The sequence below is a fragment of the Ruminiclostridium hungatei genome (genome assembly GCF_002051585.1).
Classification (GTDB): Bacteria; Bacillota; Clostridia; order Acetivibrionales; family DSM-1351; genus Ruminiclostridium; species Ruminiclostridium hungatei.
Genome location: NZ_MZGX01000033.1, coordinates 1 through 57671, shown reverse-complemented (window position 1 = coordinate 57671; position 57671 = coordinate 1). Strand labels below are relative to the sequence as shown.

The following is a 57671-nucleotide window of genomic DNA, read 5'->3' as shown; positions in this document are numbered from 1 at the left end:
GCAAAATGTCCCTTCAAAAAATGATGAAGTAATAGACACCTTTAGAAGATTATCAGACAAAATAGGTGCTGAAAAAGTCATCTGGAGATACGATCCGATTTTAATAAACCCAATATACACAATTGATTATCATATTGCATATTTTGAAAAGCTTGCACAGCACTTGAAAGATTATACACAAAAATGCACCATAAGCTTTATAGATTTCTATAGTAAAATTAAAAAAAATATTGAGCAGCTTGATATTGTCTCTTTGACTTATAACGAGAAAGAGGCCCTTGCCGGGAAATTATTTGAAATTGCTTCCGGATATGGACTTAAGCTTGATACCTGTGCAGAAGGTATTGAACTGAGTCACCTTGGAATCGGACATGCAAAATGTGTGGATGATGAGCTTATTTCCAAAATTATCGGGTGTCCGTTAAAGGCTGATAAGGATAAAAATCAAAGACCTGAGTGCGGATGTGTGTCAAGTGTGGATATTGGTATGTATAATACCTGCCTTAACGGGTGTAAGTATTGCTATGCCAATCACAGTTCAAAGGTTGTCAATAAGCATTCGGAAAAGTATGCTCCTGATTCCCCGTTGCTGTGCAGTACCCTGGGACCGGAGGATATCATCAGCCATAGAGAAGCAAAATCTGTGGCAAAGAAGCAATTGGATTTAATATGAACCGATTGAAAGTGGAGCCTTCCGGATAGGGTACTATCTGTAACAAATTAATCTGAATGGTAGTTTTTTATTAATGTGAAAATCTAAAGCTGCAAGGAGAGGAAATGATACGGATTAATATTGAAGCAGTTCTTTTGGATTCAGGAAGAGTACTAAATGCTCCTAAAACTGGTCATTGGTTTATACCGTCCCAATTTTTTTCTTATGTGGATAAAAGTAAATATGAAAGTATCAGTTTTGAAAAAAGAAATCTTGCATTTTCAAGAGCTGGTGAATATTTGAATTCTTTGCTGATGCAATCAATGTGATTCCAATTCTTTATAAAAGATATAAGCTTGCAGTTGTTTCGGATGCGTGGCCATCACTAAAGGATGTTTTCCTTCATGCCACCTTTATTCCTATTTTTCTTCCTTTGTTATTTCTTCAATAGTTGGAGCTGCAAAACCAAATGAAAAAATGTTCTTGACTGCTTTGGAAGAATTAAAGGTCGGACCAGGCAAGTGTATTTTTGTAGATGATAATGTCAATAACTGCCTGGGTGCCAGGAAACTTGGAATAAATGCGGTCTTGCTATGCAGGAACAAAAAATATTATATTCTGCAGAAAATATTGAGTGTGGTAAAAGGCTATCGGGTAATTAATTCACTTGAAGAGCTTACATAATAGTTAATTTGTATTTCGTCAAAATCCCAGTCATAGCACGTTTTCCCTATTTAGGTCATCAAGACAGTTTCAAATTTTAATCCAATTTATACGTCAGAAGGTGGAATATGATGAACATTAGTTTATTAAAAGCTGAACCAAGTGATGCGGAAAGGCTTCTGGAAATTCAAAAAATTTGTTTTTTGCCTCACCTGGAACGATATCAGGATTATGAAACAAGTCCTGCTATGGCCAGCCTGGAACGTATAAAATGGCAGATTGAAAATGAAGATTTTTTTAAAATCCTGCTAAAAGACATATGGGTTGGCTCCATAAGTATAAGAAAAATGGATGAAATGGAATATTACTATCTCCATATCATCAATATATTACCGAAATATCAAGGTATGGGTATCGGGCAGGCAGTCATCAGGTTTTCGGAAGAAAAGTTTCCCAACGCAAAAAAATGGTGTTTGGAAACGCTGGAGGATATGCCTTACAACAGGCATGTATATGAAAAGGCAGGATATATATTTACCGGTAAAACAGAAAAAATTAATGATAAACTGACATTGGTTTATTATCAGAAGGAGATTATTTAATTTCTCCTATATTGAGGAAGTCTTTTGAAAATATTATTTATCACTGGCTTAATTTCTATAGTCCTTATGTTTGGTGGCTACGGTAACCAAAATACCGTATAGGTTATGTCTATTCGGGTTCACCAAATACAGATTGCCAAATCTAAGCAATGTCGTTTGATTCATAATAACTGGTATCATAAAAGCCGGCTAGTTTCGTTTCTTTTCTTTTCCATATAATCTTAAAGAACTTCTTCCTACATAGTTTGAAAGGAATATTAACATAAAAAACATGTACTAAGTATCTGGCAGAACAATAAAGCATTATTAATCATAATATGTAAAGTATAATAAAAAGTTATGTAAACATTAATGGAGGTTTTGACTATGTCCCAACCAAGTTTTCCGAATATAAGTCCAGCGATTACAAGAGATGAAGCGATAAATTTAATATTGACTTCCATAGCGATGGAGGAACTTGGACTAAGCCATGTAATTAATGCAGAAGGAGAAAAAATACAATATGTTCTTGGTACAATTCCAGGAATAAGTGGACCTCAGTCAACAGTGAGTGATGTTCTTGCTGTCAATGAAAGTGTTCGTGATGTACTTGATAGTATCGCGCAGAATCAACTATCATTAAATGTCAAGATGAGAAATGTACGGGGGCAATCAGGAGCAACAGGAGCAACCGGAGCAACAGGAGCAACCGGAGCAACAGGAGCCACCGGAGCAACAGGAGCAACCGGAGCCACCGGAGCAACAGGAGAAGCCGGAGCAACAGGGGCCACCGGAGCCACCGGAGCAACAGGAGAAGCCGGAGCAACGGGAGCCACAGGAGCCACCGGAGCAACGGGAGCAACAGGGGCCACCGGAGCCACCGGAGCAACAGGAGAAGCCGGAGCAACAGGGGCCACCGGAGCCACCGGAGCAACAGGAGAAGCCGGAGCAACAGGAGCCACAGGAGCCACCGGAGCAACGGGAGCAACGGGCGAAGCAGGAGCCACAGGAGCAACCGGCCCAGAGGGAGCAACGGGACCAGCGGGCCCAGCGGGAGCAACGGGAGCAACGGGACCAGCGGGCCCAGCGGGAGCAACGGGAGCAACAGGACCAGCGGGAGTAACGGGAGCAACGGGCGAAGCAGGAGCAACGGGAGCAACAGGACCAGCGGGAGAAGCGGGAGAAGCGGGAGAAGCGGGAGCGACCGGAGCAACCGGCCCAGCGGGAGCCACAGGAGCAACAGGTCCAGCGGGAGCCACAGGAGCAACAGGCCCAGCGGGAGAAGCGGGAGCCACAGGAGCAACAGGTCCAGCCGGAGCAACGGGAGCAGCAGGTCCAGCGGGAGCAACAGGCCCAGCGGGAGAAGCGGGAGCCACAGGAGCAACAGGTCCAGCGGGAGCAACAGGAGCAACAGGCCCAGCGGGAGAAGCGGGAGCCACAGGAGCAACAGGTCCAGCCGGAGCAACGGGAGCAGCAGGCCCAGCGGGAGCAACGGGAGCAACAGGCCCAGCCGGAGCCACCGGACCAACAGGAACCCCTGGTGGGATATTAAGCTTTGCGGATTTTTTCGCACTGATGCCTCCAGACAATGCAGCTACAGTTGCTCCAGGTGCGGATGTAAGTTTTCCGCAAGATGGACCTACTAGTGGTGATGTTATTACTCGTACTGGACCCAGCACATTTAACTTATCTGAAATTGGTACTTATCAGATACTGTTTCAGGTTAGTGTGACAGAAGCAGGCCAACTTATATTAACACTTAATGGCACTGACCTTGATTATACAGTAGTTGGTAGAGCAACGGGTACTTCTCAGATAGTAGGTATGGCTCTTGTAAATACAGCCGTAGTCAATTCAATACTTACTGTACGTAATCCTGCTGGCAACACTCCTGCACTGACCATTACACCTCTTGCTGGCGGAACAAGGCCTGTTTCAGCGCATCTTGTTATCACACAAATTGCATAAGATAAGTTTGATGACATACCTGAACAAAATACCTATAAGTGGTTTGTCATAGTTTGTTTTTATATTAGGAACTATAAAAAAAGATAAGGTTATTGTTGGATTAAAATACTTGGATATTTATAAAGTGCAGGCAAATATTTAATTAATTTTACTAATATTCATATAAAGGAGGTTTTGACCATGTCTCAACCAAGTTTCCCAACTGTGAGTCCAGCGATTACAAGGGATGAAGCAGTGAATTTTATACTAACTTCCATAGCTATGGAAGAACTTGGATTAAGCCATATTATTAATGCAGAGGGAGAAAAAATACAGTATGTCCTTGGAACAATTCCCGGAATAACCGGTCCACAGTCAACAGTCAGTGATATACTGAATGTCAATGAAAGTGTTCGTGATGTGCTGGATAGTATTACACAGAATCAATTATCTTTAAATACAAAGATGAGAAATACACGTCAATTTCTAGGCGCAAATGGTATAACAGGTCCAACGGGAGCCACCGGAGCAACGGGAGCCACCGGAGCAGCAGGTCCGGCAGGAGCAACGGGAGCCACCGGAGCAGCAGGTCCGGCAGGAGCAACGGGAGCCACCGGAGCAGCAGGTCCGGCAGGAGCAACGGGAGCCACCGGAGCAGCAGGCCCGGCAGGAGCAACGGGAGTCACCGGAGCAGCAGGCCCGGCAGGAGCAGCGGGAGCTACAGGAGCAGCAGGCCCCGCAGGGGCAACGGGAGCTACCGGGGCAGCAGGCCCGGCAGGAGCTACAGGAGCAGCAGGCCCGGCAGGAGCTACAGGAGCAGCAGGCCCGGCAGGAGCAACGGGAGTCACCGGGGCAGCAGGCCCCGCAGGGGCAACGGGAGCTACCGGGGCAGCAGGCCCAACAGGAGCTACAGGAGCAACAACACAGTTAAGAGGAATTCAGGCACAGCTTTTGGCAAATGGCGGAGGAACTGTAAATAACGGGGATAATGTTATTTTTGATACTTTGCTTAATGACCAAAGTCCCAATATAGACTACAATCCATTAACAGGTGAATTTACAATATCGGCTGTCGGAAATTATTTCGTGACGTGGTGGATTGCCATTGAGGGTGCATGTCCTCCTTCCACATCAATTTCATTTGCTTTGGAGTTGAATGGCATTGGGGGAATATTAGGTTCAGCACCAATAGTTTCCACTCAGGTGAATGGCAGCGCATTGATTACTGTGGGAGAAACACCGTCTATCCTGACACTGGTCAATGTTACAGGAGAAACGGTGGGCTATGGTTTTACACCAGTACAGGCTAACATTGTTATTTTAGAAGTAACATTGTAAAATATATAAGCTGATTGTAAAAATGAGAAGTAAAAGAAGATAGATTAGTTAGTGAGGATAAAAACAATCAAATCTGAATTTCTTTTGTAGCCGCCGTATTAAAACTACAGGAAATTGCTATTAATTAAGTGCGAAAGTTGATTAAAAAATACTACAAATTAATAAAACGCAGTGTTATCAGCTTCACTGCGTTTTGTAATTCTTTCTGTTAAATATCATTGCTGTTCATTGCTGTTCAGAATTGATTTTAAATATTGCTGGCAGGATAATATTCTTTGGTCATCAGGACGATATTGGCGAGCAACTTCGCTATGAAGGTATGCCAGCTTATGATTTCCAATTCGATCATAGCATACACATAGTTGAAGGTGTGGGAGCCATGTGGAATATGTAGGATTGCTGAACCAGGTTTCCTCAGATTGCTCTTGCACTGCTGTTTTATACCAAAAAGTAGCTGAAAGCACATTGTTTTTTTGTAAAAAATAATACCCGAGTCTGCAGCAAAATTCCGGGCGAGGACTGCTGTAACGGAAAGATCTCAAAACGGATTGAAGTTCAGATTCATAATTTTCCATATAATGGTAACAATCTGCCAACTTCGAGCAGCTTGAAATATTATCTTCTACCCATCCCTTATCGCCGGATAAAAATTGTTCATAGAGGTTAATTGCCCGTGGATACATCCTATGGTCAAACAGTTCGTTTGCAAAGTAATACAGATCTCTGGGCGAAAATTCTTCTCCCCGTGCTAAACGTTTTTCATATATATTCAGATTTCTGTCTCCATCATGAGAAAGGCTTTTATGAGTCACCGAAATATCGCTTTGAAGGGTATTTCCATACACCTCAAGATATTCGTGAACTGCACCAATCCATCTAAAGTTGTTAGCTCTTTTTACGAGACGGTTTCGTCTTACTTTAAATTGTATGTTACCATATTCATCGGATGAAAGAATGTAATTCATCGAAACCGAATCTACATCCGGATTAAGACTTTTTTTCAATTCTGCGAATTTATTTAATTGATCAGCTTCAAATACATCATCTGCATCCATCCAAAGAATATAATCCATATTTGCCTTGGCAAAGGCTGCATTGCGTGCGGCGGCAAAGTCATCTATCCATTCAAAATCATAAATCATGTTGGTATACCGACGGGCTATAGATTTTGTTTCGTCGCTGGAACCTGTATCCATTATAATGATTTCATCTACTTCACTGGAAATTGAATCAAGGCAGCGTGCCAAAACCTGCTCTTCATTTTTGACGATCATGCATAGACTTACTGTAATCATATATTTAGTTCACTTCCATTATATATTAATACTTCATTATTATATTCATGCAAAGAGAATTGGGAGCATGTTCGATAGATACATTTCATTAGAATTATTCATACACTGTAATAGAAAGAAACTAATTAACTGATTAAAGCATTGAGAAAGGTTGACTTATGGAAGAACATCCATCTATATCATTGTGCATGATAGTAAAAGATGAAGAACGCTGGCTTGAAAACTGTTTACAAAGTATATATAGGGCTGTTGATGAAATAATCATAGTCGATACAGGTTCTAGTGATAGTACCAAGGAAATATGTATATCCTTTGGCGCTAAAGTTTTTGATTATATTTGGAGGGATAGTTTTGCTGATGCAAGGAATTATGGAATAAAAAAGGCAAAAGGTGAATGGATACTGTGGTTGGATGCGGATGAGGAGATGAAAATAGAAGATATGGAGCTGTTTTTAAATATACTTCGTTTATATGAAAAAGATGCTTTAGCAGTTCCTATTGTAAGCTATTATGGTAATTTCCCTGTTGATGCGGGCAGAGCTTATACTTTTTGTTCCCATAGGCTATTTAGAAATAATAAAGGTTATAAGTTTGTTGGTGATATCCACGAATATCCAGATATTAAGGGGTTTACTCCGGACTATAAAAAAGATATGCTTCAAATTGCTCAAATATACCATTATGGTTATTTGGATGAAGTTAATGAAGGGAAAAAAAAGAGTGAAAGAAATATTCAGATACTTCAGAAGGTTAAAGCAAAAGCTGAAGATAATCCGTGGGTTGACTATCATATTGCCAGTGAATACTACCGTGCCGGGAAATATGAAATGGCATTTAATCAGGTTAATGCAGCTATATGGGGATTTTTGAATAATAAACAAATACCTCCTGCCATAGCATATAAATTAAAATATGATATTTTAATAATTAGCAGTAACTATGATAGCGCATGGCCTGGAATTGAAAAGGCTATAGAATTATATCCGGATTATGTGGATCTTCATTTTTATAAAGGACTTATTTTTTATGAAAAAAAGATGTATGAAGATGCCATAACTATTTTTCAACATTGTCTCAAATTAGGAGAGCAAAATTATAAGTACTTAACATTAGTTGGTTGTGGAAGTTATAAAGCCTGGTATTATATTGGCATGTGCCATGAAAAAACGGGAAAAAAAGACGAGGCATTTGAAGATTTTAAACATGCGATATCCATATATAAGGATTACAAATAGGTATCGAGAATATATTTATACCATTATGTAATCAAGAACAACTGAGCACTAATCTACATAATATATAAATGTATTATATTATTATGTAACCGTAGGAGGTATTTAAAATCATGTCACAACCGAGTTTTCCGAATCTAAGTCCTGCAATCACAAGGGATGAGGCAGTAAATCTTATCCTGACTTCCATAGCTATGGAAGAACTTGGATTAAGCCATATAGTTAATGCAGAAGGAGAAAAAATACAATATGTTCTTGGTACGATTCCAGGGATAAGTGGACCTGCTGCAACTGTTAATGATGTTCTTGCTGTAAATGACAGTGTTAGAGATGTACTTGACAGCGTGGCACAGAACCAATTTTCATTAAATTCAAAAATGAGAAATATTCTTGAATTTAATGGAGGCGGAGCCACAGGAGCCACAGGAGCCACAGGAGCCACAGGAGCCACAGGAGCAACTGCAGCAACCGGCCCAGGAGGCGGAGCAACGGGAGCAACGGGAGCAACGGGAGCAACCGGAGCAACCGGAGCAACGGGCGAAGCAGGAGCAACCGGAGCAACCGGAGCAACGGGCGAAGCAGGAGCAACCGGAGCAACGGGAGCCACAGGAGCAACCGGCCCAGGAGGCGGAGCCACAGGAGCCACAGGAGCAACTGGAGCAACTGGAGCAACCGGAGCCACAGGAGCAACTGGAGCAACCGGCCCAGGAGGCGGAGCAACGGGAGCAACGGGAGCAACGGGAGCAACCGGAGCAACGGGCGAAGCAGGAGCAACCGGAGCAACCGGAGCAACAGGAGCAACCGGCCCAGGAGGCGGAGCAACGGGAGCAACAGGGGCAACCGGAGCAACGGGCGAAGCAGGAGCAACCGGAGCAACAGGGGCAACCGGAGCAACGGGCGAAGCTGGAGCAACTGGAGCAACTGGAGCAACAGGGGCAACCGGAGCAACCGGAGAAGCAGGAGCAACGGGAGCAACCGGAGCAACAGGCCCAGGAGGCGGAGCAACGGGAGCCACAGGAGCCACAGGAGCAACGGGAGCAACCGGAGCAACAGGAGAAGCAGGAGCCACAGGAGCAACCGGAGCAGCCGGAGAAGCAGGAGCCACAGGAGCCACAGGAGCCACAGGAGCAACTGGAGCAACCGGAGCAGCCGGGGAAGCAGGAGCCACAGGAGCAACTGGAGCTACAGGAGCAACCGGAGAAGCTGGAGTCACAGGAGCTACAGGAGCTACAGGAGCCACCGGAGAAGCAGGAGCAACCGGAGCTACAGGAGCCACAGGAGCTACAGGAGCAACCGGAGCAGCCGGAGAAGCCGGAGCCACCGGAGCAACAGGAGCAACAGGAGCAACCGGAGAAGCAGGAGCCACAGGAGCCACAGGAGCCACAGGAGCCACAGGAGCAACAGGAGCAACAGGAGCAACAGGAGCAGCCGGAGAAGCTGGAGCCACAGGAGCTACAGGAGCCACCGGAGCAACAGGAGCTACAGGAGCAGGTGGTGGTGCTATTATACCATTTGCATCAGGGATCCCTATTAATATGACTACTATTTTAGGCGGTTTGGTAGGTATACCGTCTTTTATAGGATTTGGAAATTCTGCACCGGGTCTTACAGTTCTTGGTTCAACAATTGATCTTACTAATGCAGCAGGAACACTTACAAATTTTGCATTTTCTGTTCCTCGAGATGGATTTATCACTTCAGTATCTGCTTTTTTCAGCACTACTGCGGCACTGGGGTTAATTGGTTCAACCATAACTATCAGGGCACAATTATTTGCATCAGCTACACCTAATAACATCTTTTCACCACTGCCGGCAATTGTTACTTTAACACCGACACTCACCGGATTGGTTTCCGTAGGTGCTATTGCAAGCGGTATTACCACTGGATTAGCAATACCTGTAACTGCACAGACACGATTACTGCTGGTATTTTATGCCGAGGCAGCCGGAGTATCTCTGGTCAACACTGTAGTTGGCTATGCAAGTGCCGGAGTAAGCATTGAATAATATTAATATATTTCCACATTTAAATAAATATTGAAACCGTAAATGCTACTGAAATTGACTGCACCATAAATGTTAGACATTAAAATCTGATATTTATGGGTGTGGTTTTTTTTGACTAAGTGAGATGCATTGTTAGAATTAACTGCATCCCCCGGCTATGACAACAAATAAGAATATACCTTGCAATAGGCGGAGCCAACCAATACTGCATATTTACATAATGAGATGGCTTATAATGTGGATTATGTTCCATGTCTCTCATGTTTGACAGGGTGAACTTTAAGGATTATAGTTGGTTGGCTCAAATCTCTCAAAAAATGTATCAGAATGTATTTGGAAAGATTCGAACCAACCTGGTTATACTGTAACGAGGCGGGGAAAATGTACCTCACGGCTATAAGTGGCGGGTACAGTCTTGGTTTTCAGGCGGTAAGCATATCTCCTGCTGAGCTATTTGAAACTAATAATAAGTTTTCCATCTTCAAAGCTGATGAACCTGTTTTTGCTCTGGGAAATTTTTTTATGCGATCCGCTTATTAAATTATTTCTCCGCCATACAGACAGGATTATACCCACAAGAGCCATGTTTGCAATATATCCCACTCCACCATATGAGACAAATGGCAGACTGATATCCGTCAAAGGAAGCAGATTAAAGTTGATTAAGACGCTGATTGCAAACTGTGCCGATAAAATCGTGCAGGCACCCAGTGACAGATAAAAGCCATAAGCATTTTTAATTTTTCTGGTTGTCACAAACATTCTCCCAATAAACACAGCTATTGCCAGGACCAATGCAATCCCGACCACCCAGCCAAGTGTGGCAATAACATTTATAAGTACGTAGTTTGTAGTGAGGCCGGGCATGCCCCTGTCTATACTATATCCATTGACTGTCTCGGCACTTTTGCCAAACAAGGTTGATGCTGAAAGCCATTTATCGGCCATTACTTGTTGCCAGCCTGCTCCGGAAGGGTCAGACTGTCCTCGTGTTATAAAGGAGGATATACGCTCAAGTCTATATGGTTCAGATATAATACCAAAAGTTATGATAGAAATGAATAAAATACCTATGCCTCCCAAAGAAGCCAGTTGAAGTTTTCTATAACCGCCAAAATGGTTTTTGATGACTGAGGATATAATCAAAACAGCATAGCAAATCATCAGAACAAATGCTACTGTTAAGTTGGGTAAAGCGATTACGGGGATTAAAGAAATAAGCGCCAGTGAAAGTATGCCTGCAACAGCCATACCTCCTTTACCACGGCCTTTTTCCATAAATCCTGTAATGGCAGCCAAAAACATTATTGGTACATAATCAGAGGATACGGAAATCCCACCTATGGTCAAAAAACTTCTACCGTTGAAGGTAGCCCCTTTATATAGAGTAAAAAGCAGTAATATGAAAGTAATTAAATATATTGGAAACGCCAGCTTCTTAAGTTTTGTGTAGTCAAAAAAGTAGAGTCCTGCCAATACACCCATACCAATAACCGCGAAAAATAAATACCTTTCAAAACTTACAGCCTGTAATGAATCAAACATACTGCTCATATACATGATAATCCCGCCAATCACTGCAATAATAGCGGTCAGCCCAATAAGAGACCATTCTGTTTCCGGCTTGTGTTGTTTATTAAGCCGGCTTCCCAGTTCATCACAGTTACCCATGGCGGATATTGCCATTTCAAGAGCTTTTTCCTCATCCGGCGACCTGTTGGCATATTCTTCTTTCAGCTCGTAAATATGGTTAGTGAGTTCATCGCGGATATCCTTGTGTACCGCTTTGCATTTTATATGAATGCATACATCATCAAGAAAAGTAATTATTTTTTTATTCAAAGCAAGTCCCTCCAATTATAGAATTTACTGCCTTAGCATAGGTATTCCACTCATTTTTTTTATGCTTTAACAGTTTTCTTCCTTCTTTAGTTATTTTGTAATACTTTCTGCGCTTACCATTTTCGGCTTCAGACCAGTAGGACTCAACAGCGCCTTCATTCTCCAGTCCATGCAGCATGGGGTATAGGGTGCCTTCCTTCAAATCAAAAACATTCTCTGATTTCTTTTTCAGTGCCTGCGCCATCTGGTAGCCATACATGTTCTCGTTCTCCAACAGGGTAAGGATAAGTATTGATGTGCTACCCTTCATAAGTTCCTTGTTAATCTTCATTTACATCCTCCTATACGGATATATCAATGTGCTATCCTATACATAGATTATCTATGTATAGGATAGCATTTACCAATAGAGTAATCAAGAGGTATTTACCTTAAATTGCATAAATATAACTCAATGCAAAGTTGTTTATAGTGGCTATAGAAAAGAGAGAATTCAAAGAATACGTATTTGTCTGGAGGTGGATTATGTTCCACGTCTCTCATGTTTGACATAGTGAACTAATATTATGTAAAATAATTACATATATGGAGGAATCCTGATGAGAAAGATATTTATCATTGGCTTAATTTCTATAGCTCTTATGCTTGGTGGCTGCAGTAATCAGAATACTGTAGCGGTTAAAAATACGCCCCATCAAGTTGGCCAGAAAGGTGAAATGTCTGCAAGTGTGAATGCTTACGATCTTGAAAAGGTATATAAAAAGGCAGACCTTGTAGCCGAGATAAAAATTACCGAATGGTTAGAGGAAATGGATGAACCGGCTGAGAAGACACTATTTAAAGCTAAACTGGAGAAAGTATATAAAAATAATCAAATTGATAATCCGGAAGAAATATATTTGCTTCAGGATGGGAATTCAAAATATACAATTAAGGATTACCCGCTGTTTAAAAATGATGATAAACTAATCCTGTTCATGAAAAAGGCAGAAGAAGCAGTTAATACATTCTGGATTTTAGGCGTTAATACTTGTGTAATCAGAGTGGTGGATGTAGCAAAGGAGAGCTATGCCGTTAAACAGGTTGGACAGTTTAGAGAATTTCTTAACATCAGAGCAGAGAATGCTGATTCAAATCTTAGGGAGGCTTTGCTAAAGGACTATAAAGTTGAATTCCCCAATTCGGCCACAATATTGCCAGAAGCCTATGGACTTAAGGCTTTGGAAAGTGAATTAGAAAAAATGAAAAGTGAGGTAGAAAAAGATTGAAAAATAGATTAATAACTATATTGTCAATTATAATTAGTTTGACTGTAGTAGCTACGCAATATATATTTGCTCATTCTACCTATCAATCTGGCTTAATTTCATGGGGTGAAAGTATAGGGTGAGGAATAGATGAAACATGCACACCTATAACGGGTACTTGTACAAAATGCGGATTTACCCATTGAGGAGGAGCAGCGGTAAACTTTTAGAAATATTTACTTTTTTATAAAGAGCAAAAGCATCGTAAGACTGGTGCTTTTGCTCTTTTCAATTACTCTCAGATTTTCTCCTGTCTGGTCTGAGCTTTGGTCTCAGCAGGCTTATACAAACCAGAAACCAAGCCAAGCCGGCCGACTGCAGGCTAAAAACCTACACCAGCCTTATATCATACTCCTTGAACCAGTATTCCAACTGCAGCAGCCAGGCTATCAACTGCGGGCGCCCCATCAATTGTCCGAACCAGGTAATGTTGCTGCCTGAGCGCAGCAGTGTCAGGGCATCCTGGTGTAGAATATCCCTGAGCCTGGATTTGCTGTCGGAAAATACCTCCTCAAACAGCCGGGTAACAATTTTTTCATATTCAGGATTGTGAGTCTTGGGATAGGGGCTCTTTTTCCTGTTGAGAATCTTGTCAGGCAGGTACTCTGCCATGGCATTTCTCAGAAGGGCTTTTTCAACCTTGTGCTTGAACTTGATATTCCAGGGTACATTATAGACGTATTCCAAAATTCTGTGGTCGGAGAAGGGTACTCTCACCTCAAGGCCGCTGGCCATAGACATCCTGTCTTTCCGTTCCAGCAGGGAAGTCATGAACCAGTTCACCGACAGCCAGGTGGCAATCCTGCTGGTCTTCATTTCCTCTGTGTCACCTGGGACCAGCGGGCAGGCATTTTTACTGTCCAGATACATCTGCCTTACAAATTCAAACCCTTCCTTCGGCTTTGCAAAATCAGGCTTGAACAGGAATACTCTGGATTCCGGGTCATGAATCCAGGGGAAAAAGTCCCTGTTCAGCATTTCAGGCCTGTAAAACCAGGGATAGCCCCCAAAGATTTCATCTGAGCACTCTCCGCTGAGAGCAACCGTGTGGCGTTTTTTCACTTCCCGGCAGTAGTAAAGAAGAGAAGAGTCAATATCCGCCATTCCGGGATAATCCCTGTACCTTACGGCGTCATTGAGCAAAAATGCTATATCCTCCTGTCCCGCAGTAAGTACGGTGTGGTTGGTCTTAAGATAGTTTGCCAGCCACACGGCATATGCATCGTCGCTTTCAGGCTGGAAGCTGGAAGCCTCAAAATGCTGCTGATTGCCTTCGTATTCAAAGGAATAGGTGGAAAGAGAAGCACCGTTTTTCTTGTCTTTTTTAGCCACGGCGGTAACTACGGAGGAGTCAAGGCCTCCGGATAAAAAAGTACAAAGAGGCACATCCGATACAAGCTGTCGTTTTATGGCATCCGTCAGAAGAAACTTTGTTTTTTCGAGAACAGTTTCCTCGCCGTCCTCCAGCTCATATGCCTCCAAGGACCAGTAACTGTGCAGCTTCAAGCCATCTATATCATAAACGCCGTGATGGCCGGGAGCAATCTCATATATATTCTTGAAGATGCCGTTGTCGGATGGCCGCATGGGAGAAAGAAAAAGCATTTGCCAGATGCCTTCGTTATCCAGCTCGGCTTTTATTTTAGGATGTTTTAAAATAGCTTTGACTTCCGAGGAAAAAATCAGGGTATTGTCAAGCCGGGTATAGAAAAAGGGTTTTACTCCCATTCTATCCCTTGACAAATAGACTCTCTTATTATCATCATCATAAACTGCAAAGGCATATATTCCATTAAGCTTTTCAGAGCAGCTCTGTCCCCAGATTATGTACGAATACAGCACAACTTCGGTATCGCAGTGAGTAGTGAAATTCACTCCGGAGGAAATCAGCTCCTTGCGCAGTTCATCGGCATTATATATTTCACCGTTGTAAACAATGGTATAGCTTTTTCCTTCAAAAACAGCGGACATTGGCTGCAATCCGTTTTCTACGTCGATTACTGCAAGCCTGTTATGTGCAAAGCAGACGCAGTCGGTTCGAAAGAAGCCATTTTGATCAGGGCCCCTGTGGGCGGTTGTTTTCCTCATTTCATTTAAAACTGACTGGGTAATTTCAGAAGTTGAATCTTTAAAATTAATTAATCCGAGAATTGAGCACATAAAACTTCCTCCAAAATCTGATACTGAATTAATAATCAAAACAAAAGGACAAATAACATAATCAGGCCAATAAAGGATAAATACCGGCCAGACACCATTGTCCCATTCGATCAGGTAAAAAGCGTTTCAACAATGTATCCGTGCAATCTTTTTACTCTATTCAGTATATGAAGTTTGGAGGATTTTAGTGCATAAATTACTGCAGGTCAAGCTATAAATTATTCACTGTTGTTTACTTCGTTTAAATTAATGCTATTTGATGCTTATATCTATACCAACCACACCAACAATTTCTCCCGAGCTGTTTTTGATTGGAGAGGATACGGTAACGCAGGGATTTCTGGTTATGGCGGAAATATATATGGAGGATATGAAATCTTCGCCGCCGATACTGTGCTTAAACCATTCCCGGATGTTGGCATTGGCTATACCTGCCTTGGGAATTGAACAGATAAATCTGCCCTTGCGGTCATTTGTCCAGGCTGCTTCAACAAAACCGTACTTTTCCATAAATTCGTTTAAAATGGCTTCATGAATACCGGAATCCTTTGTGTTGATTATTTCCGACCTTGTGCACAACTCTTCTTTTATAATGCTCAGAGAATTCCGGGCCTTTTCCGGGGCTTCATTTCCAACAGTCTCCAGAGCTTCGGTTTCATTGGCGAAGAGGTTGGCAAGACAGGTGGAGGCTTCATTCAGGCGGGTGCCCAAAGAGGAGATATCCTCCATGTTCTGCTTTTGCTGATGGACAGAGGAACACACATCGTCAACGGATTTGGAAGTCTGGATTATTACATCTTCAACCTCCTGTATCTGGTCTCCCACATTCTGTGCTATTTGAACCTCCTGCTTGGAAAGCTGGCTGATGCTGTCCATCATGCCGAACACGTCATTAAAGGATGAATCGATTCTTTCCAGGTTTGCTTCTATATTTCTGGTCGCAGAAATCCCGTCATCTACCCTGGAGGCATTTTCCCGGACAACGGAATAAACGCTTTCAACTTCATTTTGAATGCCCTTGATCAAAGAATTTATATCTCCCACAGACTTGTTTGTGTCGTCTGCCAGCTTATGTATTTCGGAAGCCACTACGGCAAAACCCTTGCCATGCTCACCGGCCCTGGCGGATTCAATTGTGGCGTTTAGTGCGAGAAGCTGTGTCTGTTTTGATATGTTGCTGACTGTTTCAAGAATATGGGCAATTTCCCTGGAGGTCTTTTGAAGTCTTTCCATATTTGACAGGGTTTTGTTTGAGGACTCGTGTATGCCGTCTATAGTCTGAACAATCTGCAATATTTCTTCAAGGCTCAATTTGACGGTATCCTTTGAAATGGTGCTTTTGTTAAGCATGTCAACAGTAATTCCGTCGGCTTTATCCAGGAGCTCCATGATACTTCTCACTTCGGATAAAGTATTTGTAATGCTGGAATTAACCTGATCATTGTTATTTGCCATGTCTCTGACTTTATCATATACATACTTGGCAAATTCATTATTTTCGTCAATTGTTACAGCAATACTCTCAGAAACAGATGAAATCTGGCTCGAGGTTACTTGAACCTCAAAATTCAGGTTTCTCAAATCATCTTTTAGTTTTTTAATCTTATTGGTATGTAGCTTAAAGCTACTTAACATAATATGCCAAACAAATATGAAATATCCCAAAATTAAAACAGTATTAATTGCCAATATAAGGAGATTCCATCCTGAAACTGCTGCAAGAACAATAGTGCATGTGAGAAGTGCACCTGAAGCAATTAGGTAGGAAATTTTTTTCATGAAGGCTTCCTCCGTTTATTTAAAAGGGCAACGGTGCAGGCCGGAATAATACCGAACGCGCGGGGGGCGCGTCACCATTGCCCTTTCTTATTTAATTAGTATTAAACATTAAAGAGAAGATCAGCATAAGTCGGGAATGGATAAATATCCTTTGGAAGAATTGCTTCCAACTTATCTGCATCAGTTCTCAGAGCTTCCATAGCAGGTATAACTATCTTGCTGAAGGCTTCAGCCTGTTTTAATGCACTGACAGCCTCGCCGCTAACTTTATCAAGAGTTTTCTTTAATGCAGTCAGGTTTGATGCAAAGGAACTGAGAACAGGTGAGAGTTCTTTCAGCACTGAAGACTGAGCTGCGACCTCAACTGACATTCCGGTAGCTTTAACAGCGTTTATGGTATCTGACAATTCCTTGCTGAACTTAAATGCTGCAGGGAGTATTTCAGTTTTAGCCACATTGAGCATGGTTAATGCTTCAATATTGACAGTCTTGATATAGTTTTCAAGAAGTATTTCATATCTTGATTCTATTTCAGATTTGCTTAATACGCCATGCTTGACAAATACAGCTACATTCTTATCCTTGATGAAGGTAGGAATACACTCCACAGTAGATTTCATGTTGAGCAGGCCTCTGCTTTCAGCTTCAGCAACCCATTCTTCAGAGTAACCGTTTCCGTTAAATATAATTCTCTTATGATCCTTTGCAGTTTCTGAAAGGAGAGTTGCAATAGCAGCATTCAAATCGGTTGAAGCTTCCAGTTTGTCAGCAAATTTCTGCAGGGTTTCAGCAACTATTGTATTGAGTACAAAGTTGGCGCCGGCAATTGATGCGGAGGAACCAAGCATTCTGAATTCGAACTTGTTACCTGTGAAGGCAAAAGGTGAGGTTCTGTTACGGTCGGTAGTATCCTTTGGAAGCTTAGGCAAGCTTGCAACACCTGTTTCAAGTATATTGTTGAATATTTTGCCTTTAACCTTGCCGCTTTCCAACTGAGTGAAGATATCAGACAACTGATCGCCCAGGAATATTGAAACAATAGCAGGAGGAGCTTCGTTGGCACCAAGTCTGTGATCATTTCCGGCAGTGGCAACCGACAAACGGAGTAAATCCTGATAATCATCCACTGACTTGACAACCGCAGCCAGGAATACAAGGAACTGGGTGTTTTCATGTGGAGTATTGCCGGGTTCCAGCAGATTTTGTCCGTCATTTGTTGACATTGACCAGTTGTTGTGCTTACCTGATCCGTTTACACCTGCGAAGGGTTTTTCGTGCAGCAGGCATACCAGGCCATGTCTTAAAGCAACCTTCTGCATCAGCTCCATGGTCAACTGGTTGTGGTCGGTAGCAACATTTGAGGTAGTGAATATTGGAGCCAGCTCGTGCTGTGCAGGAGCAACTTCGTTATGCTTTGTCTTGGCGGAAATACCGAGCTTCCAGAGTTCTGTATCCAGATCCTTCATATAAGCCGAAACTCTTTCCTTGATGTTTCCGAAATAATGGTCTTCAAGCTCCTGACCCTTTGGAGGCTTAACACCGAAGAGGGTTCTGCCTGTGAAGATCAAATCTTTACGCTTTTTGAAAAGTTCTCTGTCAATGAGGAAATATTCCTGTTCAGGACCAACTGTAGTTGTAACTCTTGTAGCAGAGGTGTTTCCCAAAACCTTGAGAATTCTTAAGGCCTGCTTGTTAAGAGCTTCCATCGAACGGAGAAGAGGAGTCTTCTTGTCCAGGACCTCTCCGGTATAGGAGCAGAAGGCTGTGGGAATGTAAAGTGAACCATCCTTTACGAAGGCAGGTGAAGTACAATCCCAAGCTGTATAGCCTCTTGCCTCATAGGTAGCTCTGAGTCCGCCGGACGGGAAGGAGGATGCATCAGGTTCACCCTTTGTGAGTTCCTTGCCTGAAAACTCCATTATTATCTTTCCGTCTGAAGTAGGAGAAATGAAAGAGTCATGCTTTTCAGCAGTGATTCCTGTCATTGGATGGAACCAGTGGGTAAAGTGGGTAGCTCCCTTTTCAATAGCCCAATCCTTCATAGCGCTGGCCACTACTTCTGCTACTGACTCATCAAGAGTCAGCCCCAACTCGATTGTTTTTTTCAAGGACTTATAAGTTGCTTTCGGAAGGCGTTCACGCATTGTTGAATCATTAAACACGCTGCTTCCATAAATTTCTGGTACATTTGACATACTAAGTAACCCCCTTAATAATTTTAATATACATTTATTTTGTTTTGAATTTATAAAAAAAGGCATTCCACTCCCTTTGTTAAAAAGAGGAGTGAAACGCCTTTGTTTCACTGATAAATTTAATTTTTAACAGGTCCCCCCCGGCCGGACTTCTCAGCAGGAGCCCTTGAGCCTGTTCAGTTCACTTCTTAAGATGTCCTGAACCACCTTGGGATTGCCTCTGCCTGCCAGGGCCCTGGAACATTGACCCATAAGGAAGCCGAAAGTCTTTTCCTTACCTTCCAGGTATTCTGCAACAGCTTTTTCATTTGCGGCAAGTATTTCTCTGACAGTGTTTTCAACTTCACCGGTATCATTAATGACCTTATACCCCTTTCCGGCTACAATGGCCTCCGGTTCCATGCCGGTGTCAAACATATCTGCAAGTACTTTTTTTGCATTTGCCGCAGTGATTTCTTCACCGTCCACCATCTTTAAAAGTCTTCCCAGAACATTTCCTCCGAAAGGAATGGCTTCTGCGGCAAGTCCTGAATCATTCAGCCTTCTGAGTACTTCAACGATAATGAAGTTTGAGGCAGCTTTAGGATTTCCGCATTCCTTTGCAGTACTTTCAAAGAAATCCGAAAGACTGACAGAAGTCAAAAGCAAATTTGCATCGGTCTCACTTAAGCCAAAATCAGCAGTATATTTTGCAAACCTCTTGTTGGGAAGCTCCGGCAATGAATGGCGCAAAGCCTCGATTTGCTGCTTTGTAAAGGATATGGGGACTACATCCGGTTCAGGGAAATATCTGTAGTCGTGAGCATCTTCCTTGCTCCTCATGGACTTGCTTTCACCCTTGTTGTCATCCCAGCGCCTGGTTTCCTGTGTTATTGCTTCACCTTCATCCAAAAGCTCGGATTGTCTTTCTATTTCAGCATCGATACATCTTGCGATGCCTCTGATGGAATTAATGTTTTTCATTTCAGTTCTGGTTCCAAGCTTATCGGTACCCACAGGCCGGATGGATACATTCACATCGGCTCTGAGCGAACCCTCCTCCATCCGGCAATCGGATATTCCTGAATAGAGCAGCATAAGCCGGACCTTTTCAACAAATTCCCGTGCTTCATCTGAGGAAGACAGGTCGGGTTTGGTAACTATTTCTATAAGCGGTACTCCACAGCGGTTGTAGTCTGCCAGGCTGTAGTTGTCGTAACTGTCGTGAAGCAGTTTGCCTGCATCTTCCTCCAGGTGGATTCTTTCAATCCTGATGAATTTTTCACCCTCAGGTGTATTGATGGTGAGCCCGCCGTCCTTGCAAACAGGCAGATCAAACTGTGAAATCTGATAAGCCTTGGGCAGATCAGGATAAAAATAATTCTTTCTGTCCAGCTTTGAAAATTCATTTATCTGGCAGTTCAATGCCAGACCGGCCTTTACCGTATACTCCACGGCAGTTTTGTTTAATACCGGCAAAGTACCCGGCATTCCGGTACAAACTGGACAGCACCTGGTATTAGGTTCCCCGCCGAAGCCTACGGGACAATCACAAAATATCTTTGACTTTGTGGATAACTCAGCATGTATTTCTAATCCAATAGTTGGAATGTATTTCATTGCACTAACCTCCTATAATACAGGAACTCTGAACTCAGGGGCAAAATCCGCCTCAAAAGTTGCAGCAGCTCTGAGTATTTCCCGTTCTCCAAGCGGCTTACCTGTGAAGGACAATCCGATTGGAAGTCCGTTTGCATCATAACCGCAGGGAAGAGATATGGACGGGAGTCCTGCGATGTTTGCTGAAACAGTATATATATCGGCAAGATACATGCTTAACGGATCATCTGTGTTTTGACCCAGCTTGAATGCTGTTTCAGGAGTTGTAGGATGCAGCACAACATCATATTTGGAAAAGGCTTCATCAAAGCCCTGGCTTATCAAAGTTCTGAGCTTAAGCGCCTTTTTGTAATAGGCGTCATAGTAGCCGGAAGCCAGCGCATAGGTACCAAGCAGTATTCTTCGCTTAACCTCACGGCCGAAACCTTCGGCTCTGGACCTGCCAATGAGCTCATTGAAGGATCTGCAGTTTTCCGCCCTGTAGCCATACTTTACACCGTCATATCTGGAAAGGTTTGAGCTGGCTTCTGCTGAAGACATCAGATAATAGGCCGGAACTGCATGCTTCAGACTGGGCATTGAAAATTCTTCAACCTTGGCGCCAAGCCTTTCCAGGGTTTCAATTGATTTATAAAGGGCATTTCTGACTTCACTGTTCAGACCTTCTGTCAGGTATTCTTTAGGCAAGCCTATTTTATAGTCTTTAATCCCGCCTGAAACTGCTGAGGCATAGGAAGCACCCGCTTCATAGCTCAGGGATGTTCCATCCTTAGGGTCCTGTCCACAGATTCCATCCAATATTATAGCACAATCTTCCACAGTCTTGCCAATAGGACCAATCTGGTCAAGAGAGGAAGCAAAAGCAACCAAACCGTATCTTGATACCAGGCCATAAGTGGGTTTCAAACCCACGACACCGCAAAAAGCAGCCGGTTGACGAACCGAACCACCGGTATCTGAACCAAGTGAGCCCAATGCCAGCGAGGCTGATACAGAAGCAGCCGACCCTCCGGAAGACCCCCCGGGTACTCTTGTGGTATCGAAGGGATTCTTTGTCTTTTTAAAGGCGGAATTTTCAGTAGATCCGCCCATGGCAAATTCATCCAGATTTACTTTCCCCAGAATAACGGAATTTTGTGCTCTCAGCTTGTTTACAGCAGTGGCTGTATATGGAGGGACAAAATTCTCAAGCATTTTTGAGGCGCAGGTAGTTGGAGTTCCTTCAATACAAATATTGTCCTTAATACTTAAGGGAATGCCGCAAAGCATCTCTCCCTTTCCGGAATCAATGAGCTTCTGAGCCTCTGAAGCCTGTTCCAGGGCACTTTCCCCGCACACTGACAGGTAGGAATCAATTTTGTCATCATATGTTTTTATTCTATCTAAATATGTTCTGGTAAGTTCGGTTACGCTTATTTTCCTGGAATCCAGAAGAGACCGGGCTTCCTTTATGGTTAGTTTAGTGGTGTCCATCTAAGTCCATAGCCTTTCCGGCTCACAAAATATATATAAATTAATCCACGCACCTACTGTGAGCCGGATAAGGCGTGAAGGGCACTTTGCGCATGCAGTTTCAAACCGCGCTCCTAATCAATCATCTTCGGTATGGAAAAGCAGTTTTCCATACCATGCTTTGAATTGGAAATAATCTTTTCGGTTTCAAACGGAGTACCGGGATTATCTTCCCGCATGTTGTTGGTGATTTTTGAAATGTGTTCCGTTGCGCTGATACTGTCGGTATCAAGATCCCTTAAAGTATCCATGAGGCCGATAATACCTGTCATATCTGCGGCCAGGGACTGCATTTCACTATCCTCCAGCGAGAGTTTTGCCAGGCCGGCTATATATTTAATGTAGTCATTTGCTTCAGCCATATATCCTCCAAACAAAAAATAAATTTTGCACATGTATATATGTAAGGTAAAATTTTACCTTTTCAATCTGCACATTAATTAGTATTATACCAAAAATTTAAAAAAAGCTGTACCAGCCAAAAAAATATTTTGGTTGACACAGCGCCATTGCTGCAAAACAATTCTTAAATTACAATCATTATAATATATGCCTTGCAAAAAATCAATACTTTTTAACAAAGAATTTGATTATTACAAAACGGCTAAAAATAGGCATATATGTAGGTACGAAAGATAATTCTGCGAAAACCGGTTTTGACAATAAAAATAATTATTTGGTTTTTTGCAGGATTTGATTTAGAAAATTGCAAAAAAATACTTGACTGAGCTATGATTTATTAGTAAAATAATTCTGTGGTTAAATAAATAACAAGAATTGGTAGAAACAAGGGCGTTTCTCATAATCCTTCCAGGAATGTATGAGTGCGCTTTTTTATTTGAATTTTTGTATATTTATTTAACCTGCGGGCAGATTTGAGGTATGGTATTAAAGATATATTCTTTATCTTATTATCTTATATTATTATATAGAAAGCTAATACTAAAATAATATTGCCTTATTTATTCCGGCTTTATATACACAAAAAATATAATTGTGTAAAATATTATTAAATAAATTTAAAGGAAAGAGGTGGGAAAATGGCTTCCAAAAATGATTTACTTAAATTTGTTGAACAGAACGATGTTAAGTTTATAAGACTTCAGTTTGCAGACATTTTTGGTAACATGAAAAATATAGCAATAACCGACCAGCAGCTTGAGAGGGCGCTGGAAGAAGGGGTAATGTTTGATGCCTCTGCTATTGCAGGTTTTTCTGAAGTAGAACAATCTGATATGCTGCTATTTCCTGATCCGGATACATTTCAGCTTATTCCATGGAGACCGCAGCATGGGAAGGTAGCCAGATTTATATGCGATATCAAGAATTACGATGGATCCCAATTCCTGGGAGATCCCAGGTATATATTGAAGAGATCCGAGGCAAAGGCCAAAAAGCTGGGCTACACTTTCAACATCGGACCTGAATGCGAGTTCTTTTTATTCCACACCGATGCAGAAGGAAGGCCTACAAATAAGACTCATGATGCTGCAGGCTACTGTGATCTGGCTCCTTCAGACCTGGGCGAAAACTGCAGAAGAGAAATCTGCATGGTCTTGGAGGACATGGGTTTTGAAATAGAGGCTTCTCATCATGAAAATGCTGCCGGGCAGCATGAGATTGATTTCAAGTACAGTGATGTCATGACCGCCGCAGACAGAATAATGACTTTCAGAATGGTAGTAAAAATTGTTGCACAGAGAAACGGCCTCCATGCTACGTTCATGCCCAAACCCATATATGACTCCTATGGCTCAGGCATGCACATCAATATGTCGCTTTCACAGGATGGCAAAAACCTGTTTAATGCCGGTGAAAACAGCATGGATATATCGGACGTGGCAAAGATGTTTACAGCGGGTATTTTGCAGCATGCGAAAGGTATTACCGCCGTTGCAAATCCGCTGGTCAACTCATACAAGAGGTTTGTTCCGGGCTTTGAGGCACCTGTTCATATTGCATGGTCTCATATGAACAGAAGCTTGCTGCTCAGGATTCCGGCCCCCAAGGGAGAAGCCACAAGAATTGAACTCAGAAGTCCCGACCCGTCCTGCAACCCCTATCTTACTCTGGCATTATTACTGGAGGCAGGTTTGGACGGTATGCAGAATAAGTTGACGATACCTGCCCCTGTGGATATCAACACTTATAACCTTACATCCGAGCAGGAAAAGGAACTGGGCATTCAGAGACTTCCTTCGAATCTTATCCTTGCTCTGGAAGAGATGAAAAAGGATACCTATATCAGGGAAGTTTTAGGTGAGCATATTTTCTTAAAATATATAGCTGCCAAGGAAGCAGAATGGGCGGCATACAATAACATTGTTCACTCCTGGGAGATTGACCGCTATCTATCCACATATTAATAATGTTCCACTACTGTACAGCGGCGCAAGTAAAGAAGGTGCGTGGCTTTTTGATGCATGAGAAATATATGATTATTCAGAAGGATAAAAGTGTATTTTTTCAGGCTATTCCCGCTTAGATGGAGGTGATTGCCAGTGAGTGCAGGAGGGATTCTAATTGTATGCAGCAGGCCGGAAGTGATAAAAGATCTTCGAACCCTCATGCTTCAACAGGGATATTCGGCAGCAGAATACTCTTTATCTGCAAATGAGGCCAGGCGCAAACTTGACATTTTTGAACCGGAATTGATACTTATAAACTCTCCTTTACAGGATGAACTGGGTATTGATCTGGTTTTGGACATAGCTGATAAAACTGATGCTGGCATAATCGTATTGTCAAAACACGAACATCTTGAGGAAATGCAGTTTAAACTCGAGAGAGTTGGTGCATTGATACTTCCAAAGCCTATCAATAAAACTATTTTATTGCAGACATCAAGATTTGCCGTTAATTCCAGAAAGTCATTGAAAGGCTTGAAGCATCAAAATGATGACCTGGAAAAGCGCATCAATGACAGGAAGATTATCGAGAAGGCCAAGTGGCTGCTGGTTGAAAAAATGAATATGACAGAACCTCAGGCACACAGATATATTCAGAAAAGGGCGATGGATACCAGAGTATCCCAGATTAAAGTAGCAGAAGAGATATTGTCGAGTTACTGATAAAATAATGTACTCGGCTATATACCTCTAGGCATGTTTATTAAGTTTATTATCTCAATTATTGATATAAAAATATAAGGGTGCAGAAAAAACCACCTGTTAATCCTTCCGGATTAACAGGTGGTTTTTTAGCGGTCAATACACTTGCTGGTGATATCTCAGAGAAGGTTTTTGAAATAATACCGCTTGTCAATTTCAAAAGCTGGAATAATATCAATTATCACATATGACATTATTAAGTTGAAAAAAATAATTGTTTTTAGTATATTTGCAATTTTATGTTTCAAAAATTGCAAATAATATGAGTATTTTAAAGAAAATACTTTTAAAATACAAAGTTATGATGGAATTCTGCTGATAAAGTTTCATATTGCGAAGAGGCTTTAAGAAACATTTATTACCTGGTGTTTGCAGGAAGATTTATTTTTTTATTCAAATAAGGTATTGACACTCAAAATATACTGTGCTACACTACTATCAGATAAAATATTGACGACAGCGATGGGGCTGCTTGGTTGATTGCTTTAGGCAATCTGCTAAGTAGTTTTTTTGTTCTTATGGGTCAACAATTGTCTGTCTGAAAATGCCACCAAATCTATACGGCTGAGAGGCTTAACGGCTTATCGGAATAACACAACGGTGTGTTTGGAGAATTGCTATATTCTCCGAGCAGACTGTTTTTTTATTGGCGGATGTATAGACGGAAATACTTAATCGGTATAAACAGAATTGGTTAAGCGGCAAGTAATAAATAAAATGACACGGAGGGGTTAATTATGGGAACTATTAACACAGGGGATACAGCCTTTATACTGATCTCCGCAGCACTTGTATTTTTTATGACACCTGGTCTTGCACTGTTTTATGGAGGTATGGTAAAGAGAAAGAATGTACTTAGCACTATGATGGCATCTTTCTTCATACTGGGTCTTTCTTCAGTGCTCTGGGTGGCTATCGGTTATACTCTTTCCTTCGGCGAGGGAGGAAGCTTTTTTGGAGGTTTTCAATGGGCATTCTTAAACGGTGTTGAAGGAGAGGTCGGAACAATACCTCATACTCTATTTGCGGTATTCCAGTTGATGTTCGCTGTTATCACAGCGGCAATCTTAACAGGCTCTTTGGTTGAGAGAATGAAATTCTCAGCGCTATTCTTCTTTATTGCATTATGGTCACTAATTATATACTATCCATTGGCACATATGGTGTGGGGCCCCGGAGGATTCATACTTGAACTGGGCGCTTTAGACTTTGCAGGCGGTAATGTTGTTCATATCAGTTCTGGTGTTTCCGGTCTTGTAGCAGCTATAATCCTGGGAAAGAGAAAGGGTTATGGAGTAACTTCTACCCAGCCTCATAACATTCCGCTGGTAGTATTGGGTGCGGGAATACTCTGGTTCGGCTGGTTCGGCTTTAATGCAGGAAGTGCACTGTCTGCCGGAACTTTGGCTTCACACGCTTTTATTACCACTAATACCTCCGCTGCAATGGCATTGCTTTCATGGATGCTGGTTGAAAAAATCACCAGAGGCAAGCCTACATTGTTGGGAGCTGCTACAGGCGCAGTTGTAGGTCTGGTAGCCATTACCCCCGGAGCAGGCTTTGTACCGGTATGGGCTTCATTCATAATTGGTGCTCTGGTAAGTCCCATATGTTATTTTGCAATGAGCGTTATCAAGCCGAAATTCGGATACGACGATTCCCTGGATGCTTTCGGATGCCATGGTATCGGCGGTATCTGGGGAGGTATTGCAACCGGCTTGTTTGCAAGCAACAAGGTAAATGAGGCAGTGGCAAATAACGGCTTGATATTCGGTGAGACCAAATTAATTGTGGCTCAGTTGATAGCTATTGCTATAACTATAGTACTTGCCACCGTGGGCACAGCGGCTATAATGTATATTCTTAAAGCAGTTCTTAAGGGAGTGAGAGTTACTCCGAGAGAAGAATCAGAAGGACTTGACATTGCACAGCATGGTGAATCGGCATATCCTTCATTTACAGGAATGGATTGATAAGTTGATAATGTTATTTAATATAGAGAGTCGGAGGATAGGGTATGAAAAAAATTGAAGCTATAATCAGACCGTCCAAGCTTGAAGAGTTGAAGGAAGCGCTGCTTGCGGCAGGGTTGGATGGCATTACTATATCCCAGGTAATGGGAGCAGGAAAACAATTGGGCTGGAAAGAGTACTACAGGGGTCAGGAAGTCTCGCTGAATGTCCTGCCCAAGGTTAAACTTGAACTGGTTTGCACCGATGAAAAAGTTGACATAATTACAGAGACGATAATCGAGCATTCCCAAACCGGAGAAGTTGGAGACGGAAAAATATTCATATCAGATATTCAGGATTGTATCAGAATTCGTACCAAGGAAAAAGGAAATGCTGCAATATAACATTAACGTAAGAAATGCTTTTAATTAAAAAACAAACTTTATTTATTTTATATTATTTATTTAGGGATTTATCATATGTGTTTTTAAATTTAAATTAAAATTCAATTAACACTGAAAAACAGTTCTGCCGTCTATAGGCAGAACTGTTTTTGTGGTGTGCTGTTTATATTCATAAGACTGTTATCTGGACATTGCAATTATAACCTCTCTTAAGACCTTGCAGGCAAGTGCCGTTGAAGCACCGCTGTGGTCATAGTGCGGTGAGAGCTCAACAATATCTGCACCAATTATGTTCAGCTTTGAAATAGAAAGTATAGCTTTTACAAGCTCGGTAAAACTGACTCCTCCGGCTTCGGGAGTCCCAGTACCCGGAAAGTTTGACGGGTCCAGTACGTCCAGGTCTATGGTGAAATAAACCGGCGAGCTTCCGATTTCCGCAATGGCTGAATCCAGAGTGGCGAAATTATGAAGGCACATTGAGGTGTGGCCTTCCCTGGACCAGTAAAATTCCTCCCGGGTTCCGCTGCGAATGCCGAACTGCCAGATCTTGCCGTCCCCCAGAATATCCCAGGCCCGTCTTATAACCGAGGAATGGGACAGGGCTTCACCCAGATAGTCTTCTCTCAAATCGGTATGGGCGTCAAAATGTATGATTTTCAAATCCGGGTATTTTTTTGCGGCCTGCTCAATTACAGGCAGAGAGACAAGGTGCTCTCCTCCAATCATCAAAGGCTTCTTATTATTAAGGAAAATATGGCCTGCTGTATGGGATATCATGTTGAGAGCCTTCAAGGGCGCACCGAATGGAAGGTCAAGATCCCCGAAATCATTGATGGAGTAATCGGTTATATCGGCATCAAAATACGGGCTGTAAGTTTCTATTCCGATTGAATCCATTCTCATGGTTGAAGGAGCGAATCTTGTTCCGGGCCTGAAGGTTGTGGTGCCGTCGTAGGGGGCGCCGAAGACAACAATTCCGGCAGAAGCAAAGTCGCTGTCGCAACCCAGAAATTTAGTGGAAAGGGTGTTGTTGTTCATAAATTTAACCTGCCTTTGTACATATTTATATGCCTGGCTGCATAAATCCGGGGATTTCCCGGCAAACAGCCCTGGAATCCATGAGGTATGTCTGTGGCACAATGCTGTCCACAGACATCTTTTGCTCGTTATATTTTACCATTAATATATCAAAATACAATAGTTATTATTTCTGTACGAGTTAAGAAAAATCTAGTATACTATAATATGTTAAAAGTATACAATCCGGTGGAATAGGTAACCCTAGCAAAAGAGTTCACTATAAATTTTATTCCTGTAAAATATTCCGCTGCTGGCTATATAATGTATTGCGGTATAAGGAGGTCATATATGGCATTTGTACCTGAAATAGAAGGAATACTGAGAAAGCACATGGTTAAGATACCGGAGGTAATCAACCGGGTGGGTGGCATCAATATTTTTGGAAAAAATATCAAGTCTTTGATGTTTACAACCGATGTGGCCATAATCAAGAACTGCAATGCAAATGCAGTCATGGCCGTATATCCCTTTACGCCTCAGCCCATAATAACACACTCTATTATAAATGCATCGGATATCCCGGTCTTTTGCGGGGTGGGAGGGGGTACGACCACCGGCAAACGTGTTATAAATATTGCTATGGACGCGGAGTTCCAGGGGGCAATAGGTGTGGTGGTAAACGCACCTACCTCAAATGACATAATAAAGAACCTGTACAAAAGGATCGACATACCCATAGTAGTCACGGTAACTTCTGAGAATACCGATATACAGGCCAGGCTGGATTCGGGGGCGGAGATACTGAATGTATCCTGTGCTGCCCGCACGCCGGAGGTAGTCAGAGCCATACGGAGCAAATTTCCGCTGGTTCCCATAATAGCAACGGGCGGACCGACAAATGAAAGTATTCTGGAAACAATTGAAGCCGGAGCAAATACAATTACATATACTCCGCCTACAAGTGCTGAACTGTTTAAGCAGCTTATGAACAAATACAGAGAAGAATTTTAAAACAAAAGAATGTGGGGTAAAAATGATAAAGCAGGTAATTTTTGACTTGGACGGCACACTGGTGGATTCGTTGCAGACGTTTATAGAGCTGGGGAATGAAATGGCTCAGAAATATGGATATAAGCCCATCAACCAGGAAAAAATCAAAGAACTTCTGAAGCTTCCTATGAAAAAGAGAATAAAGGAACTGGAAATACCCGTGCTTAAGCTGCCAAAGCTTGGAATAGAATTGCTGAACAATTTCCAGGCTCATGCAGGGGAAGTCAAGCCCATCCAGGGAGTCTATGAAATGCTTGAAGAGCTCCATTCCAAAGGCTATGGCTTGAGTATCGTCTCCTCCAATTCAGTCCATAATATCGAGACATTTCTGCGTAAGAACAATCTGAATATGTTTAGCAATATCCAGTCCTCCAAAGGACTTTTTTCAAAACATATAACAATAGGCAGGCTTATGTCCAAGCTGGGCGTGAATAAAAACCAGGTAGTTTATGTGGGGGATGAACAGCGGGATGTTGAAGCGTGCAGGAAGATTGGCATAAAAGTAATTTCCGTCCTGTGGGGGTTTGATTCCCTGGAGCTGCTCTCCAGGGAAAAGCCTGACTTCATTGCCTTCAAGCCGGAAGAAATAGTGGAGATTGTGGAGTCCATAGAATAGAAGTAACGGTGAAATTACCAGAACAAGTGCAGCTAAAGCAACCGAACGGAGGAAGAAATGTTATTAGCCGATGAATGGAAAGACTACGAACTTATAGAAACCGGTAACGGTGAGAAGCTTGAAAGATGGGGAGACATAATTTTAAGGAGACCTGATCCGCAGATAATCTGGCCTGTAAGGGACAAAAAGATATGGGACAGGGCTGATGCCCATTACCACAGAAGCCAAAGCGGAGGGGGCCAGTGGGAGTATAGGCAAAAGCTTCCAAAGAGGTGGACCATAAGTTTTGATAACTTAAAATTTTATATTGAGCCCACAGGCTTTAAGCATACGGGATTATTTCCGGAGCAGGCCGTTAACTGGAGATGGATGATGGATATTATCCGGAAAGCGGACAGGCCCATAAGGGTACTGAATCTTTTTGCCTATACGGGAGGCGCCACGGTTGCTGCAGCATCTGCAGGTGCCGAAGTATGTCATGTTGATGCTGCGAAGGGTATGGTCAACTGGGCAAAGGAAAATATTGCCTTGTCGGGTCTGGCGGACAGGCCTGTCAGATTCATTACAGACGACTGTATGAAGTTTGTTCAGAGGGAAATCAGGAGAGGTAAAAAATATGATGGTGTGATTATGGACCCGCCTTCCTACGGCAGAGGGCCTAACGGCGAAATATGGAAGATTGAGGATTCGCTCTATGACTTTGTGGAGCAGTGTATGGGGCTGCTGTCGGATAACCCGCTTTTTTTCCTGATAAATTCATATACCACAGGCTTTTCTCCAACGGTTTTAAGCAACATCCTGAAACAAACTGTGGGCGGCCGGCACAAGGGCAGTCACAGTTGCGGCGAGGTTGGCCTTCCTGTCAGCCGGTCTGGTATGGTCCTTCCATGTGGCATATATGGAAGGTGGGAAAACACATGAGGCCAAAGGTAATATATGAGGATAATCATCTGCTGGTGGTGGAAAAACCCGTTAATATTCCGGTTCAAGCCGATAATTCCAAAGATCCGGACTTCCTTAACATATTGAAGCAATATATAAAGGAAGCCTGTAATAAACCCGGTGCCGTATATCTGGGGCTTGTTCACCGGCTGGACAGGCCGGTGGGGGGGATTATGGTCTTTGCCAGAACCTCCAAAGCGGCTGCACGGCTGTCCGATCAGATCAGGACCAGAATATTTAAAAAGACCTATCTGGCAGTTGTACGGGGAAAGCCGGAAAGCGAAAAAGCTGTCTTAAGGGATTTCCTCCTGAAAAATGAGGTGTCAAATATGGTTTCGGTTGTAAAGGAAGGCACGGGGGATGCCAAGGAGGCTATTCTGGAGTACGAGGTTCTTAAATCCCTTGGAGAGCTTAGCCTGCTGAGGATTAAGCTGCATACCGGAAGGCCTCACCAGATAAGAGTACAGCTTTCCAACGCCGGGCATGTACTTTACGGAGACCAGCGTTACGGTGCAGCCGTAAACAAGCCGGGCCAGCAGATAGCTCTATGGGCATATGAAGTAGCTTTCCAGCATCCCACCAAAAAAGAAATGCTTATATTTCGCTGTGATACTCCGGGGACAGAACCTTGGCTGATTTTTAAATAAGTGTAATACAATGAATTATGTTTATGATATAATTAAATTACATTTATTGCGAAAGGAGGTCTAAATGGTCAAAAAGAAAAATATTATTAGTATACTGATAATTATATTTCTGCTGTTTGAAATATCGTTTATCAGTATAAATTATAATATTGTCTCTAAAAATAGAACCAGGAATAGTCATGTTTTGACTAATGTTAAAGTTCTTAGTAACAAAGCTTATTGTACTGTTAGAGAGGATTTGAAAACCCCCGGCAGGACATCCAAGTTCAAGCCGGACACTTCAAATGAAAACTGTGTTGTTTACTCCGGTTTTCTTATAAAAGATTTATCAAGCTTCAATGAGCCAATTGATTCTCGGAAAAATATTAGGCAATCCATTCCTCACTATTTTAATGGAAGCAATTATAAGGTGTTTACTTCACTTCAACCCCTTTAATCATTAAATAAAGTGTGAGGTGGAAAGATGACTAGAAAGAATCAGGTCAAAAGAGAGATAATCAGATATATCTTTCTTTTTATAGGGTCAATATTAGCGGCAGTAGGGTTGGAAATATTTTTAATACCCAATAATATTATTGATGGCGGAATAGTTGGTATATCAATAATTGCAAGTTACTTATCAAAGTTACCCCTGAGTTTGTTTATAGTTGGATTAAATATACCCTTTTTATTCCTGGGCTATAAACAAATAGGCAAAACATTTGTTTTTTCGTCCTTGTTTTCAATTGTGTCACTGTCGGTGTGGGTGCAGGTATTTCACGCCATACCCGGTTTAACAAGTGATGTTTTGCTGGCCTCGGTTTTCGGAGGAATCGTACTGGGCATAGGTGTGGGGATAATTATACGGTATGGGGGCTCCCTGGACGGAACAGAAATGGTTGCAATTATAGTTAATAAGCAAACTGTTTTCTCCGTAGGCGAGGTGGTTATGTTTTTTAACATATTCATATTGAGCAGTGCGGGCTTGGTGTTTGGTTGGGACAGGGCCATGTATTCGCTGATTGCCTACTTTATTGCGTATAAAGTAATAGATATTACTTTAGAAGGGCTTGATGAAGCCAAGGCCGCTTTTATAATATCTGAAAAGGCGGAAGAAATTGCAGAAGCCATCACGGCCCGTCTGGGTAGAGGAGTTACCTTCCTGGAGGGAAAAGGCGGATTTTCAAAAAACGAAAAGAAGATATTATATTCTGTAGTAACCAGACTTGAGGTTTCGAAATTAAAATCTATCATTTATGATAAGGATGAAAATGCTTTTGTTACAATAAACGATGTATCTGATGTGATGGGCGGAAAGCATAAGAAGCGGGCCATTCACTGATATAAAAGCATATGTTGCACAGTTGGACAAAAAAAGACGCCAACACCATTTTTGGTGTTGGCGTTAAAAATATAAGGGTGTTACTTAGTACGCAATTCCATGAGCAAACATTGCGTTGGCAACTTTCAGGAAGCCTGCAATGTTTGCGCCGGCAACGAGGTTGTCCTCCATGCCGTATTCCTTTGCTGCCGAACTTGCACTTTTGTAGATATTTATCATGATATCCTTCAGCTTGGCGTCAACTTCTTCGAAGGTCCAGGAATAGCGCATGCTGTTCTGGCTCATTTCAAGTGCTGAAGTTGCAACACCGCCTGCATTTGCAGCTTTTGCAGGTCCGTAGATAATCTTGTTTTTCAAGTAAACCTCAACTGCTTCGGGGGTTGATGGCATGTTAGCTCCTTCACCCACTGCGTAACAGCCGTTCTTAACTAATAATTCAGCAGAAGCGCCATCTATTTCATTCTGTGTTGCACTTGGAAGCGCTATATCACATTTTATACTCCAAATACCTGAGCAACCCTCTGTATATGTGGCATTTGGATGGATTTTTACGTATTCGCTGATGCGTTTTCTTTCAACTTCCTTAAGCCTTTTTACTGTATCCAGCTTAATTCCGTCAGGATCGTGTATGTAGCCGTTTGAATCGCTTAAGGCTACAACCTTTCCTCCAAGCTGATGAACCTTTTCGGTTGCATAAATAGCAACATTACCCGAACCGGAAACAACAACTGTGGCACCTTTGAAGGATTTGCCCTTAGCCTTTAAAGCTTCGTCCATAAAGTAGCATAAGCCGTAGCCGGTAGCCTCGGTTCTTACCAGACTGCCACCCCAGGTTAAGCCTTTGCCGGTTAAAACGCCGGTATATTCATTGCGAAGCCTTTTATACTGTCCGTACATGAAACCGATTTCTCTTGCACCTGTTCCGATATCTCCTGCAGGTACATCGGTATCAGCTCCGATATGTTTTGACAGCTCTGTCATAAAGCTCTGACAGAATTTCATAACCTCATTATCTGATTTTCCTTTTGGATCAAAATCGCTTCCGCCTTTACCGCCTCCGATTGGAAGTCCTGTAAGAGAATTTTTGAAAATTTGCTCGAAGCCAAGAAATTTAAGAATACTTGCATTAACAGAAGGATGGAGTCTCAACCCGCCCTTGTAAGGACCGATTGCACTGTTGAACTGAATTCTGAAACCGCGGTTTACATGTACATTGCCGTTGTCATCAACCCAAGGCACTCTGAAGATAATTTGTCTTTCTGGCTCTACTATTCTGTCGAATACTCCTGCCTTAACCCATTCGGGATGCTTTTCCGCAACCACCTCAAGAGACTCAAGCACTTCACGTACAGCCTGGTGAAACTCCGGCTCACCGGGATTTCTCTTTATAACCTGTTCCATGATACCCTGTAAAACTTTCATTAAATAACCCTCCAATACTTAATAAAAAATAAGCAAATATTATTATGGCGACAGGGTCATTTAATCATAAAACCAATATAGCCCCGGTATAAATCCGGAACTGTTCAAGCATACCCCATTGTACGCCAAATATTATCAATTAATTCTCCTAAATTATACTATTTGATTTAGATAATTGCAAGCATAAAATTTATATCTTTCATTTATTTTTTACATTTTCCGTGTCAACTAATGAGAATAATGCATGAAATATGGCAAATATAAGCATTTAAGCCGGTATATCATTTTTGAAACTGAAAACAAGGTGAGCTGGCAGATAACAAAGGAATTGCAGGATAACATAAAATTGGCGTCAATTATCTCAAGGGTAAATGTAAAATATTAACAAATATGTATTTGTTTCTTGCGTATTTCATGAAAACGCTTCCTAATTCCCTGAAACAGTGATATTTGTTGGAAATAATTTGTTGTTATATGAACCATACAAGGTTATAATAGTAGTACTTCAAAAAAATATTGTTATTGACAATGGTGTTTAAAAAATATTTGAAAGGCAAATACATGGGAAAATTCGAACTTATTGCAACATCCGCTTTTGGAATAGAGGCTGTAACTGCAAGGGAGCTTAAAAAGCTTGGATACACCGAGCAAAGGGTTGAAAACGGCAGGGTGACCTTTACAGGAGATGAAACAGCCATCTGCCGGACTAATCTCTGGCTGCGGACCGCAGACAGGGTTCTGCTGAAAATGGGGGAATTCAAGGCTACAAGCTTTGAAGAACTGTTTGAACAGACCAAAGCCCTGCCCTGGGATGAAATCATACCCGTTGATGCAGAGTTCCCCGTGGAGGGAAAGTCTATAGATTCAAAGCTTTTCAGTGTTCCCGACTGCCAGGCCATCGTAAAGAAAGCCGTAGTTGAGAAGCTGAAACTTCGCTATAAATGTGAATGGTTCCAGGAGACTGGGGCACGGTACAGGATAGAAGTGGCCCTGCTGAAGGATGTTGTAACACTGACTGTTGATACAAGCGGTGCAGGTCTCCACAAGAGGGGCTACAGAAAGCTTGTGGGAGGTGCTCCCCTGAAGGAAACACTTGCATGCGCCATGTTGCTTATAAGCCATTGGAACAAGGACAGAGTGCTGTTGGACCCTTTTTGCGGAAGCGGAACGATTCCTATAGAAGCAGCTCTGATTGGCAAGAATATCGCTCCCGGACTTGGAAGGGAATTTGATTCCGAAAAGTGGGGGATCATTCCCGGAGAAGTATGGGACCGTGCAAGGGATGAGGCCTATGATACCATGGTGGAGGACCGTGAACTCAGAATACATGGTTCGGATATAGATGAGGAAGCCATGAGCCTTGCCAGATATCATGCTAAAAAGGCCGGGGTTGAGGATGCTGTTCACCTCCAGCGCCTTCCCATGTCCGATATCAGTTCAAGATACAAGTATGGAATTATTATCTGCAATCCACCCTATGGTGAGAGGCTTGGAGAAAAGGAACAAGTTGAAAAGCTTTACAGGGAGATGGGAACAGTGTTTAAAAAACTTGAAAGCTGGTCCTATTACATTATCACCTCCAATCTGGAGTTTGAAAAGCTCTTTGGAAAGAAGGCCGACAAAAAAAGGAAACTGTATAACGGTAAGCTGTTATGCAATTATTTTCAATATTTTGGACCTCCGCCACCAAAATTTGCAGAGGACAAAGATAAAATAATTGGATAAATCAGGTAAAAAAATTGACGAATTCCACCTGTTATAATAACATAGTTATTATAACAGGTTAGTGCAGTAAAGTAGCATGGTATAATCGGAAGTTTCAATATAATGAAAATTGGTAATATGGCAGGTGAAGAATATGATTTTAAAGGTCAGGCCGTCGGAGGTTGCCGGAGAAGTTGGTATTCCAGGATCGAAATCCCATACTATAAGGTCAATGTTCTTTGCAGGACTTGCGGAGGGACAGAGCACAATAAGAAATCCTTTGATTTCAAGTGATTCCATCTCCGCGGTAAATTTATGCAAAGCCTTTGGCGCATCCTACGAGCTGTTTGAAAACAAGTATACTGTAAACGGAATTGCGGGGCAGCCTGATGTTCCGGAAAACATTATAGACGTTGGAAATTCGGGAACCAGTTTAAGACTTGGTCTGATGACTGCTGCACTGGCACCCGGCTATTCGGTTTTTACCGGTGACTATCAAATAAGAAGAAGACAAATTGGACCCCTGGTCAAGGCTATAAATAATCTTGGAGGAGAGGCTTTCACTACACGAGGAAACGAATCCGCTCCGGTTGTGGTCAGAGGCCGGGCAAAGGGCGGATTTACCACACTTGACGCAGTTACATCGCAATATTTATCCTCAATTCTACTTAACGCTCCTCTTCTGGAATACGATACACATATCGAAGTTACAAGACTAAATGAAGTGCCATACGTAGAAATAACTCTATGGTGGCTTGATAAACTGGGAATCAGATACAAGCATCAGAATATGAAAGAATTCATCATACCGGGACAGCAGAAATACTCTGGCTTTGACTGTACCATACCGGGTGATTTCTCTTCGGCAACATTTTTTATGGTATTGGCTGCAATTTCAGGGCAGCAGATAAGGCTTAACAATCTTGACATGAGCGATCCCCAGGGAGACAAGCTGGTATTGTCCATATTGGAAGATATGGGGGCTGTGGTTTCCTGCAATGAGGACAGCGTTATCATAGAGGGCCGGAATTTAAAGGGCAGGACTATTGATATGAATTCGATTCCTGATGCTCTGCCGGCAATGGCTGTTGCAGGCTGCTTTGCCCAGGGAGAAACAAGGCTGGTAAATGTTCCCCAGGCGCGGCTTAAGGAAACCGACAGGATAAGTGTAATGTGCAGGGAACTTTCAAAAATGGGTGCGGATATTGAAGAATTGCCTGACGGGCTTATAATACGTGAAAGCAGTCTTAAGGGCTGCAAGGTATGCGGGCACGATGACCACAGGGTGGTTATGTCTTTGGCTGTGGCAGGCTTAAGGGCTCAGGGTGAAACTGCAATTGATACTGCTGAAGCTATGAATGTCACTTTCCCTGGATTTGTTGACCACATCGTAAAATGCGGCGGAAATATGCACCTTGCAGAAGAATAGACAAGTGACTTGTGGCGCGTATATGTAAAAGTATATGTTTGACCGGTTTTTTGCCGTTTTGGTATGAATTTTATTTTTTATTATATATGGAGGCAGCTATGGTTGGAAATTCATTTGGAAGAGTATTTCGTGTTACAACGAGCGGAGAGTCCTATTCTGGTGCTTTTAGGAAAAGCGAAAGTGTTCCGCCGGAATTATGGGGCGGGTTGGTGGTTATTGTTGACGGTGTTCCCGCAGGTGTTAAAATAACTTCCTCCATTATTCAGGAGGAATTGGACAAAAGGAGGCCGGGACAGTCAAAGCTGCATACACCAAGATCTGAAGCTGACAAGGTGTATATCTTTTCAGGTGTTATGCAGGACGACACAACCACCGGGGCGCCTGTGGCAATGCTTATTCCCAGCAGTGACATAGGGGACAGGCATATCGAACAGCACAGAGGCAACAAGGAGCTTCTGAGGCCTGGACAGGCGGCGTATACCTATTATAAAAAGTATGGCGAGCATTCGGATTATCTTGGCGCAGGCAGGGCATCAGCCCGTGAGACGGCAGCCAGGGTTGCGGGGGGAGCAGTTGCAAAACAGGTTTTGGACAGACTGGGTATTGACGTATTGGCATATACTGTTGAATCCCATGGTATAAAGGCAGGCCCGTTTACTTATGAGCAGGCAAAAAGAAATTACAGGACTAACGAGATAAACTGTCCTGACCCGGAAATTGCACAAAAAATGATTGAGGACCTGTTACAGGTCATAAAGGAAGGTGACTCCTGCGGCGGTGTGATTGAAATTATTGCAAAGGGAGTGCCCGCCGGACTTGGTGAACCTGTATTTGATAAGCTGAGTGCCACTGTAGCTCACGGCCTGATGTCCATAGGGGGCGTAAAGGGTATAGAAATAGGAGAGGGCTTTGGAGTTGCAGGGAAAAAAGGGTCGGAAATGAATGACACACCTTATTATGACAAAGAGACGGGCAGAATCAGATTTAAAACCAACAGGGCAGGGGGGATGCTTGGAGGTATATCCAATGGAGAGGAAATAAGAATTCGCGTGGCGGTAAAACCTACGCCAACCATTTTACAGGATCAGTTGACAGTAAATGTTCAGACTCTTGAGCCTGTAATCCATAAGTTTGCATCCCGGAGTGACCCGTCACTTGTACCACGAGTATACTCAATATGTGAGGCAATGGTAAGGATTGCGCTGGTTGACAGCATCATAATGTCTTCCGGACTCAGAAGCATAACAGAAATGGATTCCAGGTGGGACAGCCTATGATTAGTGAAGAGGCAGTTCCAAACATTATTCTTATCGGCATGCCTGGGACCGGAAAAACTACAGTTGGTGAAAAGCTGAGCGAAATCCTGGGGTATGGATTTATGGACACTGATTCAGTTTTGACGGCAAAGACCGGCAAGACTCCCAGACAGCTTGTGGAAGAACATGGACGGGAGTATTTTCTGAAGCTTCAGGATGATGTGGTTCTACAGATCAGTACTGCCAGGTGCGTAATATCCACAGGAGGTGGCATAGTGCATAGTGCTGCTGCCATGGAGCACCTGAAAATAATTGGTAAGGTCGTCTTTCTGAACACGAGTTATCAGGCCATTGAAGCTAGAATGGATACAAACAGAAAGTTGGTCAGAAATGGCAGTTCCTTGCTACAGTTATATGATGAGAGGACACCTTTGTATAACAAATATGCTGATACGGTTATCCAATGCGACAACTGCGAGCCCCAGACAGTATGTGAAAAGATAATCGATTCTATGAAATGAAGTAAAAGCTTGTTTTTTGATTCAGCCATAAATATATGAAAAGGGTTAAAGAGAAACAATGAGTAAAATAAGGGTTTTGATAGTAGATGATAATTTATTAACTGCAAAGGCATTATATGAAAAACTGGGTGAGTGCCAGGATTTCGAACTGCTTAATATCGCAAAGGATGGGCTCGAAGCCATAGAACTGATCAACAGGGAAAAGCCTGATGTTGTGCTGCTGGACATAATTATGCCTAAACTGGACGGAATAGGCGTTCTTGAGTACGCAAGAGAAAATAAGGAAGGGAACCTGCCCGTATACATAGTTTATTCTGCTGTAAGTCATGAAAATTATGTAGCCAGGGCAATGAACCTTGGAGCAAATTATTACATAATCAAGCCTTTTGACGAAAATGTCTTAGCTTTACGAATCAAACAGCTTTATATGGATTCTAATATCAAGCAGTATATCAAAAAGGACTACAGTGCCGAAGCGGCCCAAAAGCAAAAGAACCGCTATGACGATGAACTGAAGGTACTGGCAACAAAGTATATGAGGGAATATGGCCTGAAAGCGCATATGACCGGATATTGCTATATCAGGGACATAGTTACCCAGGCTTTCGACAGCTATTGCCACAATGGTAATCTGCCAAAGGGTATATACAGGGAAATAGCTGAGAAAAACAATGTAACAATTCAGAAGGTTGAGAGAGCCATAAGAAATTGTATTGAAAATGTGCCTGCAGAGGATGATAACCAGAAAAAACCTACAAATTCACAGGTTATCTGTCAGTTGATTGAAAAGATAAGAGCGAATAATTAGCATGCTATAAAAGACTGCATTAAAGCCATACAAAAAGCCCTGAAGAGTATTCAGGGCTTTTATGTAGTGTACCTGTAAAAGGTGCATATGCTGTATTATGCGTTAACATTATCCTTCAAAACTTTACCAGCCTTAAATACTGGAGCTTTTGATGCTGGAATAGTTATTTCCTTCTTAGTCTGTGGGTTTCTACCCTTTCTAGCAGCTCTTTCTCTTACTTCGAAGGTTCCGAAACCAACCAAAGTAACTTTATCGCCAGCCTTTAGAGTGTCCTCAACGGAAGAAATAAATGCATTCAAAGCAGCTTCACTATTTTTCTTGTTTAGACCTGATTTTGAAGCAATTGAGTTGATTAAATCTGACTTATTCATTATACAACCTCCTAAAAATGGAATTCGACATTATTTTATAATGAAAGTTCGCTAAAGTCAAGCCTTTGAAGGCAAAATAGTTAATTTGTACCAGGCAAAATAGGAATGTTTTTAGCAATTTCTGCTTTAATTGGGTACAACATGTATTTCAACGCTATCCAAGCTATTTTTTAATGATTTATAGAAGTGGTTTTCACTGTGGTCACCTTTGGAATCGCCCATGACCAAAAGGTTTATCTTATTGTCCCAGGCATATTCGACAATGGTATCAACAATCTCATCCGATCTGAGAACGGTAAGATTTGCACCTATTGATTTGGCAATGCCGAAAAGATATTCCAGAGCTTCACCTTCCTTGTCATTGTCAAGAAAGCTCCAGTTGTTTTTGGCCACGTGAATGATAAATATGGAATCCCCTTCCCTAGAAAACTCTAAAGCCTTATTTATGAGCCGTTCGCAGGTTTTTTGTTGAGTGACGCATACTAAGATATTGCTTATAGTTGGCTTCAAAGAATAACCTCCCTTCATGTATATAATTATACTAGATTATTGTCGTTTTGTCTTTGAATATTGCCCTGTCCTTTTGAACAATTTATGAACATTTTAGGTTGTTTTGCAAGGGCATTTATATGTATAATTATATAATCAGTGGATATGACTCCCACCGGCAATATATAAATTTCATTTGGAGGCATTAATGAAGGATATCGAGGTAAACACAATAATAGAGGCAGTAAGGAAATTATGTATGGATGCCAACTATTATCTTAATAATGACATTAAAAAGGCAATGGAAAACGGGCTTGCTGCTGAACAATCGCCCATAGGCACCGAGGTGCTGGAAAAGCTGCTGCTCAATGCGGAGCTGGCTGCCCGGAAGAAGGCTGCAATATGCCAGGACACAGGTATGGCGGTTGTTTTTGTTACTGTGGGCCAGGAGGTGCATATAGCAGGCGGAGTGTTGTCGGATGCAATAAATGAAGGGGTAAGGCGGGGCTATAAGGAAGGATATCTGAGAAAATCGGTGGTGGGTGACCCCATAGAACGTATGAATACCGGCGATAATACCCCTGCCGTAATTCATTATGATATTGTTCCGGGAGATGCCCTGAAGATTGAGCTTGCCCCAAAAGGCTTCGGCAGTGAGAATATGAGTGCCCTGAGAATGCTTAAGCCATCTGACGGAATAGAGGGCGTAAAAAGCTTTATACTTGAGACTGTTGATAAGGCAGGCCCGAATCCTTGTCCTCCCATAGTTGTGGGTGTGGGTATAGGAGGTACTATGGAAAAAGCCACTCTGCTGGCGAAAAGGGCTTTGCTGAGGCCTGTTGACAAGAGCAGCGGCATCGGGTATGTGAGAGAACTGGAAGCCGAGATGCTTGAAAAAATAAATGAGCTGGGCATTGGTCCTGCCGGGCTGGGAGGCACCAACACCGCTCTTGCCGTAAATATAGAGACATATCCTACACATATTGCAGGGCTGCCGGTTGCAGTGAATATTAATTGTCATGTTACCAGGCATGCTGAGATAGTACTATAGGAACAGGGAGGATGAACATGCACCATATTGTAACAGCTCCATTTGACAGGAATGAGGTAAAATTATTCAGGGCAGGCGATACCATAGCGCTTAGCGGAACCATATATACTGCAAGGGATGCCGCTCATAAAAAAATGATTGAATTATTGGCGCAAAATAAGCCTTTGCCTTTTGACATACGGAATCAAACCATATACTATGTCGGGCCTTGCCCTTCAAGAGAAGGAGAGGTAATTGGGTCTGCCGGGCCCACCACAAGCTACAGAATGGACGCTTACGCCCCCGCGCTGATTGAACTTGGACAAACCGGCATGATAGGAAAGGGCCTGAGAGGTTCAAATGTCATAGCAGCAATGATGGAACACGGAGCAGTATATTTCGGTGCCATTGGTGGTGCAGGGGCACTTATGGCGGAATGTATAAAAAGTCAGGAAATCATAGCCTTTCCGGAGTTGGGCGCAGAAGCGCTCAGAAAGCTTGAAGTGGAAGAATTTCCGTTAACGGTTATTATCGACTGTTACGGCGGCAACCTGTATGAGACGGGAAAGGCACAATACCGCAAAGTTAAATAATCCATGGCATTTTATATTTTGCATATTTGTATATTTTTAAAATTCATTAGTGTATAATAGTTCTATGCAGTTGATAATTGCGAAATATGAATCAAGGAGGTTTATGATAATGGCTAAGGTGACAAAGGATATGATAATAGCTGACGTTTTAAATATGGACAGAGGAACAGTACCTATTTTTTTAAACGCAGGAATGCACTGCCTGGGCTGCCCTTCATCTTCAGGAGAAAGTATTGAGGATGCCTGTCAAATTCATGGTATTGATGCCGACCAGCTTATTGCTGATTTGAATAAATTCCTGGAAAGCAAGTAATCTATGAGCTTGTAAGTCGATTTGTTTTTTAATACTTCAGCAAATCAAGGCTTGAGAACAGATAAAGCATATCTGCCCTCAAGCTTTTTGTATTCCGTGTTCTGCGAAGCTGGAACACACTTAGCCAAGCAGTGCAAGCATTTATTTGAAGCAACCTGTCATGCCTGCAGCTCTGTATTTCCTGTCCAATAATTGAGTTTTTGTTGAATAATACCGGGTACTAAGTTATAATTTAATAGGTTGATTTAGTAAATTGGCAAACAACAGTCATATGCTTTGGTATATTTATTAAACGTAAATATTCAAATAGAATCAGACATGCATTCATAGACAGGAGGAGCAGCTATGGCAGTAAGAGTAGTAGTAGGAACTCAATGGGGTGACGAAGGCAAAGGCAAGTATATTGACATGCTGGCTGAACAGTCGGATATAATAGTAAGGTTTTCTGGCGGAAACAATGCCGGTCATACAATTGTAGCCAATGGAGAAAAGTACGCTTTACACCTGATACCTTCAGGAATACTTCATACAAATAAAACCTGTATTATCGGTAACGGAGTAGTAATAGACCCCGCGGTATTGCTAAAGGAAATGAAGGGCTTAAACGAAAGAGGCGTTACTACAGACCACTTGTTAATAAGCGACAGAGCCCACTTGATTATGCCCTATCATATAGGACTTGATGAACTTCAGGAGAATTTCAGAGGAAATAACAGTATAGGTACTACAAAGCGGGGTATTGGACCCTGTTATGCAGATAAAATAGAGAGATCCGGTATAAGAATGTGTGACCTTATAGACAAGGATGAATTTATCAAAAAGGTCAAGTCAAACCTGGAACTTAAGAATCTTATCATAGAAAGAGTTTATGGCGGAAAAGCCTATCAGGCGGAAGCAATAATTGAAGAATATCTGGGCTATGCTGAAAAGCTTAAGAAATATGTTACGGATACAACAAGTCTTCTTGCCGATGCTATTGATAATGGCAAAAACATATTGTTCGAGGGAGCTCAGGCAAATTTCCTGGATATAGATTTCGGTACTTATCCCTATGTTACCTCGTCAAATCCTATTGCAGGCGGAGTGTGTACCGGTTCTGGATTAGGTCCTATATACATTAATGAGGTATATGGGGTACTTAAGGCATATACTTCAAGGGTTGGAGCAGGACCGTTTCCAACCGAGCAAAACAACGAAATCGGGGATACCATCAGAGAACTGGGCTGGGAGTATGGTACAACCACTGGCCGTCCGAGAAGATGCGGCTGGCTGGATACCGTTATGATCAAATACGCAGCTAAAATAAACGGTCTGACGGCTCTGGCAATAAATCACGTTGATACCATAGGCAAGCTGAAGGAAATCAAGCTCTGTGTGGGATACAAATATAAGGGGCAGGTTATAAGATACTTTCCTGCCAGCCTCAATGAGTTGGCAAAGTGTGAGCCCATATATGAAGAATTTGAACCTTGGAATGAAGACATATCCGGTGTTAAGAGCTTTGACGGCCTGCCGGCCAATGCTAAAAAATATCTCAACAGAATAGAAGAACTTGTTGGAGTTAAAATAGGACTTATAGGAGTGGGAAAAGACAGGGAACATGTTATTGTAAGATAGCCGGACCCTGGAAACAGCCTGTAAAAACTGTTATGAAACGACGGACAGGGAGTTTCATGACAGTTTTTGTTGTGCCTTTTTATACTTGAACGATTAATGGCAGCATGAATTCGTTTTTTAGTATTTTTTATAAAATGTGTTGACAAAATACTATTTATTAAGTATTATTTATACTTGTGGTCGAAAAAATTACTCAAGCAAATGACCCATTAGCTCAGTTGGCAGAGCACTTGACTTTTAATCAAGGTGTCCGCAGTTCGAATCTGCGATGGGTCACCAAATAGCCTCGTATCTTTAGGATACGGGGTTTTTTATTGTCTAGGAAAGTATAAATTTTTCTGATAAAATTTAGAGATTAAAAGCTTTTAATAGTGAGTGTTACAGGTTAAATGTAAAACATTTCCTAAACAATAAAAGACTTTGAATTTATGCGCGTGCCAGATTTTCCTTGACACATGAAAAATAGGGAAAGTTTCAGTAGAAGGAAAAGGCACATGCACAAACAAAGTGGCTTTGCCACCTTTGTTCTTACTCTGAAACGGGCACATTGATTGGCAAAAGGCACCCTGATTATTTCCTTTTTACTTTAATTATAATAGACTATATGGTAATATTTGTGTATAAAGCTTTATGAGTCTTTTACGAAGAATAATATGAAACAATGGAGTGTATGCAGGTTGTATCAGTTATGCATTAAATGAGCACAAAATGTAAAGAATCCTTTTGTTTTTAATGATATTATTTTCTCGAAAGGAGGTTACTTTATTGAATGCCTTTGAAAGAATGAATGAAGTTATAGACTATATTGAAGACAATATTGCTGGAGAGATTGATTATGTTAAAGCTACGGAAATTGCAGGTTGTCCAAAGAATCAATTTCAGCGTTTTTTTTCATACATTACAGACATAAGTTTATCAGAATATGTCAGACGTCGAAGATTAACATTATGTGCATTTGACTTACAGCAAAATAAATCAAAAGTAATTGATATTGCACTAAAATATGGCTATGATTCTCACACTTCTTTTACACGTGCATTTCGGGATTTCCATGGAATTTCTCCATCAAAGGCCCGAAATAAAGGTGTAGTTTTTAATATATATCCAAAACTGACCTTTCAACCCCAAAACTTGAATAAAGAACGGAGTGGAAACAAAGTGGCTGTATTGGGAAAAATTGAGTTTATTAAGCTGCCTGCTGTAAGAATGATTGGTAAAAAGGTAATTAACGGTGGCGGTGAGAATCCGGTTCCAGAGTTGTGGCAGAAATGCTTTCAAGAGAATACTCTTGATGTACTGGAATATAATATGCCGGTAGTGGAATATTACATTGGCTGGATGGGTGAGTATAATAATGAGACAGGGAAATTTACATATATTGCTGGTATGCTAATGCCAGCAGGAACACCAGTTCCAAATGGGTTTGACTATAGGGATTTACCTCCATGCCTAGTGGGAAATGGATACATAAACGGCGATTTTGCTAATGGTGATGTTTTCCGTAATTCACATAACCTAACTGTAGGTGGAATTATAGAAAATGGATATGCACCAGATTATTCATATGGCTGGAGTGCGGAAGCATACGCCAAAGATTTGTCCTTTGAAGCAGAAGAAGGAACCATTAACTATTTCTGTCCATGTAAGAAGCAGATAAGTAGTGCAAATAGAAAATTAACATTATAAAAAAAATAGACAGCCGGTCCTAAAGCCTCCATATGTTACTGTAATAATAGGGCAAAGGAGGCTTTTCACTTGAAAAGACCTGTAAAATTGGATACCTCAAAAGATACCGAAATCCCGTTGATGACTTTGAGTCCCTCCTTTTAAGCAATTCAGGCGGAAAGAATAACCTTCATAAAGCGTGGTGCGGAATCATCAGTTGACAAGCTGCAAACAGGTATTTAAATTAATATCAAATACATAGCCTAGCCTATTTGAAAGGTTATATTTATATGAAGAATCTTAATATAAGTAAAGCGTCAGTTACAATTATAGTTTTGAACACCTTATTGATCGTTGCTGTTCTGGTGGCGGCAGTTTACGGATTTACCCACGGCAGGTCCATAAAAGCAATTTCAAATGGTAATATCAATATTTTTCTGCTCTTTTCTATTCTTATTGTGGCAATAAACAGTTTTATAGTAGTATATGACAGATACTCGCTGAAAAGGGCCCATAACCGTTACAGCGCTCTTAATAATACCCTTTCGCAGATAGAAGCCCTGAATAATACTTTGAGAGCCCAGAGGCACGACTTTTTAAACCAGCTACAGGTTATGTACAGCCTCCTGGAAATGAATGAATATCTTGAAGCCAGACAATATATCGAAAATGTATATCAGGATATTCTTAAAGTCAGCAGGTATTTGAAAACATCCAGTCCTGCGGTTAATGCACTTCTTCAGGCAAAAATGCTGGCTTGTGAAAAAGCTCAAATAGAAGTGGAATTAAACGTAGCATCACAGTTAACCGATTTAAAAATGCAGACCTGGGAGTTATGCAGGGTCTTGGGCAATCTTATAGACAACGCAATTTATGCCTTAAAAGATAAGAGCAGCGGAAGGAAGCTTGTAATTGACATATTCCAGGATATAAAGCATGTGGGGTTCAGAATTGGAAATAATGGACCTGAAATTGAAAAGGGCAATCTTGAAAGAATTTTTCTCCCCGGATTCACCACAAAAGGAGAGCAGGGAGAGGGGATGGGACTTTCTATTGTCAAGGAACTAATTGAATCCAATGGGGGAATTGTGAAGGTTGAGAGCACACCTTCACTGACAATATTTGAAGTCAGGGTCCCCAGGGTAATGTTATAAAGCGTGTAAAACGACATATTGTACCTCAGATTGTATTTTTTATAGATGATGTATTTATCTGATAAAAAATATGTACTAAAATTAAACTCAGATAAAGGTATTGTTGAAAAGGATTTTTAATCAGCTTTTTACCGGGAGGTGAGAAAGTAAATGAGCGTAATAAATTTATTAACAAGTATTGACCCTGTAGCGGCAGTTTGTTTCCTTCTGGGATTGGTGCTTGTTATTTTTGAAATGTTTCATCCTGGGCTGTCATTTCCGGGTATTCTGGGGGGAATATTGATAATAGTTGGGGTTGTACTTACTGCCAAGACTATAATGGATATGTTTATTCTTATTATTTTAGTTCTGGCTGTTTTAGCAATAGCGCTTACTATCGTAGTTCATTCGGCAACAAAAGGACACCTCTCAAAAGTTCTGGTGCTTTCGGATTCTCTGGATAAGGAAGTAAAAAATACATTGGATGATGATCTGGAATACTTCTTAGGAAACGAAGGTGTGACATTGACACCTTTACGACCTGCGGGAAGTGCTGATTTTGACGGCGTCCATCTGGATGTGATATCTGACGGCGGATTTATTGAAAAGGGCAGGCGGGTGAAAATCAGCAGGATGCAGGACCGTATATTCGTTGTCAAAGAAATTGAATAAAAGGATAAGAGGTTTTAGCCTCAAACCCAAAATATCGGCTTTCAGCCGATGGTAATTGACTTAAAGCTTATAAAATTTCTGACCAATAAATTTTTTATCCGTCAAATCTGAGTGAAAGGGGTAATAATATGTTTCATCTTGGTTTATATACCATAATAGCGGTGGTTATAGTATTTATAATACTGTTTTTTAATTTTATTCCTGTAGGCTTGTGGATTTCTGCCTTTGCGGCCGATGTCCGTGTGGGTATTTTTTCGCTGATAGGTATGCGGCTGAGAAGAGTTTTGCCAAAGAAGATAATAATTCCTTTGATTAAATCTACAAAAGCTGGTCTGAATCTGAATTTAAACCAACTGGAGGCCCACTACCTGGCAGGGGGGAATGTTGACAGGGTGGTAGATGCTTTGATTGCAGCTCACAGGGCTGATATGAATCTTCCGTTTGAAAGAGCTGCAGCTATTGACCTGGCAGGACGTGATGTGCTGGAGGCTGTAAAAATGAGTGTAAGTCCTAAAGTAATTGAAACACCCAGTGTATCGGCTGTTGCAAAAGATGGCATTGAGCTCCTTGCAAAAGCCAGAGTGACAGTGAGGGCAAATCTGGACAGACTCATAGGTGGGGCAGGAGAGGCTACTGTTCTGGCCAGGGTCGGAGAAGGAATTGTAACAACAGTTGGTACGGCAGCCTCACATAAGGAAGTACTTGAAAACCCCGATATGATATCCAAAACCGTCCTTGCAAAAGGACTGGACGCCGGCACTGCATTCCAAATCCTTTCAATTGACATTGCGGATGTAGATGTTGGAAGAAATATCGGTGCACAACTGCAAACCCAGCAGGCAGAGGCTGATAAGAATATAGCCCAGGCCCGGGCTGAAGAAAGAAGGGCTATGGCGGTAGCCCGGGAACAGGAAATGAAGGCAGTGGTTCAGGAGAAGAGGGCAAAGGTAGTGGAAGCTGAGGCTGAAATCCCAAATGCCATGGCCGAAGCTCTGAGACAGGGAAAGATAGGCGTAATGGATTACTATAATATGCAGAATTTAATATCCGATACACAGATGAGAGAGTCTATTTCCAAGGCAGGTAAATCCAGTGTGTCCGAGACAGGTGAGAGAAAACTATAATATATCGGGGAGCTGTTGCTTATGACAGATAGAAAATCAGAGCAGGATGAAAGCAGTATCACCGAGAAATTCCGGAGGTTCATGGAGGATGAAAGGCTTCAAAAAAACAGGAAAAGTACCGTTCCTGAATCCCGGAATTTACGGACTGCAAAGGAAGATACTGAAAACGATGAAATTCTTAGCAGGATCATAGCTGACGTGAGTTGCGAGATTCTTGTTCAGGGATTGGTTTATTCAGAGGTGTTCGGTTTGCCGAGATGCAAAAGGAGAGGTCGGTGAGAATACTGGACCACAAGGTTTTAATTGTAGATGACGATAGCGGTATGAGACTTGTTTTAAGAAAAGTTCTTGAAAAAGTAAAAGGTTTCAATTTGGTCGGCGAGGCAGAAAATGGGCAGGAGGCAATCAGCATGGTTGCGTCCTGCCGTCCTGATATAATATTTATGGATGCGGAAATGCCGGTTATGAATGGAATAGAAGCTTCAAAAAGAATACTTGAGACCAATCCGAAAATAATCATCATCATTGCAACCGCACATGAGCAATACATGTCGGATGCCTTTGAGCTGTATGCTTTTGACTACTTGCGAAAACCATTCAAAATCGAAAGAATCAAGCAGACTCTGGACAGAATAAAAGATATGCGCAAAGTCTGGGAGACTTCAAAAATGAACGAGATTTTCAGACATGAAAAAGGACTGGAGAAGCTTGTTATCCGAAATAAGGAAGGTATAAGTCTTATAGATTTGAAGGATATTATTCTTATTCAGAGAGAAGAGGGAAGTACGGTAATTTATTCTCAGAAAGCCAGACATGTGACATCGGAAGGTTTGAGTGAAATTGAGGAGCGTCTGGACAAGACTTTATTTTTCAGAAGCCATAAGTCCTATATAATAAATATATCATTAATCAGCAAAATAGAGACATATGGGCGATGGACCTATTTGATTAAGTTCAAGGACAGTGACAAGGATGCATTGCTGACTTATGAAAGATACGGGGTACTTGAGAATTTCTTCAGCTCCGGTCTGTAAGCCGGGAATAGGGCTGATGGTATGAGGAATGTATAAAGGATAAATTCATAATTTCTCAAGCCTTGCTGCACATGGCTGAACCTGGATTTAAGGGGTAATATCCGGCGGGTTTATCCAAATAGAAGTTGCTTAAAAAACAGCGTCAAAAAATAGTTGAAAGAAAAGATAAAAAATAGCTTGACTTTTTGTACAACCCCCGTTAAAATATACTTTGTCGGTCGGCGAGCGGTCGCCGGCAAATAGTATGGCCCATTGGTCAAGTGGTTAAGACACCGCCCTTTCACGGCGATAACAGGGGTTCGAGTCCCCTATGGGTCACCAATAAATTCAGATTCCATTAAGTCATCAGATTAAGTCGATAGATAAAGTCAGATGATGATAAGGGACTCGAACCCGGGAGGGTGCGAGCGGTGGGCGACGTCAGTAGCAGGCGAAGCATGCGTGAGTCCCCTATGGGTCACAATTTAAGTTTTTAAAATGGCCCGGTAGTTCAGTTGGTTAGAATGCCAGCCTGTCACGCTGGAGGTCGACGGTTCGAGCCCGTTCCGGGTCGCCATTTTAAGTTTTTATATATGTGCTGGTGTAGCTCAGCAGGTAGAGCAGCTGACTTGTAATCAGCAGGTCGGGGGTTCAATTCCGTCCGCCAGCTCCATATGGAGGGGTTCCCGAGTGGCCAAAGGGGGCAGACTGTAAATCTGTTGTCAGTGACTTCGATGGTTCGAATCCATCTCCCTCCACCACAAAGCCTTGTGCATTCGCGATTAACGCTGTGCGCGAGGTTTTTTATTTTTCTTGAATTTTTAATTTTAAAATATGTTGTTTTGAGCGGATAAAAAAACCGCAGGTGAAGGCAAAGAACCTCATCTGCGGTTTTATATTTTTTAGGATTTAAGGAATAGATTAATTAGCCCATAATCAATACCACACAATCAAAATACCATATAATCAATATCTGAAGCTCCAGCCAGGAAACCACTGCAGGAAACTGGCATACCACCTGGGTACAATGGCACCTGAAAGTATTGGGTAAAACATGACAAACAAAAGTGCGGTAAGTATGAGATAAATGTAAACTATCTTTTTGGCAGTATTCCCAAGTTCATAAAAGATTTTCATAAGATAGACCATCACTATGATCAAAAAAGGAACAACAGAAAAGTAGTGGTAAATAAAGGCCATCCTTCGAACCACCATCCAGGGAATGTACTGGAACAATGCACCCAGTATGGGAACCACCATATATTTGTCTTTTCTTTTTATAGCAAATACGATTCCGGTAATAAGAGCCGGTATGCTGAACCACCATATAAGAGGATTACCCATACAAATTATGCTGGAAGTAAGCCCTTCTGCTGCCAGGGCCTTTGAGCCGTAGAACCATATGGGCTTTGCCATGATCGGCCATGACCACCAGGGGGAAGAATAAGAGTGCTTGATACTCAGCTCGTTATGGAAATTATACATATATGTCTGGTTGTGGAAAAATTCCTTGATGCCTTTGCCGGGAACCATCATTATGGATGTATATGAGGCAAAATAAATTACTCCAGGGATAATTATAAAGAACAGGATACATGCCAGCGCAGTCAAAATATAATATTTTTTCCAGAATTTATCAAAGAGGGAAGACGACAGCCCATATTTTCTATAGGCGGTATAACAGACTAGCTCGTCAGTCTTGGTAATTACAAAAATCAGAAACAGTCCCACTGCGCCATACATGGCTATCCATTTGGTGGCGGTGCCTACACCCAGTACCAGGCCGCAGAGGAACAGCGGAAGGAGTGACTTTTTTAAACCTGCCTTATAAGGCTTTTTTATAAAATAGTCATATATGTAGTAGTACATCAGTATAACAAAAAAAGTTACATATACGTCGATGGTCGATATACGGGTCTGCACAAAATGCATGAAATCAAACATCATGAGAAAAGCGGTACAAAAGGCAAAGAACCTTTTTTTGAATACCTTTAAGCCGAAAAGGTACATTAGAGGTATCATAGCCACTCCAAACAGAGTACCTGTAATTCTCCAGCCGAAAGGATTGACTCCGAAAGCCAGCATGCCCAGCATAACAAAGTATTTGCCCAGAGGGGGATGGGTCCTCTCAAAAGGAATGTGGCTGTATATGAAGTCAAGTGCGGTCCGAGGATAAAACACCTCGTCAAAATATGTATTGGTATCCGACAGGGTGTAGAAATCAACCTTTTCCTGTTCATCTATAAGATTTGACAGCTCATTGGGGGAATGATCGGCATTTTCAATTTTCACATAATCCATATCAAGCTCTGAAGGCATAATGCTTTTTATAGGCAAAGGCTCAACGGAACCCTTTTCAAATATCGCTATTTCGTTTATGGCCGCTCCCGGTCCATTGGGAACAAATTTTATCTTACTGGTTTTAAATGTTTTCGTTGAAACCTTCCAGGAATAAAAACCGCTTTTATCAATTTCTTCAGAGCTCCAATAGGTGTCATAGTCACTTAAGTACATAATGTTGTATTTTACATTATCATATTGTTCCTTATTATAGCCCTGATATATCATAACCTTGGATACTTCCACCTTTTTTCCCAGCTCCACGATAAAGCCGTCATTCTTTGCGGAAGGAGCCCAACCGGTTTCCGGTACATTCAGTCCCCCAAGATTATATATGGCCACAATGGCGTAAAATACAGTCATAACCAGCATTATGAGAAAATCCTTCTTACCTGCTTTAAAAAGGGGCTTTACTTCCTCGTCATTATCCAGCAATTCACTTTCAGGAATAAATAATGAGCCGTTTTTTATGCCGCGTATACGCACAAAGCCCCATATACCTATTACCAGCAAAGAAATGCAGGTAACTCCCAGCATCATAGTAGCAAATCCGGGCATTTCAATTTTAGAAAGATAGCCGGAAATATTTTTAAACAGTTTGATGAAAAAGTCCTTCAAAATTTAACCTCCGTGAGCTGCGATTGATACAGTACATGTAATGAAAGTCACAATGGTCTGAGAAGCCGGTTATCTGACCATCGTGTCAGTAGTACCAGTAGCAGAAAAGTTTTACAATAATTATAATATAGTATGAATTACAATACAATTGATAATGTTCAGGAAAACCGCAGGCACAGCCAGATTTCCATATTATATTATTTACAGTTATCAGACTCTTTAGCCTGGTATTGCCCGTACAGAAAATTGGCCCTGTGACCGGAGGAAGATAATAGAGCCGCACTTCACTGCCTTGCAGCTTGTGCCGGGCGATGTTATTATCCTCAAAAAGCTTGAAAGGCAGCAAGCTTTTTTGCGGTAATAACGGCTAAGGAAGATAATAGGGCCGCATTCGCCTTGCGGCTCATGCCGGGCTATGCTATAATATGAAAAAGTTAGGAAGTTTTTATATGCTAAATTGCAAAAGCTAGCTGGTGTGGCTTTGTAAAAATTGAAGCCAGGAGTGCTTAAGGGGGATATTTAAATGAAATTTACCAAAATGCAGGGTCTTGGAAATGATTATATATATGTAGATTGTACTCGTGAGACAGTAGAGAATCCGTTTGATATTGCCAGGAAGGTAAGTGACAGGCATTTTGGCATTGGTTCCGACGGTTTGGTGCTTATACTTCCATCCCAAAAAGCTGATTTCAGAATGAGGATGTTTAATTCCGACGGCTCCGAATCAGAAATGTGCGGCAATGCGATACGCTGCGTAGGAAAATATGTCTATGACAACGGCATGACGGATAAGAACATTGTAAACATAGAGACTTTGGCAGGCATAAAGGTGCTGACCCTTACGGCTCAGAACGGAAAGGTTGAGCTTGTAAGAGTTGATATGGGCGAACCAATTCTCCTGCCAAAGGATGTACCTGTTGCATCAGACAAGGAAAGCTTTATTTCAGAACCTATAACCATTGACGGTCGGGAGTTCAAAGTAACCGCCGTATCCATGGGAAATCCACATGCAGTTTCCTATATAGATGATGTGGATAACTTTCCTCTTTCTCAGACAGGCCCCAAAATGGAAACCAATTTACTGTTTCCAAGAAAGGTCAACGCAGAGTTCGTTCAAGTGATAGACCGGAAAAATCTCAAAATGAGAGTATGGGAAAGAGGAGCGGGAGAGACGCTGGCCTGCGGTACGGGAGCTTGTGCTGTGCTTGTGGCGTCAGTCTTAAACAACCTGTCGGAACGGGCTGCAACAATTAAGCTTCTCGGTGGTGACTTGTTTATAGAATGGTCGGAGGAAGACAATCATGTTTATATGACCGGACCTGCTGTCAAGGTTTTTGAAGGTGAAATAATTATCTAATTATAAAATATAGAATATAAGAGAGGATTATAAGAAAAATGGCATTTGTAAATGAGAATCATTTGAAATTACCGGGCAACTATTTATTTGCCGAAATTGGAAAAAGGGTTAATACATTTAAAGATGAAAATCCTGATGCAGAAGTAATCAGACTGGGGATAGGCGATGTAACCCGCCCGCTGCCGATGGCATGTATCGAAGCAATGCATAAGGCCGTTGATGACATGTCGAAAGTTGAGACCTTTAAAGGTTATCCGGAATATGAAGGTTATGACTTCCTTATTAACAAAATCGTTGAATTCGACTATAAAAAAAGAGGAATATCAATAGGCTCGGATGAAGTTTTTGTAAGTGATGGAGCAAAAAGTGATACCGCCAATATTCAGGAGCTTTTTGGAGCCAACAGCAGGATTGCTGTTACAGATCCGGTTTATCCCGTATATGTTGACAGTAATGTTATGGCTGGAAGAACCGGAGAATATGTGGGGGGCAAATGGACAAATGTCACCTATCTGCCTTGTACCTCTGAAAACGGTTTTATCCCTGAACCGCCTAAAGAAAAAGTAGATTTGATTTACTTATGCCTTCCCAATAATCCAACCGGAACCACTCTTACCAAAGAGCAGCTAAAGGTATGGGTTGATTATGCGCTGAAGAACAAGGCGATTATACTGTTTGACTCGGCATATGAAGCTTTTATAACCCAGGAGGATGTGCCGCACAGTATCTATGAGATAGAGGGAGCAAAAGAAGTAGCAATTGAGTTCAGAAGCTTTTCCAAGACTGCCGGATTTACCGGAACCAGGTGCGCATATATAGTAATTCCAAAAGAGTTGAAGGCATATACTGCAGACGGTGCCGAAGTGGGACTTAACAGACTTTGGTACAGAAGACAGGCTACCAAGTTCAATGGAGTTTCATATATAGTTCAGCGTGGAGCAGAGGCTGTATATTCACAGGAAGGCCAAAAGCAGGTTAAAGAAACTATTTCCTACTATCTGGAGAATGCAGCAATTATCAAAAGCGGGCTTGAAAGCATAGGAATAACTGTTTTTGGAGGTGTCAATGCGCCTTATATCTGGATGAAGACACCAAATGGCATGGATTCCTGGCTGTTCTTCGATAAGCTTTTAAATGAAGCAAATATTGTAGGAACTCCCGGCGTTGGCTTTGGGCCAAGCGGACAAGGATATTTCAGATTGACTGCTTTCGGAAACAGAGAAAATACACAGGCGGCGGTTGAGAGATTCAAGACAAGGCTGAAGCTGTAAAGCTTGACCACTGTCTTTACAGACAAATTCAATCAAAATTGCTATTCATTAATATAATATATATTTTTAAATTGAAGCTTTTCATATTAACTTTCAGGCCGGCTAAGTTTAGTCGGCCTGAAAAGTGTAAAATAGTCAAACTGTCAAAGGGGGATATAAATATGTTGGATTGGGAGCAGTTGAATTCCGTATGCAGCAATTGCCAATCCTGTGAACTTGGACGGACAAGAACCAATGTAGTTATTGGAAGAGGAAATACCGAGGCACCCATTTTATTTGTTGGTGAGGGGCCGGGAGAGAATGAAGATGTTCAGGGACTCCCGTTTGTAGGTGCTGCCGGACAATTGCTGGATACATTGCTTGATGCACTGATGTTTAAGCCTCACGAGTATTATATTGCAAATGTGGTAAAGTGCAGGCCGCCAAATAACAGGGTTCCATTAGAAGAGGAAGCTGAAAAATGCCTTCCATACCTGAGAAACCAGGTTGCTCTGATCAGACCGCAGATAATAGTATGTCTGGGCAGTACGGCAGCAAGATATGTTATTGCCAGAGATGCCAAGATAACTCAAATCAGAGGACAGTGGATAGAGCGTAAAGGCTATTGGATTATGCCTGCCTTTCATCCGGCTGCCTTACTCAGGGACCAGAGCAAGAAAGCGCTGCTTTTTAGTGATATCAAGGCAGTAAGAGATAAATTGCTTTCAATAACAGGGAAGGAGGATTAACTGACCATGACAAGTATTGAATCAATAAAAAATCTGGATGAATTGAATATAAAATATCTGGAAGCCTTTGAAAATGAACAGGTAGTACTGGGAGAGGGTTCTATATACAGTTCTTTGGTTATTATCGGTGAAGCGCCGGGAAAAGATGAAGTTAAAGAAGGAAAGCCTTTTGTGGGAGCCGCCGGAAAAAACCTGAAGGAGTTTATGGATATGATAGACATATCCAGGGAGTCGGTCTATATAACAAATGCAATAAAGTGCAGGCTGGGAAAAGTGAATGAAAAGACTAAAAGAATAATCAACAGGCCTGCAACAAAAAATGATATTATCAACAATCAGCCATGGCTCTTTAAGGAGATATCCTTTCTGTATCCGAAAATTATAGTTACCCTGGGGAATGTTCCATTGAAAGCAGTTACAAAGGATTTCGGTGCTTCAATTGGTGCAATGCATGGAAGTCTTCACAACTGTACAATTGGTGATAAGGAATATAAATTGTTTCCGTTGTATCATCCTGCCAGCATAATATACAACAGGGCATTAAAAGAGGTCTACAACATGGATGTTCTTACATTAAAAGAAGTTTTGCAGGGTTTAAGTACATATAAATAAAGTTCAGTATTTTATGGTATAAATTGCATCTATAAAAAGAAATATTTATTAAAATAATATATTAAATAATATATTGACAAGGTATAATTGGCTATGCTATTATAACTAAGCTGTCAGGGCAACAAAACAACACGGAATACAGTAATTTGTGACAAACAAAAAACTACAAAAAGTGTTGACACTATATTGGCAGTATGGTAATATATAAAAGTCGCTCGGCACCACCGGGCGTATGAATGACGGATTTAAGCAGATGAATCTTTATCAGGTGTGATTCGTTATTCAATGGACTTTGAAAAGTAAACAGTGACAAATACATGCAAATGTATGTACATTCGTGTACATTGTAAAGGACTCTTTTAAATTCCAGAATCCAATGGATTCTAAAAATTGAGTAAAAGAATTTGGTTCT

Annotated in this window: 52 protein-coding genes and 5 tRNA genes (1 of these 57 running past the window's edge); 43 read left to right on the top strand and 14 right to left on the bottom strand. The window is 41.8% G+C overall.

Features of this window, described 5'->3' with window-relative positions; translation table 11 throughout:
• The 6 genes from CLHUN_RS19850 to CLHUN_RS21910 all read left to right on the top strand — a co-directional run.
• Positions 1 to 673, top strand: partial view of a DUF1848 domain-containing protein gene (locus CLHUN_RS19850; RefSeq protein ID WP_080066435.1) — the 3' portion only. The gene continues 263 nt to the left of window position 1, outside the view; 673 of the gene's 936 nt are visible here — the last part of the coding sequence; its start codon lies off the left edge, out of view; it ends in the stop codon at positions 671 to 673.
• A 104-nt stretch (positions 674 to 777) separates the two neighbouring features.
• The gene (locus CLHUN_RS22605) at positions 778 to 981 is read left to right on the top strand and encodes a hypothetical protein (RefSeq protein WP_242656573.1); all 204 of its coding nucleotides are present in this window, start codon (positions 778 to 780) and stop codon (positions 979 to 981) included.
• A 46-nt stretch (positions 982 to 1027) separates the two neighbouring features.
• Positions 1028 to 1336, top strand: a complete 309-nt coding sequence (locus CLHUN_RS22600) for an HAD family hydrolase (RefSeq protein WP_242656572.1) — start codon at positions 1028 to 1030, stop codon at positions 1334 to 1336.
• A 107-nt stretch (positions 1337 to 1443) separates the two neighbouring features.
• Positions 1444 to 1917, top strand: coding sequence for a GNAT family N-acetyltransferase (locus tag CLHUN_RS19840; RefSeq protein ID WP_080066434.1), 474 nt, complete (start codon positions 1444 to 1446; stop codon positions 1915 to 1917).
• A gap of 366 nt (positions 1918 to 2283) precedes the next feature.
• Positions 2284 to 3864 carry an alpha-helical endospore appendage domain-containing protein gene (locus CLHUN_RS19835; RefSeq protein WP_080066433.1) on the top strand — a complete coding sequence of 527 codons (1581 nt, stop codon included), beginning with the start codon at positions 2284 to 2286 and terminating at the stop codon, positions 3862 to 3864.
• A 180-nt stretch (positions 3865 to 4044) separates the two neighbouring features.
• Positions 4045 to 5181, top strand: coding sequence for an alpha-helical endospore appendage domain-containing protein (locus CLHUN_RS21910; RefSeq protein ID WP_080066432.1), 1137 nt, complete (start codon positions 4045 to 4047; stop codon positions 5179 to 5181).
• A gap of 215 nt (positions 5182 to 5396) precedes the next feature.
• Here the strand turns inward: CLHUN_RS21910 and CLHUN_RS19825 are convergent, their stop codons facing one another.
• Positions 5397 to 6476 (bottom strand): tetratricopeptide repeat-containing glycosyltransferase, encoded by a 1080-nt coding sequence (locus CLHUN_RS19825; RefSeq protein ID WP_080066431.1) that lies wholly within the window; start codon positions 6474 to 6476, stop codon positions 5397 to 5399.
• Positions 6477 to 6634: 158 nt separating this feature from the next.
• Here CLHUN_RS19825 and CLHUN_RS19820 point away from each other — a divergent pair, with 158 nt between their 5' ends.
• Both CLHUN_RS19820 and CLHUN_RS19815 read left to right on the top strand, forming a co-directional pair.
• Positions 6635 to 7711, top strand: coding sequence for a glycosyltransferase (locus CLHUN_RS19820; protein WP_080066430.1), 1077 nt, complete (start codon positions 6635 to 6637; stop codon positions 7709 to 7711).
• 110 nt (positions 7712 to 7821) lie between these two features.
• Positions 7822 to 9717, top strand: coding sequence for an exosporium glycoprotein BclB-related protein (locus CLHUN_RS19815; protein ID WP_080066429.1), 1896 nt, complete (start codon positions 7822 to 7824; stop codon positions 9715 to 9717).
• A 450-nt stretch (positions 9718 to 10167) separates the two neighbouring features.
• Here CLHUN_RS19815 and CLHUN_RS19810 read toward each other — a convergent pair whose 3' ends face one another.
• Together CLHUN_RS19810 and CLHUN_RS19805 are read right to left on the bottom strand one after the other, a co-directional pair.
• On the bottom strand, positions 10168 to 11559 hold the full coding sequence (locus CLHUN_RS19810) for an FtsW/RodA/SpoVE family cell cycle protein (RefSeq protein ID WP_080066428.1): 1392 nt from the start codon (positions 11557 to 11559) through the stop codon (positions 10168 to 10170).
• Positions 11552 to 11890, bottom strand: a complete 339-nt coding sequence (locus CLHUN_RS19805) for a PadR family transcriptional regulator (protein ID WP_080066427.1) — start codon at positions 11888 to 11890, stop codon at positions 11552 to 11554. Before CLHUN_RS19805 ends, CLHUN_RS19810 begins: the two co-directional genes overlap by 8 nt.
• Positions 11891 to 12158: 268 nt before the next feature.
• Between CLHUN_RS19805 and CLHUN_RS19800 the strand changes: the two genes are divergently transcribed.
• Positions 12159 to 12827, top strand: a complete 669-nt coding sequence (locus CLHUN_RS19800; RefSeq protein WP_080066426.1) for a hypothetical protein — start codon at positions 12159 to 12161, stop codon at positions 12825 to 12827.
• 369 nt (positions 12828 to 13196) lie between these two features.
• On the opposite strand, the gene asnB is transcribed toward CLHUN_RS19800, so the two are convergent.
• The 6 genes from asnB to gatC all read right to left on the bottom strand — a co-directional run bounded on the left by asnB (position 13197) and on the right by gatC (position 22473).
• Positions 13197 to 15026: an asparagine synthase (glutamine-hydrolyzing) gene (gene asnB / locus CLHUN_RS19795; RefSeq protein WP_080066425.1), complete on the bottom strand. Its 1830-nt coding sequence runs from the start codon at positions 15024 to 15026 to the stop codon at positions 13197 to 13199.
• 252 nt (positions 15027 to 15278) lie between these two features.
• The gene (locus CLHUN_RS19790; protein ID WP_080066424.1) at positions 15279 to 16805 is read right to left on the bottom strand and encodes a methyl-accepting chemotaxis protein; all 1527 of its coding nucleotides are present in this window, start codon (positions 16803 to 16805) and stop codon (positions 15279 to 15281) included.
• A 101-nt stretch (positions 16806 to 16906) separates the two neighbouring features.
• Positions 16907 to 19000 (bottom strand): glutamine synthetase III family protein, encoded by a 2094-nt coding sequence (locus CLHUN_RS19785; RefSeq protein ID WP_080066423.1) that lies wholly within the window; start codon positions 18998 to 19000, stop codon positions 16907 to 16909.
• A gap of 153 nt (positions 19001 to 19153) precedes the next feature.
• On the bottom strand, positions 19154 to 20599 hold the full coding sequence (gene gatB / locus CLHUN_RS19780) for an Asp-tRNA(Asn)/Glu-tRNA(Gln) amidotransferase subunit GatB (RefSeq protein ID WP_080066422.1): 1446 nt from the start codon (positions 20597 to 20599) through the stop codon (positions 19154 to 19156).
• Positions 20600 to 20611: 12 nt separating this feature from the next.
• Entirely contained in the window at positions 20612 to 22072 is a 1461-nt protein-coding gene (gatA, locus tag CLHUN_RS19775) for an Asp-tRNA(Asn)/Glu-tRNA(Gln) amidotransferase subunit GatA (RefSeq protein WP_080066421.1), read from the bottom strand.
• 113 nt (positions 22073 to 22185) lie between these two features.
• Entirely contained in the window at positions 22186 to 22473 is a 288-nt protein-coding gene (gatC, locus tag CLHUN_RS19770; protein ID WP_080066420.1) for an Asp-tRNA(Asn)/Glu-tRNA(Gln) amidotransferase subunit GatC, read from the bottom strand.
• Between the two features lie 678 nt (positions 22474 to 23151).
• Between gatC and glnA the strand changes: the two genes are divergently transcribed.
• The 4 genes from glnA (at position 23152) to CLHUN_RS19750 (ending at position 27577) form a co-directional block, all read left to right on the top strand.
• Positions 23152 to 24477: a type I glutamate--ammonia ligase gene (glnA, locus tag CLHUN_RS19765; RefSeq protein ID WP_080066419.1), complete on the top strand. Its 1326-nt coding sequence runs from the start codon at positions 23152 to 23154 to the stop codon at positions 24475 to 24477.
• 135 nt (positions 24478 to 24612) lie between these two features.
• On the top strand, positions 24613 to 25182 hold the full coding sequence (locus CLHUN_RS19760; protein ID WP_080066418.1) for an ANTAR domain-containing response regulator: 570 nt from the start codon (positions 24613 to 24615) through the stop codon (positions 25180 to 25182).
• Between the two features lie 776 nt (positions 25183 to 25958).
• On the top strand, positions 25959 to 27194 hold the full coding sequence (locus CLHUN_RS19755; RefSeq protein ID WP_080066417.1) for an ammonium transporter: 1236 nt from the start codon (positions 25959 to 25961) through the stop codon (positions 27192 to 27194).
• Between the two features lie 44 nt (positions 27195 to 27238).
• Entirely contained in the window at positions 27239 to 27577 is a 339-nt protein-coding gene (locus CLHUN_RS19750) for a P-II family nitrogen regulator (protein ID WP_080066416.1), read from the top strand.
• Positions 27578 to 27757: 180 nt separating this feature from the next.
• Here CLHUN_RS19750 and speB read toward each other — a convergent pair whose 3' ends face one another.
• Positions 27758 to 28615, bottom strand: coding sequence for an agmatinase (gene speB, locus CLHUN_RS19745; RefSeq protein WP_080066446.1), 858 nt, complete (start codon positions 28613 to 28615; stop codon positions 27758 to 27760).
• A 330-nt stretch (positions 28616 to 28945) separates the two neighbouring features.
• Between speB and CLHUN_RS19740 the strand changes: the two genes are divergently transcribed.
• The 6 genes from CLHUN_RS19740 to CLHUN_RS19715 all read left to right on the top strand — a co-directional run bounded on the left by CLHUN_RS19740 (position 28946) and on the right by CLHUN_RS19715 (position 33173).
• The gene (locus CLHUN_RS19740; RefSeq protein ID WP_080066415.1) at positions 28946 to 29608 is read left to right on the top strand and encodes a beta/alpha barrel domain-containing protein; all 663 of its coding nucleotides are present in this window, start codon (positions 28946 to 28948) and stop codon (positions 29606 to 29608) included.
• Positions 29609 to 29630: 22 nt separating this feature from the next.
• Positions 29631 to 30263: an HAD-IA family hydrolase gene (locus CLHUN_RS19735; protein WP_080066414.1), complete on the top strand. Its 633-nt coding sequence runs from the start codon at positions 29631 to 29633 to the stop codon at positions 30261 to 30263.
• Positions 30264 to 30320: 57 nt separating this feature from the next.
• On the top strand, positions 30321 to 31184 hold the full coding sequence (locus CLHUN_RS19730) for a class I SAM-dependent methyltransferase (protein ID WP_080066413.1): 864 nt from the start codon (positions 30321 to 30323) through the stop codon (positions 31182 to 31184).
• A complete protein-coding gene (locus tag CLHUN_RS19725) occupies positions 31181 to 31852 on the top strand; it encodes an RluA family pseudouridine synthase (RefSeq protein ID WP_080066412.1) in 672 nt (223 codons plus the stop codon). The genes CLHUN_RS19730 and CLHUN_RS19725 overlap by 4 nt, the downstream gene beginning before the upstream one ends.
• A 64-nt stretch (positions 31853 to 31916) precedes the next feature.
• On the top strand, positions 31917 to 32288 hold the full coding sequence (locus CLHUN_RS19720; protein WP_080066411.1) for a hypothetical protein: 372 nt from the start codon (positions 31917 to 31919) through the stop codon (positions 32286 to 32288).
• A gap of 27 nt (positions 32289 to 32315) precedes the next feature.
• Complete coding sequence (locus CLHUN_RS19715) at positions 32316 to 33173, top strand: YitT family protein (RefSeq protein WP_080066410.1); 858 nt, start codon at positions 32316 to 32318, stop codon at positions 33171 to 33173.
• An 84-nt stretch (positions 33174 to 33257) separates the two neighbouring features.
• On the opposite strand, the gene gdhA is transcribed toward CLHUN_RS19715, so the two are convergent.
• Entirely contained in the window at positions 33258 to 34595 is a 1338-nt protein-coding gene (gdhA, locus tag CLHUN_RS19710) for an NADP-specific glutamate dehydrogenase (protein WP_080066409.1), read from the bottom strand.
• Between the two features lie 561 nt (positions 34596 to 35156).
• Between gdhA and CLHUN_RS19705 the strand changes: the two genes are divergently transcribed.
• The 5 genes from CLHUN_RS19705 to CLHUN_RS19685 all read left to right on the top strand — a co-directional run bounded on the left by CLHUN_RS19705 (position 35157) and on the right by CLHUN_RS19685 (position 40313).
• Positions 35157 to 36320 (top strand): THUMP domain-containing class I SAM-dependent RNA methyltransferase, encoded by a 1164-nt coding sequence (locus CLHUN_RS19705; RefSeq protein ID WP_080066408.1) that lies wholly within the window; start codon positions 35157 to 35159, stop codon positions 36318 to 36320.
• Between the two features lie 133 nt (positions 36321 to 36453).
• Positions 36454 to 37728, top strand: coding sequence for a 3-phosphoshikimate 1-carboxyvinyltransferase (aroA, locus tag CLHUN_RS19700; protein ID WP_080066407.1), 1275 nt, complete (start codon positions 36454 to 36456; stop codon positions 37726 to 37728).
• A gap of 98 nt (positions 37729 to 37826) precedes the next feature.
• Positions 37827 to 39005: a chorismate synthase gene (aroC, locus tag CLHUN_RS19695; protein ID WP_080066406.1), complete on the top strand. Its 1179-nt coding sequence runs from the start codon at positions 37827 to 37829 to the stop codon at positions 39003 to 39005.
• On the top strand, positions 39002 to 39505 hold the full coding sequence (locus CLHUN_RS19690) for a shikimate kinase (protein WP_080066405.1): 504 nt from the start codon (positions 39002 to 39004) through the stop codon (positions 39503 to 39505). The genes aroC and CLHUN_RS19690 overlap by 4 nt, the downstream gene beginning before the upstream one ends.
• Positions 39506 to 39563: 58 nt before the next feature.
• Complete coding sequence (locus CLHUN_RS19685; protein WP_080066404.1) at positions 39564 to 40313, top strand: response regulator; 750 nt, start codon at positions 39564 to 39566, stop codon at positions 40311 to 40313.
• 95 nt (positions 40314 to 40408) lie between these two features.
• On the opposite strand, the gene CLHUN_RS19680 is transcribed toward CLHUN_RS19685, so the two are convergent.
• Positions 40409 to 40684 (bottom strand): HU family DNA-binding protein, encoded by a 276-nt coding sequence (locus tag CLHUN_RS19680; RefSeq protein ID WP_027627613.1) that lies wholly within the window; start codon positions 40682 to 40684, stop codon positions 40409 to 40411.
• 126 nt (positions 40685 to 40810) lie between these two features.
• A complete protein-coding gene (locus CLHUN_RS19675; protein WP_080066403.1) occupies positions 40811 to 41194 on the bottom strand; it encodes a universal stress protein in 384 nt (127 codons plus the stop codon).
• Between the two features lie 187 nt (positions 41195 to 41381).
• Here CLHUN_RS19675 and CLHUN_RS19670 point away from each other — a divergent pair, with 187 nt between their 5' ends.
• The 15 genes from CLHUN_RS19670 to CLHUN_RS19600 all read left to right on the top strand — a co-directional run bounded on the left by CLHUN_RS19670 (position 41382) and on the right by CLHUN_RS19600 (position 51094).
• Positions 41382 to 42224 (top strand): fumarate hydratase, encoded by an 843-nt coding sequence (locus CLHUN_RS19670; protein ID WP_080066402.1) that lies wholly within the window; start codon positions 41382 to 41384, stop codon positions 42222 to 42224.
• A 17-nt stretch (positions 42225 to 42241) separates the two neighbouring features.
• The gene (locus tag CLHUN_RS19665) at positions 42242 to 42796 is read left to right on the top strand and encodes a Fe-S-containing hydro-lyase (protein ID WP_080066401.1); all 555 of its coding nucleotides are present in this window, start codon (positions 42242 to 42244) and stop codon (positions 42794 to 42796) included.
• 109 nt (positions 42797 to 42905) lie between these two features.
• On the top strand, positions 42906 to 43109 hold the full coding sequence (locus tag CLHUN_RS19660; RefSeq protein ID WP_080066400.1) for a DUF1858 domain-containing protein: 204 nt from the start codon (positions 42906 to 42908) through the stop codon (positions 43107 to 43109).
• Between the two features lie 345 nt (positions 43110 to 43454).
• On the top strand, positions 43455 to 44726 hold the full coding sequence (locus tag CLHUN_RS19655) for an adenylosuccinate synthase (RefSeq protein ID WP_080066399.1): 1272 nt from the start codon (positions 43455 to 43457) through the stop codon (positions 44724 to 44726).
• 203 nt (positions 44727 to 44929) lie between these two features.
• A tRNA-Lys gene (locus CLHUN_RS19650) sits at positions 44930 to 45005 on the top strand.
• 486 nt (positions 45006 to 45491) lie between these two features.
• A complete protein-coding gene (locus CLHUN_RS19645; protein WP_242656571.1) occupies positions 45492 to 46412 on the top strand; it encodes an AraC family transcriptional regulator in 921 nt (306 codons plus the stop codon).
• A 269-nt stretch (positions 46413 to 46681) separates the two neighbouring features.
• Complete coding sequence (locus tag CLHUN_RS19640) at positions 46682 to 47545, top strand: sensor histidine kinase (RefSeq protein WP_080066397.1); 864 nt, start codon at positions 46682 to 46684, stop codon at positions 47543 to 47545.
• Between the two features lie 150 nt (positions 47546 to 47695).
• A complete protein-coding gene (locus CLHUN_RS19635; RefSeq protein ID WP_080066396.1) occupies positions 47696 to 48196 on the top strand; it encodes an NfeD family protein in 501 nt (166 codons plus the stop codon).
• Between the two features lie 128 nt (positions 48197 to 48324).
• Complete coding sequence (gene floA, locus CLHUN_RS19630; protein WP_080066395.1) at positions 48325 to 49320, top strand: flotillin-like protein FloA; 996 nt, start codon at positions 48325 to 48327, stop codon at positions 49318 to 49320.
• 21 nt (positions 49321 to 49341) lie between these two features.
• Complete coding sequence (locus CLHUN_RS19625; RefSeq protein WP_080066394.1) at positions 49342 to 49599, top strand: hypothetical protein; 258 nt, start codon at positions 49342 to 49344, stop codon at positions 49597 to 49599.
• On the top strand, positions 49596 to 50354 hold the full coding sequence (locus CLHUN_RS19620) for a LytR/AlgR family response regulator transcription factor (protein WP_242656570.1): 759 nt from the start codon (positions 49596 to 49598) through the stop codon (positions 50352 to 50354). Before CLHUN_RS19625 ends, CLHUN_RS19620 begins: the two co-directional genes overlap by 4 nt.
• Positions 50355 to 50600: 246 nt before the next feature.
• Positions 50601 to 50675 (top strand) — tRNA-Glu (locus tag CLHUN_RS19615).
• 158 nt (positions 50676 to 50833) lie between these two features.
• Positions 50834 to 50910 (top strand) — tRNA-Asp (locus tag CLHUN_RS19610).
• A 20-nt stretch (positions 50911 to 50930) separates the two neighbouring features.
• Positions 50931 to 51006 (top strand) — tRNA-Thr (locus tag CLHUN_RS19605).
• Positions 51007 to 51009: 3 nt separating this feature from the next.
• A tRNA-Tyr gene (locus CLHUN_RS19600) sits at positions 51010 to 51094 on the top strand.
• A 205-nt stretch (positions 51095 to 51299) separates the two neighbouring features.
• Here the strand turns inward: CLHUN_RS19600 and CLHUN_RS19595 are convergent.
• Complete coding sequence (locus CLHUN_RS19595; protein WP_242656569.1) at positions 51300 to 53291, bottom strand: phospholipid carrier-dependent glycosyltransferase; 1992 nt, start codon at positions 53289 to 53291, stop codon at positions 51300 to 51302.
• 523 nt (positions 53292 to 53814) lie between these two features.
• Here CLHUN_RS19595 and dapF point away from each other — a divergent pair.
• The 4 genes from dapF to CLHUN_RS19570 all read left to right on the top strand — a co-directional run bounded on the left by dapF (position 53815) and on the right by CLHUN_RS19570 (position 57259).
• The gene (gene dapF, locus CLHUN_RS19585) at positions 53815 to 54648 is read left to right on the top strand and encodes a diaminopimelate epimerase (RefSeq protein WP_080066392.1); all 834 of its coding nucleotides are present in this window, start codon (positions 53815 to 53817) and stop codon (positions 54646 to 54648) included.
• Between the two features lie 38 nt (positions 54649 to 54686).
• The gene (locus CLHUN_RS19580) at positions 54687 to 55919 is read left to right on the top strand and encodes an LL-diaminopimelate aminotransferase (protein ID WP_080066391.1); all 1233 of its coding nucleotides are present in this window, start codon (positions 54687 to 54689) and stop codon (positions 55917 to 55919) included.
• Between the two features lie 161 nt (positions 55920 to 56080).
• On the top strand, positions 56081 to 56647 hold the full coding sequence (locus tag CLHUN_RS19575; RefSeq protein WP_080066390.1) for a uracil-DNA glycosylase: 567 nt from the start codon (positions 56081 to 56083) through the stop codon (positions 56645 to 56647).
• Positions 56648 to 56653: 6 nt separating this feature from the next.
• Positions 56654 to 57259, top strand: a complete 606-nt coding sequence (locus CLHUN_RS19570) for a uracil-DNA glycosylase (RefSeq protein ID WP_080066389.1) — start codon at positions 56654 to 56656, stop codon at positions 57257 to 57259.
• The last annotated feature ends 412 nt before the right edge of the window (positions 57260 to 57671 follow it).

What these genes read in the sequence shown, in the direction of transcription:
- CLHUN_RS19825 (WP_080066431.1), bottom strand. Translation starts at nt 6,476, where the DNA reads ATGATTACAGTAAGTCTATGCATGATCGTCAAAAATGAAGAGCAGGTT.
- CLHUN_RS19820 (WP_080066430.1), top strand. Translation starts at nt 6,635, where the DNA reads ATGGAAGAACATCCATCTATATCATTGTGCATGATAGTAAAAGATGAA.
- CLHUN_RS19785 (WP_080066423.1), bottom strand. Translation starts at nt 19,000, where the DNA reads ATGTCAAATGTACCAGAAATTTATGGAAGCAGCGTGTTTAATGATTCA.
- CLHUN_RS19735 (WP_080066414.1), top strand. Translation starts at nt 29,631, where the DNA reads ATGATAAAGCAGGTAATTTTTGACTTGGACGGCACACTGGTGGATTCG.
- CLHUN_RS19660 (WP_080066400.1), top strand. Translation starts at nt 42,906, where the DNA reads ATGGCTAAGGTGACAAAGGATATGATAATAGCTGACGTTTTAAATATG.
- gdhA (WP_080066409.1), bottom strand. Translation starts at nt 34,595, where the DNA reads ATGAAAGTTTTACAGGGTATCATGGAACAGGTTATAAAGAGAAATCCC.
- glnA (WP_080066419.1), top strand. Translation starts at nt 23,152, where the DNA reads ATGGCTTCCAAAAATGATTTACTTAAATTTGTTGAACAGAACGATGTT.
- CLHUN_RS21910 (WP_080066432.1), top strand. Translation starts at nt 4,045, where the DNA reads ATGTCTCAACCAAGTTTCCCAACTGTGAGTCCAGCGATTACAAGGGAT.
- CLHUN_RS19730 (WP_080066413.1), top strand. Translation starts at nt 30,321, where the DNA reads ATGTTATTAGCCGATGAATGGAAAGACTACGAACTTATAGAAACCGGT.
- CLHUN_RS19705 (WP_080066408.1), top strand. Translation starts at nt 35,157, where the DNA reads ATGGGAAAATTCGAACTTATTGCAACATCCGCTTTTGGAATAGAGGCT.
- gatC (WP_080066420.1), bottom strand. Translation starts at nt 22,473, where the DNA reads ATGGCTGAAGCAAATGACTACATTAAATATATAGCCGGCCTGGCAAAA.
- CLHUN_RS19575 (WP_080066390.1), top strand. Translation starts at nt 56,081, where the DNA reads ATGTTGGATTGGGAGCAGTTGAATTCCGTATGCAGCAATTGCCAATCC.
- CLHUN_RS19755 (WP_080066417.1), top strand. Translation starts at nt 25,959, where the DNA reads ATGGGAACTATTAACACAGGGGATACAGCCTTTATACTGATCTCCGCA.
- CLHUN_RS19750 (WP_080066416.1), top strand. Translation starts at nt 27,239, where the DNA reads ATGAAAAAAATTGAAGCTATAATCAGACCGTCCAAGCTTGAAGAGTTG.
- CLHUN_RS19680 (WP_027627613.1), bottom strand. Translation starts at nt 40,684, where the DNA reads ATGAATAAGTCAGATTTAATCAACTCAATTGCTTCAAAATCAGGTCTA.
- CLHUN_RS19715 (WP_080066410.1), top strand. Translation starts at nt 32,316, where the DNA reads ATGACTAGAAAGAATCAGGTCAAAAGAGAGATAATCAGATATATCTTT.
- CLHUN_RS19805 (WP_080066427.1), bottom strand. Translation starts at nt 11,890, where the DNA reads ATGAAGATTAACAAGGAACTTATGAAGGGTAGCACATCAATACTTATC.
- CLHUN_RS19835 (WP_080066433.1), top strand. Translation starts at nt 2,284, where the DNA reads ATGTCCCAACCAAGTTTTCCGAATATAAGTCCAGCGATTACAAGAGAT.
- CLHUN_RS19685 (WP_080066404.1), top strand. Translation starts at nt 39,564, where the DNA reads ATGAGTAAAATAAGGGTTTTGATAGTAGATGATAATTTATTAACTGCA.
- CLHUN_RS19725 (WP_080066412.1), top strand. Translation starts at nt 31,181, where the DNA reads ATGAGGCCAAAGGTAATATATGAGGATAATCATCTGCTGGTGGTGGAA.
- CLHUN_RS19790 (WP_080066424.1), bottom strand. Translation starts at nt 16,805, where the DNA reads ATGAAAAAAATTTCCTACCTAATTGCTTCAGGTGCACTTCTCACATGC.
- CLHUN_RS19800 (WP_080066426.1), top strand. Translation starts at nt 12,159, where the DNA reads ATGAGAAAGATATTTATCATTGGCTTAATTTCTATAGCTCTTATGCTT.
- aroC (WP_080066406.1), top strand. Translation starts at nt 37,827, where the DNA reads ATGGTTGGAAATTCATTTGGAAGAGTATTTCGTGTTACAACGAGCGGA.
- CLHUN_RS19840 (WP_080066434.1), top strand. Translation starts at nt 1,444, where the DNA reads ATGATGAACATTAGTTTATTAAAAGCTGAACCAAGTGATGCGGAAAGG.
- speB (WP_080066446.1), bottom strand. Translation starts at nt 28,615, where the DNA reads ATGAACAACAACACCCTTTCCACTAAATTTCTGGGTTGCGACAGCGAC.
- floA (WP_080066395.1), top strand. Translation starts at nt 48,325, where the DNA reads ATGTTTCATCTTGGTTTATATACCATAATAGCGGTGGTTATAGTATTT.
- CLHUN_RS19635 (WP_080066396.1), top strand. Translation starts at nt 47,696, where the DNA reads ATGAGCGTAATAAATTTATTAACAAGTATTGACCCTGTAGCGGCAGTT.
- CLHUN_RS19740 (WP_080066415.1), top strand. Translation starts at nt 28,946, where the DNA reads ATGGCATTTGTACCTGAAATAGAAGGAATACTGAGAAAGCACATGGTT.
- gatB (WP_080066422.1), bottom strand. Translation starts at nt 20,599, where the DNA reads ATGAAATACATTCCAACTATTGGATTAGAAATACATGCTGAGTTATCC.
- CLHUN_RS19570 (WP_080066389.1), top strand. Translation starts at nt 56,654, where the DNA reads ATGACAAGTATTGAATCAATAAAAAATCTGGATGAATTGAATATAAAA.
- CLHUN_RS19625 (WP_080066394.1), top strand. Translation starts at nt 49,342, where the DNA reads ATGACAGATAGAAAATCAGAGCAGGATGAAAGCAGTATCACCGAGAAA.
- CLHUN_RS22605 (WP_242656573.1), top strand. Translation starts at nt 778, where the DNA reads ATGATACGGATTAATATTGAAGCAGTTCTTTTGGATTCAGGAAGAGTA.
- CLHUN_RS19720 (WP_080066411.1), top strand. Translation starts at nt 31,917, where the DNA reads ATGGTCAAAAAGAAAAATATTATTAGTATACTGATAATTATATTTCTG.
- CLHUN_RS19670 (WP_080066402.1), top strand. Translation starts at nt 41,382, where the DNA reads ATGAAGGATATCGAGGTAAACACAATAATAGAGGCAGTAAGGAAATTA.
- aroA (WP_080066407.1), top strand. Translation starts at nt 36,454, where the DNA reads ATGATTTTAAAGGTCAGGCCGTCGGAGGTTGCCGGAGAAGTTGGTATT.
- CLHUN_RS19580 (WP_080066391.1), top strand. Translation starts at nt 54,687, where the DNA reads ATGGCATTTGTAAATGAGAATCATTTGAAATTACCGGGCAACTATTTA.
- gatA (WP_080066421.1), bottom strand. Translation starts at nt 22,072, where the DNA reads ATGGACACCACTAAACTAACCATAAAGGAAGCCCGGTCTCTTCTGGAT.
- CLHUN_RS19690 (WP_080066405.1), top strand. Translation starts at nt 39,002, where the DNA reads ATGATTAGTGAAGAGGCAGTTCCAAACATTATTCTTATCGGCATGCCT.
- CLHUN_RS19665 (WP_080066401.1), top strand. Translation starts at nt 42,242, where the DNA reads ATGCACCATATTGTAACAGCTCCATTTGACAGGAATGAGGTAAAATTA.
- dapF (WP_080066392.1), top strand. Translation starts at nt 53,815, where the DNA reads ATGAAATTTACCAAAATGCAGGGTCTTGGAAATGATTATATATATGTA.
- CLHUN_RS19815 (WP_080066429.1), top strand. Translation starts at nt 7,822, where the DNA reads ATGTCACAACCGAGTTTTCCGAATCTAAGTCCTGCAATCACAAGGGAT.
- asnB (WP_080066425.1), bottom strand. Translation starts at nt 15,026, where the DNA reads ATGTGCTCAATTCTCGGATTAATTAATTTTAAAGATTCAACTTCTGAA.
- CLHUN_RS19640 (WP_080066397.1), top strand. Translation starts at nt 46,682, where the DNA reads ATGAAGAATCTTAATATAAGTAAAGCGTCAGTTACAATTATAGTTTTG.
- CLHUN_RS19655 (WP_080066399.1), top strand. Translation starts at nt 43,455, where the DNA reads ATGGCAGTAAGAGTAGTAGTAGGAACTCAATGGGGTGACGAAGGCAAA.